The following is a 56,897-nucleotide window of genomic DNA, read 5'->3' as shown; positions in this document are numbered from 1 at the left end:
TGAGCAGCAGGAACAGGCATATCAGAACGGGCATTTTCTTCATCGCATTCTCCACGGGTTCCGGAGCTTTCGGCCGGTAGCGGCAATGACTGCCATGCCGGGCATCGGTGTTACCGGTCGATAATTTTCCATTCAACACTATATGCAAAAATTGGAATGTATATCAACGTCAATATGGTGCCGATGATCAGCCCGCCGATGGCGACATCGGCCAGCGGCGAGAGACGCTCTAAACCGACCTGAATGACGCGACCCGTCTTGTTTCGTCGATTTCAAGGAATTCACCCTAATAACTTTTCGATCTCGGCCGGGCTCGGCACCTTGCCGGACAACACCAGTACGCCGTCGACTGCAAGTCCCGGTGACGACATGAGACCAAATTTCATGATGTCGTTGATGTCGGTGACCTTCTCCATCTCGTAGTCGAGGCCAAGCTTGTCGGCCGCCTGCCTGGTGTTCGCCGCCAGTTTCCGGCACCTGGCACAACCGGTTCCGAGGATCTGGATTTTTTTCATCTTCGTTGCTCCTTTTTTCAGGCTTGAGGCCACCAAGGCACCAAGTTCACCAAGAAAGGCAAAAAAATAAGGTTTTCTTCGTGTCCTTGGTGTCTTGGTGGCAATCATGTTTTTTAAAATAACGCCCCGTAAATCAGTCCGCTGAGGGTCGCCATCACCATCACCAGCGCGACGAAGACAATGGTCTTTTTCGTTCCCATCACGCTACGGATCACCAGCATGTTCGGCAGCGAGAGGGCGGGGCCGGCGAGCAGCAGCGCCAGCGCCGGGCCCTTGCCCATGCCGGCACCCATCAGCCCCTGCAGGATCGGCACTTCGGTGAGGGTGGCGAAGTACATGAAGGCGCCGAACACCGAGGCAAAGAGGTTGGCAAAGACCGAGTTGCCGCCGACCAGCGAGGCGACCCAGGTCGACGGGATCAGGCCCTCGTGCCCCGGGCGACCGAGCAGCACCCCGGCGATCAGCACGCCGATCAGCAGCAGCGGCAGGATCTTCTTGGTGAAATCCCAGCTTTCCTCGAACCACTGGCCCATTTCGCCGTCCCGGGTGGCTTTCAGGTTGCTCAGCACCGACAGGCCGATGACGCCGAAGGTGAAGGCGAGGGCAGGATGCTGCGGCTGAAGGATCGCCATCAGCGCTGCCGGCAGGCCGGCGATGAGGATGCGGGTGAAGCCGAGCTTGAACCAGGTCGCCAGCATGACGGCCAGGGCAACGGAGAAGCCGCTGGTGATCCACCACTTGGCGGCGTAGATGGCATGCCAGAGGCCGGTTGGATCATTCGTTTTCCCCCAGTTGGCGAAGACCAGGATGCCGACCATGCTGGCGAAATAGAGGCTGGTCTGCCACAGCGGCCGACTCCCGTCCTCTTCACCTATCATCGGCGCCGCGGCGGCTTTTTCCGCCTCTTCGTGGCGGAAGAAGAAGTGCATGGCGAGGCCGATGACCACGGCAAAGAGGATTGCCCCGACGGCGCGGGCGATGCCCATCTCCGGACCGAGAATGCGGGCGGTGAGGATGATGGCGAGGATGTTGATCGCCGGTCCCGAGTAGAGGAAGGCGCAGGCCGGTCCCAGCCCCGCACCCATCCGGTAGATGCCGGCGAACAGCGGCAGGATGGTGCAGGAACAGACCGCGAGGATGGTCCCCGAGACCGCGGCGACGCCGTAGGCCAGCATCTTGTTCGCCTTCGGGCCGAGGTATTTCATCACCGCCTGCCGGCTGACGAACACCGCCACCGCCCCGGCGATGAAGAAGGCCGGCACCAGGCAGAGCAGCACATGTTCGCGGGCATACCACTTCACCAGGTGCAGCGACTCCATGATCGCCCCCTGCACCCGCGGCGCCTCCACCGGCAGGAAGAAGCAGCCGGCAAAGACGACGATGATCCAGGCGAGCGGTTTCCATTCGCTTTTCCAGTCCATAAGCAGCTTCCTTATTGGTCAAATTGCCAAATACTTGCGTAAAGCCTAATCTGCCGCCAAGGCGCCAGGAGAATCAAAATCGGCCAAGGGCGAAGGGCTAAAGGCTAAGGGTCCTGACGCTTTTCCCCTTGACCTTTGGCCCTTCGCCTTTAGCCGCCGTTGATAAGCGTCCTTGGTGTCTTGGTGGCCGCTTTAGCCTTTTCCTCCGCACACTGCCGAACTGCACCTTGCCTGCTCGCTCAGTACCGCCTCGATGCAGTCGAAGAAACCGGTTACGCAGGGGACCCGCAGGCGGTAGAAGACCTGGTTGCCACGCTTGTCGTCGGTGACGATGCCGGCGTTCTTCAATACACTCAGGTGTTTTGACACGGTTGACATGTCGGCGCCGACCAGTTGCTGCAGGTCGCAGACGCAGCGCTCTCCGGCTTCCAGCTCTTCGACCATCAGCAGCCGGGAGGGGTGGGCCAGGGCCTTGAGGACCCGGGCGCGGGCTTCGAGTTGTTGGCGGCGTTGCGTGTTCATATTTGGCAAAATAGCCAAATAGATTGTTGTTGTCAAATTTTTTTTGCCGGTGGATTTGGGTTGAAAGTCGCGCCTTGCCTGGAATCCCGATATGCTGTATATGCACTCCGGCAGACCGGCCCGTTCGGCCGGGAGGAGATAGATGGAGGAGCAGCATGACAGATCGGCAACAGCTTTCCGGATATATTGAACAGCTCAGTTATATCCTCGGCAAGATTCGCCATTACCGCAAGCAGAACCAGTATGTTTACCCGCGGCCGTTTGCAAGCTGGAACAAGGGCTACAACCGGCTGGTCGAGGATCTGCAGGCGGCGCAGGTTCTTTCAGCGCCGCCGTTCAAGTTGACCGATGCGGATTTTTCTCCGAGCGGCAAGTCTATTCGTCCGGAGACGGTCGATAAACTGGTTCGGACCATCCGGCAGCAGATCGTGCATCTCGAAGAGAAGCTCGAAGAACTGACCCGGAAGGCTGTCGAGAAAGCTGCCGGGCCGCATCCTCTGGAACGGTTTTTTTCGCGCGACCGGGAGGGCCGTCCCATTGAGCCGCCGGCCGAAGACGACCTGGCCCTGGTCGTCGTTCCCGCCGGGACGGCCGGGGAGCAGCTTTTCCGCCGGGGCATTCAACCGGCGCTGGAGGCACGGGGATTCCGCTGTTTCAGGGCCGAAGGATTCCTGGCGGACAGCAATGGCTTTGCCGAACTCTGCCGGCGGCTCCATGCCTGCCGGCTGGTGATCCTCGACCTCGCCGGTTGTTCTCCCGAGGTTATGCTGGCTCTGGGGCTGGCCTGCGGGTGCGGCAAGCCGCTTATTCAGCTGCAGCAGCCGGGAGAGGCTTCCGCCGTCGTGCCGGTCGGCAGTGCTCTGCTGCCCTATGATGACGCGGCGACAGTCGCCGAGGAGCTTGAAGCCATGCTGACGAAGGTTTTACCTGAATCAGTGAGTTCCTTGTCAGCGGATAGCACAAGTCATTGATCTGCCAGAGCTTCCCAAAAATCACCAGCGAACCTATGGGTGCGCTTCAGATTTTTGGAAACCTCTTTCAGACCCAGCACTTGTACTCTCCATCCAACAGAAACTCACTGATTCAGGTTTTGGCAACGGCTGACGCCGGGACGCAAAAGGAGACGAGATGATGAGCAGAAAAGCCGCCAAGTTCTGTCGCGAGTCGCGGACCATCAGGACCTCGCTGGTCCTGCCGCCGGACACCAACAACTACGGCACCATGTTCGGCGGCCGGGTGATGTTCCATATCGACGACATCGCCGCCATTGCCGCCACCCGCCACGCCCGCACCTCGGTGGTGACCGCCTCCACCGACTCGGTCGATTTTCTTCATCCGATCCGCAACGGCCAGACCGTCTGTCTCGAAGCCTTCGCCACCTGGGCCCACCGCACCTCGGTGGAGGTGTTCGTCAAGGTGGTCGCCGAGGATATGCTGAGCGGTGAACGCACTGTCTGCGCCACATCCTTCCTGACCTTCGTGGCCCTCGACGTCAACGGCGAAAAGCAGATGGTTCCGGAGGTGATTCCGGAAACCGAACTGGAGAAGTTCCTCTTCGCCGGGGCCCCGGCGCGGGCCCGTGAACGCCTGGCGAAACGCGAACAGTCGAAATCGCTGGCGGAGCGGTTCGGCGCAGACAGCATGTGGCACCTGAATCCCTGAGGCCTGTGGTATCGCGGGAAGGCGGGGCGGTCCTTTTCTTTTCCGCCCCGTTCAGCGCCCGCAGCAGATCCCCAGCGCCTCGGCGGTGGCGACCAGCTGCCCGTCCGGGTCGACCAGTCGCAGGTTGTCGATCGCGTCGGCGACCGGCACCGAGACGATCTCCTGCCCCTTGAGCGACACCATGCGGCCGAACTCGCCGCGACGGATCAGTTCCACCGCCTCGACCCCGAAGCGTGAGCCGAGGATGCGGTCGGTGTGGGACGGGGTGCCGCCGCGCTGCACGTGTCCCAGCACCACGGTGCGGGTTTCGATCCCCAGTCCCTCTTCGATCTGCTGCGCCACCACCTGTCCGACCCCGCCGAGCCGTTCGGCGCGGCCATCGGTTTCGGCCGCCACGGCGACGGTGCGGCTGCCTTCCTTCGGCAGAGCCCCTTCGGCGACCACCACCACCGAAAAATTACGGCCCAGTTTTTTGCGTCCCTCCAGCTTGTTGAAGACGGCGTCGAGGTCGTAGGGGATTTCCGGCAGCAGGATGACATCGGCCGACCCGGCAATGCCCGACTCCAGCGCGATCCAGCCGGCGTAGCGCCCCATCACCTCGACCACCATCGCCCGGCGGTGGCTTTCGGCGGTGGTGTGCAGGCGGTCGAGGGCCTCGGTGACGATGCCGACCGCGGTGTGATAGCCGAAGGTCGAATCGGTGGCGGCGACGTCACAGTCGATGGTCTTGGGGACAAAGACGCAGGGGATGCCGAGATCCATCAGTTGGCGGCCGATGCCGAGGGTGCCGTCACCACCGACCATGATCAGCGCCTCGGCCCCGGTTGCGCGAAAATTGTCCAGGACCCGGGCCGAGAGATCGTGGACCACCCGGGTCCCGTTCTCCTCGACCTCGTAGCGGAACGGGTTGCCCTTGTTGGTGGTGCCGATGATGGTGCCGCCGCGCGACAGGATGCCCTTGACCTGGTCGAGCCCGAGAGGGATCGGTTCCCAGCCGTGGACCAGGCCGTCGAGGCCGTCACGGATGCCGATCACCTCCCAACCGTAGCGGAAGATGGCGGAACGTACCACCCCGCGGATCACCGCGTTCAGTCCCGGGCAGTCGCCGCCGCCGGTGGAAATCGCAATTTTCATGGTTCATGCCTCCAAGCGAGATGATTGTGCAGACAGTGTAGCATGCAGGATCTTTTCGGCCAGAGAGGGGACAAGGTTAAGGTTGGATGTGCCGGAAGGCGGGGACGTCTCAATCTTCCCATCGTTCCGGAAAGTCGAAGGAAAGCTGGCAATGATGTTTGATCGCCAGCAGATACAGGTTGTTCCCTTGTCGGGCGTAGAGGATGAGATAGTCGCCGCGGATCAACTCCCGTACGCCGGCGTTGTCGTCGAGGTGCTGTTGCAGGGTTGCGACCAGGGTTGCGGCCTCGTGGGAGGATGTGCGGCGTTGCAGGAAGTCTTTGCCGAGTTCGGGAAAAACCTCCAGCCGGGGGATGATATCGGTAAACAGATCGTCCAGCAGGGCTTCGAAGGCCCGGGCAGAGTCGGCCTCGGCCAAAAAGGTCTCGATCTCATCCAGGTTGCGACGGAAATTGCGGGTGACCTGGATAGGTCTGCGGCTCATTTTGAGCGGCCGTATCGGGCTTTCAGTTCTGCCACCGAACAGAGGTTGCCCGCTTCGACATCGTCCCAACCGCGACCGGCCTCTTCGAGCAGTGTCAGGTGGATGTTTTCCCGTTCGAGGCGGTGGTAATAGTCGAGGCGGCGGGCATCGATCAGGGCGACATAGGCTTTGCCATTGCGGGTGATGATCTTTTCCCGGCCCTGGCAGGCCTCTTCGGCCAGTTCGGTCAGGCGGGCGCGGGTTTCCTTGAGGGGGACAATGTCCCTGCTGGTGATCGGCATGGCATGCTCCTGTTCGCAGGTTTAACGTATAGATTAAACCATGGAGGGCACTTGCGGCAAGTCAGGTGTCGGTTTTATCGTCGGTTTGCAGTCAGCTTCAACGCTTCAGTCTGCCGCCCCTCTGCTCCGGCTCTTCCACAGCGCTTCCCCCGAATAGACCCCCAGTCCGGCCCAGATGAAGAGAAAGCTGGCCAGTTCGGCCAGGTTGAAGGGCTCCCGGTAGAGGCCGACGGCCAGCAGGAAATGCAGGCTGGGAGTGATGTACTGCAGAAAACCGATGGTGGCCAGGCGCAGCCGGCGGGCGGCGCCGATGAAGCAGAGCAGGGGGATGGCGGTCACCACCCCGGAGAGGGGCAGCAGCAGGTCGAGCCGCAGCGAGCCGCCCAGGAACCCGGCCTGGTGCCGGCCCAGCAGGTAGAGTATGAAGCCCAGGGCGAAGGGCGCCAGCAGCAGGGTCTCGACCGTCAGGCCGATCAATGCGTCAACCTCGGCGATCTTGCGCAGCAGCCCGTAAAGCCCGAAGGACGCTGCCAGCACCAGGGCGATCCAGGGCAGCCGGCCGTACTGGACGGTCAGGGAGATGACCCCCACCAGGGCGAGCAGCACGCTCAGCTGCTGCCAGCGGCTGAGCCGTTCGCCGAGAAAGAGGAAACCGAGCAGCACGCTCAGCAGCGGGGTGATGAAATAGCCCAGGCTCGACTGCAGTACCTCGCCGACCTGCACCGCGTAGATGAAGACCAGCCAGTTGCAGGCGATCAGCAGCGTCGAGCCGCACAGCGTCAGCAGCAGTGTCCGGTCGGCGAAGGTCCGGCGGATGGCGCCGAGTCGGCCGCGGAGGAGAACCAGCAGGCTGAGGAAAACTGCCGACCAGAAGATCCGGTGACAGACGATTTCCAGCGGCGCGGCGCCGGTCAGGGCTTTGAAGAAGATCGGGAAGGAGCCCCAGATGGTGTAGGCGGCGAGACCGAGGAGGACGCCCTGCCGGGAGCGGTTCTCAGCTGCTGTGGTTGCGGAAGAAGTCATCCGCAGAATGTGCGCTGTTTTGAGGTGAAAATCAAGTTTTCAACGGCGGCTGTTGATGTCGAGGCTATTCTGGTAATCTCCCGGCTCGTTGGGGGTGATGATCAGGTTGTCGGCTTGTTTCAATCCGCGCCCCCGTGAGGGGGCGACCAAGGGTTTCCGCTTATTAGGATCGTTTACGGTTCATCCCCGCGGGTGCGGGGAACAGTCCCTGACGGCCAGGTTCTGTCTTTCCATGGCCGGTTCATCCCCGCGGGTGCGGGGAACAGCGTCAAAAAGAAAGGGGGCAAGAAATGAGCCTCGGTTCATCCCCACGGGTGCGGGGAACAGGAGTCAGACAACCTCGACGAGTGCCTGCAGATCGGTTCATCCCCGCGGGTGCGGGGAACAGGATGCCGCACCGTCGGCGGCATCGAACGCCATCGGTTCATCCCCGCGGGTGCGGGGAACAGATGCCCGCTGTTTTGACCGTCACGCTCGGCAGCGGTTCATCCCCGCGGGTGCGGGGAACAGATTACCTGGAGGGCGACGGCGTTGATGATCTGCGGTTCATCCCCGCGGGTGCGGGGAACAGGAGTCACGGACAGGTCATAAACGGTAACGTCCTGGTTCATCCCCGCGGGTGCGGGGAACAGCCGAACCAGAACGCGAGACGTTCGCGCCAGGTCGGTTCATCCCCGCGGGTGCGGGGAACAGGAGACCAGAGAGCGCGATGACGGCAGCATCCTGGGTTCATCCCCGCGGGTGCGGGGAACAGGCCTGGAACTGCCGCCCGATGCAGACCCGCGCCGGTTCATCCCCGCGGGTGCGGGGAACAGGGTCAGACAAATCAACAACGATTGACATCAAACGGTTCATCCCCGCGGGTGCGGGGAACAGTGGGCATCAACGCCCGGTGAACAATGAGCGGACGGTTCATCCCCGCGGGTGCGGGGAACAGACGATAGCTTTTAGCGAGAGCTTCGCCTCGGACGGTTCATCCCCGCGGGTGCGGGGAACAGACCAGCACCATGCGGATCAGCCGCTCCTTGATCGGTTCATCCCCGCGGGTGCGGGGAACAGTGCTCGCGCTGGACGGTGAGGCGGTGGGATGGCGGTTCATCCCCGCGGGTGCGGGGAACAGTATCGTACCCCCGATTTTCAAGAGTTCCAGATCGGTTCATCCCCGCGGGTGCGGGGAACAGTCACCAATGGCGGCCAGGTAAAGGCAGGAATCCGGTTCATCCCCGCGGGTGCGGGGAACAGAGGTCCGCCTCGGGGTAGGTGAATTTCTTCAGCGGTTCATCCCCGCGGGTGCGGGGAACAGAAACCAAACTGATCACGGAGAGATTGCAGAACCGGTTCATCCCCGCGGGTGCGGGGAACAGCGCCGCATGTGCGACAACAGCCCGGCCCGCGTCGGTTCATCCCCGCGGGTGCGGGGAACAGATGATGATCCGTTTTTTCAAGACCTCATGTCGCGGTTCATCCCCGCGGGTGCGGGGAACAGGCATCCTCCTGTTGTTTTGTTGTTGCCTGTATCGGTTCATCCCCGCGGGTGCGGGGAACAGAGCGCGGCAATAGCAGCAATCATGAAGACCTCCGGTTCATCCCCGCGGGTGCGGGGAACAGTGTGACGCCGCCATTGGTGGGGCAAATATTTCCGGTTCATCCCCGCGGGTGCGGGGAACAGATCGTTGCCCATGCTGCCATGCAAATAACAGCCGGTTCATCCCCGCGGGTGCGGGGAACAGTAAAACGTGCTCACTGCAGCGGCGACCCCAGTGGGTTCATCCCCGCGGGTGCGGGGAACAGTTGTCTGCAGACAGCCTTCGGGAGTTGATCATCGGTTCATCCCCGCGGGTGCGGGGAACAGTTCTTCTTCCAGGGTGGTGAGCTGTTCGGCCTCGGTTCATCCCCGCGGGTGCGGGGAACAGGATATGGTGAGCCAGCGAGTTGATGCTGCCGTCGGTTCATCCCCGCGGGTGCGGGGAACAGTATTCAGCCGCCGACGAAACCTCCGAAAACGCCGGTTCATCCCCGCGGGTGCGGGGAACAGGTGTGGGGGAGAGGGGGAAGTTATGATGCCTCCGGTTCATCCCCGCGGGTGCGGGGAACAGTGCTAGCTGCCTCTCGGTCATTTGAAAGGATCCGGTTCATCCCCGCGGGTGCGGGGAACAGTGTTGCGGTTTTCCAACATACGATCAAGTTCCCGGTTCATCCCCGCGGGTGCGGGGAACAGAAGGATAAAGGTAAATGTTTATTTTCATGTCGCGGTTCATCCCCGCGGGTGCGGGGAACAGTGCACTGGCAACTCTCCCAGCGCGTCGAACAGCGGTTCATCCCCGCGGGTGCGGGGAACAGCTCCCCGGTCGCGCTCCTGGCCGGCGTGTCGGCGGTTCATCCCCGCGGGTGCGGGGAACAGCCGATATATTCCCCGGGGCCGTGGATGGTGAACGGTTCATCCCCGCGGGTGCGGGGAACAGTGGCGTAATGGGGGCATGATGCGAAAATCAACCGGTTCATCCCCGCGGGTGCGGGGAACAGTTTCACGTGAGCGCCGTTTGAATCGGTGTGCTCGGTTCATCCCCGCGGGTGCGGGGAACAGATCTCTGATGAGCGCCTACTCTTTTATCAGGCCGGTTCATCCCCGCGGGTGCGGGGAACAGCCGGGAACGGTGGTACGCGTCCAGACTCCCACCGGTTCATCCCCGCGGGTGCGGGGAACAGCAACGGACCAGAGCCAGGAGGTATCTGACATGCGGTTCATCCCCGCGGGTGCGGGGAACAGCTAAACAAGATAATGGCCGCTGTTGGTGCTCACGGTTCATCCCCGCGGGTGCGGGGAACAGGCCTACACCACGTTCAAAGACCTCTACGCCGTCGGTTCATCCCCGCGGGTGCGGGGAACAGCACAATGGCGCGAGGGTGTGACGAGGTGCTGGCGGTTCATCCCCGCGGGTGCGGGGAACAGGGGTGCCGCATCGTCCATCCAGGTCACCGACGAGGTTCATCCCCGCGGGTGCGGGGAACAGATCTCTGATGAGCGCCTACTCTTTTATCAGGCCGGTTCATCCCCGCGGGTGCGGGGAACAGCCGGGAACGGTGGTACGCGTCCAGACTCCCACCGGTTCATCCCCGCGGGTGCGGGGAACAGCAACGGACCAGAGCCAGGAGGTATCTGACATGCGGTTCATCCCCGCGGGTGCGGGGAACAGCACTGCTCCTCGCCTCATGCGCCCCTCCGGTGCGGTTCATCCCCGCGGGTGCGGGGAACAGTCCAGATGAAGAACACACCGTCAATTATATTAAGGTTCATCCCCGCGGGTGCGGGGAACAGACGGTCACCACCAGGTCTGTGTCTGCCAACACCGGTTCATCCCCGCGGGTGCGGGGAACAGACCGTGCAGACCCCCGAGGTGGCCCAGAAGGACGGTTCATCCCCGCGGGTGCGGGGAACAGTTTCTATTGTTATTTCTGCTGTCTGTTTGCATCGGTTCATCCCCGCGGGTGCGGGGAACAGCCGTCATAGACGCCGTCCTGAGACGGCAGAGGCGGTTCATCCCCGCGGGTGCGGGGAACAGAACAGCGTTGGAGCCGATAGCGCCCGAGACCTCGGTTCATCCCCGCGGGTGCGGGGAACAGATATCCGGCCGGGAGCGGGCCGGGAGCGTCCCAGGTTCATCCCCGCGGGTGCGGGGAACAGTGATTTTTGAGACGTTGGTGGTGTTGGTCGAGCGGTTCATCCCCGCGGGTGCGGGGAACAGAATGAGACTAAAGGGGGGTATTACTAGCCCCCCGGTTCATCCCCGCGGGTGCGGGGAACAGACGTGAATGCCCAGGACACCGAGCGATATCAGCGGTTCATCCCCGCGGGTGCGGGGAACAGACAAAAGAAGCGACTGAGGAGCAGCATGTCAGCGGTTCATCCCCGCGGGTGCGGGGAACAGAGCCACGCACGAAGAGGTCACGCATGGCCGATCGGTTCATCCCCGCGGGTGCGGGGAACAGTTTAAAATCCCGGTTCCCCGATCTCTAGCTAATGGTTCATCCCCGCGGGTGCGGGGAACAGTTCATCGGCGGGTCCAGTTCCAACGCCAGCGCCGGTTCATCCCCGCGGGTGCGGGGAACAGTTTGCAAGCGCAGCGAAGGAAGGATCTGTCGCCGGTTCATCCCCGCGGGTGCGGGGAACAGATAGAGCGGCTGCGTGCCGACAAGGGTCCGGACGGTTCATCCCCGCGGGTGCGGGGAACAGAAGTGGGGTGGTGACTGGGACAGGGATACCCACGGTTCATCCCCGCGGGTGCGGGGAACAGCAACCGCAGTCGGTCAAAAATTTACAGATTGCCGGTTCATCCCCGCGGGTGCGGGGAACAGGTCGTCCGGCATCGGCGGTTCGTTGCGCGGAGCGGTTCATCCCCGCGGGTGCGGGGAACAGAGCTAGGAGATTGTCATCAAGCAGATTGTGACCGGTTCATCCCCGCGGGTGCGGGGAACAGACGCGTTGCCTTCACCGTTGTTATCATCCCACCGGTTCATCCCCGCGGGTGCGGGGAACAGAGCCGTTCGTACCTGGCCATCCCGCTGCTGACCGGTTCATCCCCGCGGGTGCGGGGAACAGCAGGCTATAAAATGGTCTGTTGTGACTGCGGCCGGTTCATCCCCGCGGGTGCGGGGAACAGGATACCGCAAGATGACGTACTCAAAACCGCAGCGGTTCATCCCCGCGGGTGCGGGGAACAGCATAGCATCGGGGCCATCGCCAATGATTGTTACGGTTCATCCCCGCGGGTGCGGGGAACAGTCCTGCCCTGTGACGGCCGGCTCGACTGACGGCGGTTCATCCCCGCGGGTGCGGGGAACAGCGTTCCGTCGACGTTGGAACCGGATTGATTACCGGTTCATCCCCGCGGGTGCGGGGAACAGGGCAGCCGGCGACGACTTCTGGGTTTATCACTCGGTTCATCCCCGCGGGTGCGGGGAACAGCGCGTGATCGCCGAGACAGGGCACTCAAAAAACGGTTCATCCCCGCGGGTGCGGGGAACAGCTGTAGAGCTGCAACCTGAGGTCGTCCATCGCCGGTTCATCCCCGCGGGTGCGGGGAACAGCTGCGGGCCGACTCAAATAGCGCCTCGTTATCCGGTTCATCCCCGCGGGTGCGGGGAACAGAGCGACCCGATCCTGACCTCACCCCACAGTTCCGGTTCATCCCCGCGGGTGCGGGGAACAGTCATCCGTGAGGACTGATGAGTAGATGCCGTGCGGTTCATCCCCGCGGGTGCGGGGAACAGCCGACCTCGGAGCAGAACATCGAGATCCCGACCGGTTCATCCCCGCGGGTGCGGGGAACAGGGCCGGAACAGGTCAAGCAAGGGGACGACAGACGGTTCATCCCCGCGGGTGCGGGGAACAGCCGACAAAAACGACTGAGGAGCGGCATGTCAGCGGTTCATCCCCGCGGGTGCGGGGAACAGCGTCCGCAACAGCAATCAAACATATCAAACTCCGGTTCATCCCCGCGGGTGCGGGGAACAGGCAACGCAGGGCCGACACCGGGGGCATCAGTGCGGTTCATCCCCGCGGGTGCGGGGAACAGACGATCAGCCGCCGCCTGAAACAACATCCGATCGGTTCATCCCCGCGGGTGCGGGGAACAGATCAGGTGCTCTACCTAATTGAGCTAATCCGGCGGTTCATCCCCGCGGGTGCGGGGAACAGCTTTAAAACAAATATTCCGCCACCGCTTCCGCCGGTTCATCCCCGCGGGTGCGGGGAACAGTTGAAAAATATCGTCCATTAAAAATAGATGACCGGTTCATCCCCGCGGGTGCGGGGAACAGACTTCTTCTATCTTTATGAAAATATTCACTTTTCAAAGACCAGATAATTCTACCGGAAATTATGATTAAAAATTGGGCACATTTTCTTGGTCCAATTTGCCTCCTTCAGGAAGAAAAGAGACAAGCTTGAGACCTTCCATCTCTTTAGGGGTGCGGCGGTTTACACCCAAGGTTGAAAAGTCAAATCCTGACTCGGTATTCGATGACCAGGCCATGACTGCATTCCCTTCGTCAATACCTTTTTCTACATTATCCCAGATCATTTCTTGAACCCGTTTTGAGACCTTTCCGACGTACACCCCAGCTCGAACTTCAAGAAGCCATAGAGCCAATCGTCCACGAAGACGAGGCGGTACATTTTCAACTACGATGACCAACATCACCTATCCCTTCCTTGTTGGGGATTGCAATTTCAACAGCTTCTTCGTGTGGTTTGGGCGGTTCAATCTCGCCGGCACTTAAGACTTCCTCAATGACGGGAATGATTCGTTTTAATAATTTGGTTTGGCGGAAGGCATCGCGACAGGCAATTCGCACCTGTCGTTCGGGATCATAAGGTTTTTTTGCCGCAATTCTGAATGCGACTGGGACAACCGTGTCAAATTTAAAGATGTCAGCTATGTCGTAGACAAACGACTGGGGTTTTCCGGTATGAATGAATCCGACAGCCGGGGCATAGCCTGCGGCAAGGATTGCGGCCTCGGTGATTCCGTATAGACAAGCCGTTGCGGAAGACAGGCAACGATTGGGAATGTCTCCACTTTCCCACCGTGTGTGGTCATAGTTTCGACGTTTCCACGGTACGCCATACTGTCGGGCAAGCAACTCGTACATTTTTCGTACCCGAACGCCCTCAATTCCGCGCAATTGGTCGACGCTGCGCTTTGCCGGCGGCTCCTCTTTAAACCGAACAGCATACATTTTTCTCACCACTTTCAGACGGGCGCTGTCATCAAGGGCAAGCTTGGCCTGATAGAGAAGGCGGTCAGCGCGTGCGCCACCGGGTTGCCCGGCGGAATATAGCCTGACACCAGCTTCGCCGACCCATACCAGCAGACAGCCGACCCGTGAAGCGAGGGTCGCGGCGGCATGAGAGACTCGAGTTCCCGGTTCCAGCATCAGGCAAGCAACCCCGCCGATGGGGATGTGGGTGCGCACGCCGGTTTTATCGACCAATACGAAGGCGCCGTCGAGAACGTCGAGGTGGCCCTTTTCAACGAACATGACCGAAACGCGGTCTTTGATCGGAACCGGTTTCAGTGGTGGCAGAATCGGTGTGGACACAATCCCCTCCTGGATTTACTTTTTTCGCTCAAGTCGTTTTTGCCTTTCCGGCGCATCCAGATAGTTTTCATCCGTCACCACCTTGCGCCCCGATTCCTGCTCAAGTTTCTTCCGGGCATCACCGGCGATTTTTCCACCCTTGCCGGCAGCGGAGCGGTTTTCCGTGAATCCCTGTGCATCCCGGGTGCGGGCGATTTCGGTGGTGGCGGCCTCTCCGAGCATGGAGAAGATCAGTTCCAGGTCGGTCATGTGATCGCGCAGGTTCTCCCGGTCGAGCTGTTTTAAGTCCTTGTATTCGGAAGGTGTCATGCCGAAAGTGGCCTTTGAAATCTCTGCCGTAAGGATAGCGTACTCACGGCTGCCGCCGACATCGCGGTTCTTCCATTCTTCGGTCAGTTCGGCACGGACGGCGATGCCGCGCATCCGCTTTTCGATCCAGGCTTCGGAGTAACCCTTTGCCCGGTAGAGCTCGCGGGTGCGGGCGGTGCCGAGTTCGGGATCTTCGATCTCCTGAACTCGCTCGTAGCCGACCCTGGCCAGCCAGCGTTTGAAGGGTTCTGCCTTGGGGGAGGGGATCGACTGGATGATGCGAAAGATGCCTTCGGTGTTGGCGCAGTTCACGCGTTGTTTGCCACCCTGGGTGTCAACCGAAAGGGGGGTGACAATTTGTCCCCACCCTTTGGCCAACTCCTTATCGCGACTGCGCATTTTTTTTATGTAGTCAGCCGGGTTGACCGAATCGGTCAAGACCGAGACAACATCTGCAATCACGAACCACCATTCATTATTATGGATTGTGCGGCGAATCCCCTTGCCTTTAAAAACGGCCAGTTTTTCGGTCATTGCACCCTCCCCATTAAGCTAGTGTCGGTCAACAAAGCAGTTCGTCTCCATCACGCAGGGGCGATTGACAGCAGGCCGCAACCGAAGGCTTTAGCCGGGCCGATGCCGGTAGAGATTGCCTGCATCATAGCTTCCGGGCTAGATACCCGTAAAATCCCCTGAAAACTGACCGGCTGAATTTTCCCGACACGTTTTTCCTTGGGCTTGCGGAAATTTATCGGCAGACGATTTTCAGCGACCAGCGTCTCCAGCTCCGCACAACCAATCAGCTTGTGCTCCAACCAGCTCCGCCATTCCTCCTCGCGAATCAGCGGAACCCGGCATTTTTTCACCTGGCCTTTGGCATTCAGGCGGCCGCGTTCATCGTTGATGGTCTTGACCGGGTTGGCCAGCAACGCAAAACGCAGCCGTTGCCCCTGCTGCAGCCTCGGTTGATACCCTCGCGTCGCCAGCAGTCGGACCTTACGCAACTCTGAATCGCTCGGTTTTCGCTGCGACTGTAACAAGATTTCAGCCTGCTGCCGCCCGGCGCGCTCTACGCGAAACAAGTAGTCTCGCCTGGCGTCGGGATCTTCTGGAAACAGTTGCCAGAGGCTGCGGTGGATTTCATAGGGATTGCGACAGGCGGCCCCAGTCACCATAACCTTACTCAGATACATGATCCCCTCCGTGGATGTAGACGGTGCGGGAAGCGAACTGGCGTGGTTGACCCGCCATCGGCAGGTCACGCAGGCGCATGCTGCGATCTGATGGCTGTTCGCTGTAAATCACACCGCCGCTCGGTTCAACAGCCTGCAAGGCCTGGTTCGGACTTTCCGCGGTAAGCCTTTTGCCAAACAGCGGTTGCGCCAACGGACAGCTCCGTCGCCCAAGATAAGGGGTGAATACCGGTTTGCGCACGGCCGTTTCCAATTCATCCAGTGACACGGCTGCATCCTCGTTTTCCCAGATAGCAACGCTGTATTCCGCATCAAGCAGATATTCCCGCCAGGTCTGAATGGTTTCGTGGCTTTTGAGGCCAATGTAACTCTGCCGTGCGTCCTTGACGGTGTGGTAATCAGTCATCTTGACCATCGGCAGCTTTTTCGGCTCCCCCCACTCGGTTTGCGTCTGGCGAGCATCTTTACGCACGGCAAATTGAACGCTGTCCGCCAATTGCTGCAAACGTTCGTATTCATTCCGGCGAATGCCGAGACAGGCACCAAGAAGTCCGAGCAGGGCACTACGGGTCGGGAAGTTGCCCGAAGGGCGCGTCCCTTCAAAGCTGTGCTCCCCCCAGGCCTGCATCGGCCCCTGCAGTTTCAGAATCAGGTAGTCGCCCATGGCTCACCCCTCTCCGTTGTTGCGCACCCAACTTTTGAGGTCCTCAAGGCTCTCTTTCGCAGCGATCCCGGCAGGCGTTTCCACTTTGTTCAAAACAAACTGCCCGCAGCGTTCTTCCAGCCCGTAGCCGATATGCACCTTCTGCCAATAGTCGTGCAGCGCAGCAATCGAAGGTTCACGGAATCCACTGCCGTTTTTCTGCTGCACCGGTTTTTCGAAGGCATTGGCCAGCGATACCGGGATATCGGCGAAGGAAACCAACGCCAAGTCAGCAAGGTTGTGCGCGGCAAAACTCTGCTGCTTAGCAGACGGAACTACCGTCGCCAACATCTGCAATACGTGCGTGGCAATCTCCAGCGCCTGTTCGCGTGGTGCGCCACCGAGGTTTTCCTGCAACTGGCCGATGTTCAGACTGGCGTAGCGATAGAACACCCCACTAGAGAATTCCTGGGTGTCGAGGTGCCCAGATCCCAGTTCCTGCAGATCATCCACAGCGGTGAACCAGTCGATATCGGCATCAACCGTGTGGGTGGTCAAGGCATGCGCCACGGCCAGCGCACCATCGACCTTGCCAAGTTCACTGAGCAACCCCGAGGTGGCCATCCGCCCGGATAATGCGATATCAAGCCCGCCAACCAGCGTCTGTCGCATCGCGGCGATAGATTCTTTCAACTGCTTGGTCAGAGCCTTGTCTTCCAGCCCTTCCGCCTGCGCATTCATAACCCGCTCGCAGAACCAGGCAAACTCTTCCACCGCCCAAGGGGCCACGGCATCGCCTTCGACGATTCCATCGACGGAAACGTCCTTGTCGATGAGCAGCTTGATAGTTTTATCGATAACTTCGGGAGAAAAACGCCCCGCCAGCCTTTCGTGCAACCGATCCCGCAGTCCACTCAAATGCTTTGTGCGGATACTCGCTTCACCAAGGTGCTGAGCATAATAGTCGCTTTTACGCATCGCCCGTTTCAGACTCTGGCTTGAAATCCGTACTCGGCGCACACCACCGAAGATGGCTGACTTCTGCATATTCATGTCGTCGCGGTTGAGGCAAGACGGACTGTGCGAAATGAGAACGTGATAGTTGATGAAATTCTGCACGGTTTAACCCTCCTTTGATGTGTCGGTGTGATTGAGAAAGAAATCTTCGAGCAAACTCCGTTTACTGCGTTCGTTGAGATCCCAGTACCAAAGCTGTTTTGCCATCAGCGGCCAGTTGACTGTCGGTTCGGCGTGCTTGAGAATCCGCCGCAACTGAACCATGTCGTTCGGCGCTTCGCTGCGCACAACTTGAATCATACGGCTTTCTGAAACCGCCGACCGGCTCCCCTTGCGACTTCTCGCCAGCGCAGCGCCCAGAGGGATTTTCTGTTCCGTGTGGTTGATGCAGGGGAGGCAGAAGATCATGCGCTGATAAGCTTTCTTCTGCCATTCCGCTTCACCCCGCCCGGCGAGCAGACGATAAAACGCCGAGGTTTCAAGCAGATCACCCAAGTCGCCGCATCGCTTAAGCTCGGCTTTTGGCCCGTTCGGCAATCGCTGCCAGGCCTGATACAGATCCATAAAATCAGTTTCTTTTGCCATCGACTCCTCCCTCCTGTTGAGGTTTCAGTACGTTGAGATTTTTGTATAAAGTCCGGCGGGAAACCGCCATGGTATGAATCAGGTTGGGGTCGTTCAGATAGGGACGGACCGCTTCCTCAAACAGTCCCCTGACCTCTGTATCCAGTTTTTTCTGAAGCGCGAGTAGAACCGGACGTGGATTACTGAAATCGAGACGAGCCAAGCTGTCGAGGATGGCTTCTTCCGTTCGGCGGTAGAATTGGGCCTTGCCGAATTCATGGATCGGCAGCCCGGCGCCCTTGCTCCCTCCTCCCTTGAAAAAGGAATACAGTGACTTGTTCAGCGCATCGCGATAGCCGATGGCAGTATCCACAACATCCTGAACAATCTGGGGTTTCGAATTCCACCCCTCGCCAAGGGGTAGCAACTCATGCCGTCGCTCCAGAATCGAGGCTTGGTTGTTGCGATATCCACCGATGCAGAGAGTCAACCGCACACCAAGTTTTTGCGCCTGACGGATCACCGCCGCCGGTTCCTGACCGGGAGTTTTGGCGTCAACAAAGGCACGGCGTGCCACGAAACGACCCAACTGAGTCCAGGAGGGAGCTTCGGTGGTGAAAGAAACGAACTTCTCTTCCTGTTCCCCCTTTTTCACAGTAGAGGTTCTCGCCCCATGAGGATGCGGCCAAATGCCGGTCACGGTGTAATTGAATTTCGCCTTATTGAATCCGCGATACACTTCCGTGTCCCCCTGACCGCAGCAACTGCAATCTCCGACCGACTCAGCGGGCAGCAACTCAATGTGCGCCGGCTGCCAGAACAGACCCCGCAGAAACCCGATACTTCGGGATGAAAAGGTTTCGGATTTGATTGGAGCTATCCAGGTCGGTTTCTGGTCTTCCGTTTGCCGATGCCAGGGAAGCAGAGCTTCGACCGACTCCGTGCTCAGCACATTCAACCAGATGGTTTGCCGCAGGTGTTCGCCTTGTACCAGTGTGGTGACCGGAGCACTGCCGCGCAAACTGGCTTTGAATCCCCCACCGAATCCAGGGACATTCATCGCCTGGTTAAACAAAGCGATAGCAGCGCAAGCCGGGCAAAGCCCCTCGCCCAATCCCGATTGGTTGACGAAACAGCTGTTGGTCGCCCCCGTCAACCCGGCCAGCAGTTTATCCATCGGCGTCGGCTCCTTCGCCTTCACTCCCCGCACCTGCATGAACGGATACTGCGGATGATCGAGCCGGAACCAGTCCGCGAAAGGAGTGTAGGCGGCATTGAACTCCTGCTGTCCCAAAGGCTTCATAATTCGTCGTTTCAGCTCCGGCAAATCTGCCGGCGTTGCCAACGCCTGGGTCAGGCAGATCAGCAATTGCAGTGTTGCCATCTCCATGTCATCACGTGGCAGACGCAACTCCCAGCGTTCGTCTTCACACAGCAGCTGTCGCAAGGTCAACTTCTGCGCTGTCGCCCTGCCTTGGGGCCGTGCCGGTATCCACGGATCGGTCAATAGATTCATTTTTTCACCCTCCTCAGTCCGGTATCGCGTCGATACCTGAAAATGACTTTCTCTCCTTCAGCAATAAATCCGCCGCCATCCGGCTGCATCTCCAGCCAGTAGCGGCCTTCGGTATATTCGGCCATTTTTTCCAGATAGCCTTTCCAGCCAGCCGGAACCCCGACACTGTTGAGCATCAGGATTTCCTGTAATCGGTACTCGTCCAGAGAATCGAGAAGATCCCCGTCGATTGTTTGCCGCCCCCCGCCGGAAGCCAGATACGGAATAACCGTCAGGCTCATCTCACCATCGCGGGTCACAGCCGTTATCTGTTCGTCTGAATCGTTGAAGGGGTTCATTTCGAACGCCCTGTGAATCATCTGTCTGGCGTTGTAGTGTTTGCTCCATTTCTCCTCTTCGAATTTGGCAAATCCACTTTCAACCCATTCCGGCTCGTTCCCCCAGCCTTCTTCCCGATAGACCTCGTCGATCCATTTGCGATAGGCATCGGGAAACGAAACGACTTCCGCATCCCGCAGCAGCTGCTCCGTCCGCCAGAGAACGCGGGTGTTGGCATAGACGACTCCGGTTCCCCCATAATCCTCGCCGGTTGGCAACAAAACAGTGCAGCAACGCTTGTTAAATTCAATCGGTCGGGTCGCATCGTTTTCAGCATGCCGGTGCAGCCGCCCCATGCGCTGAAACAGCAGATCGACCGGACACAGCTGGCTCACCAGCCAATCGAAATCGACATCGAGCGACTGCTCCACCACCTGCGTAGCAACCAGAATCCGCCCCTTGCTACGGTCACCCCCAAAACCGAAATTGCCAATGACACCCGCTTCCTTCCCCTGTCGATCCAGAAAACGGAATCGGGCATGAAACAGGTCGACCTCTATCGGCAGTCCCTTCGCCCCCTTCATGAGTCGTTCGTAGAGAGATTGTGCGACATCGACCAGATTGCAGATTACCGCCACCTGGGCGCCTTTCCCCGCTGCGACAATTAGACGCGATATCAGGTCGGCGTCCGGGGTCATGTCTGCAACTCGCAGGCTCTCCAGTTGGACGGTAACCTTTTCCTGCGGTGTTTCTTCAGGCAATAAGCAAGGTTCAACCTTCTTCCCAGCGGCCGAACTGATGAGGGGATAAGGGGCAGATTCATCAGCCTTCAATTCAGCGTCCCACGCAGCAAACAGCTTTTCTTTCTGCCCTGCGGGGAGAGTCGCGGAAAGCAAAATCGCCGAACCGCCTGACGCTTTCTGCTGTCGTAACACCTCTTCGAGCAGGCCATACATGTAAGCGTCGTAGGCATGCACCTCATCGACAATCAATACGCTACGCCCCACCCCAAACCCGCGCACAAATCGGTGCCGTACTGGCAGCACGGAAATCAACACTTGGTCGATGGTACAGACGCCGATCTGGCCGAGAAAAACCCGCTTGCGGCTCTCGGCCAGCCACTCGCTGCATTTGACCCATCCATCCTGCTCTTCGCCAGCTTCGGGTTGGCTTCGCTTTTTCAGTGCGGCAAACTGCTCGTTCTGACTGGCATGGCCATGTGCCAGCAACAGATTGGGAGAATCGTCAAAAAGCACCTTTGCCGCTCTCTCCAAACGAGTAAACATGGCATTTGCCGTTGCCTGGGTTGGCAAAGCGAAAATAATCGAATCAGCTAACCCCGCCTCAATCTGCCGCCAGGCATGCGCCAATGCGGTCTCGGTTTTCCCGGTTCCGGTCGGTGCCTCAACAATTGTCAGAGCCGGTTCCAGTGGCAGGGATTCGATCAGTGCCTGTAATGGGCGGGGAACCTCTCCTGCTGGCAGCAGCGCCCCAACACCGGAAAAGGCTTTCGCATGACCGACAATCCCGGCCAACTGTAGAACCCGCTGGGCGTCGACAGAGACTTTCTCTTCAAAATACGTTTGGAGATTTTTTCGCGTTGCCAATAAAGAAAAGTTGACTTTGTCGCAACGCGACCCGAGCCAATCGGCGATGGAACAAAAACCGGCCAGCAAGGGAGAGGGCTCAGGTGGGCAGCTCGTCAATGTGAGCCCGGCAGGTTTTAGGAACAGCTCTTCGAGAGCTTGCAGCCAACAGATACGGGCGACATGATCGTTTTGAGGGTAGCGCTGGTCGACCAGACTGCTGAAGTTCGCGTTCTGGACATACTCAGCATTTTTCAAATGCCCGTGGTGCCCGGTGACCGCCTCAATCCATTTTTTCCAGAAAGGCCAGTGTTCGGGCTCTTCTTCATTGCAAAACAAACCACAGCCCGAATCGGGAGTTCCGTACAGAGCAATAAGATCTTTATGGAACCAGTAGAGGCCAGCTTCACCGTGCCAGTAATCTTTGACTTCCCTTCCCGAAGGCAGTGTGCCACCAGACAAGGGGTAAAGCGACGTGAAAGATGGCAGGTCTTTCTGTTGAAAACGAAGATCGAATTTTCCGTAATCATGCAATGCGCAGAAGAAAAGGACCCACGCCCTTATTTCTTTCTCATTGGAATCTTGGCAAAAACTGCGACGAATAGTAGGGCTTAGTTCCCACCAAGCTGCGGCAACGGCTGAGATATCTAGACAATGGTAAGGGAGCAAATGGCAACTGCCATCTTCACCAGTTTTTCCCCAGTAGTGGAAATACCCCTCCGACCCCATCTTACCTACCTCCTCAACACGACAAGCATGAGCAACACAACCAGAATTCCAAATATAGATAAGCGTATTTTTTCTATAACATTCAAATGTTCCCAATTCTTTTGGGATGAACCGGTTCAAAATTTCCTTTACGAACCGAAGATCTTCCGTTCCCCGCACCCGCGGGGATATCGTCGGGCAACCTCCGCTGCCCGATCTTTTTTGTCTGGTCCCACTATCGCCCAGAGACATTCACCGCTAATTCCTCCCGATCTCAGTATATCCGGTCCTATTCTAATGACCCTTGCGACAGCACGCGTCGCATTGAAAATCCCGTCGCCGATGTTGTCACCGCCGTTGCAGGGGCGACCGGCCGGTCGCCCCTACGGTGCCCTATTATATTCAATGTTGTGACAGAATAATTCACAATCTCTCGCACTATTCCCAATCTAATCTATTGTAACGGTCCAATCTCAAAAAAATCTCACGAAATTATTGCCGTTGGTTTCGGACGGTAAGGGGAGGGCGGCAAACTGAACGGGCGGTGATGCCGGTATGCGGGTTGTGCGGGGGGAGGGTTCCGGTTTTCGGGGAAAAGGATCGGGGAGGTGTTCTGTTGCGGCCGGCTCACCCCGCCGACTTGCTCAGCAGCCGGATGCCCTGCTCCAGTCCTTCGAGGGTGAGGGGGAACATCCGCTTGTCCATGATCTGCCGGACCATGCCGATCGACTGGGTGAAGTGCCACCAGCCCTGCGGGGTGGGGTTGAGCCAGATGGCGTCGGGGTAGGCGTCGAGCAGGCGCTGGCACCAGACATAGCCGGCTTCGTCGTTGTAATGCTCGACGCTGCCGCCGACCATGGAAATTTCGTAGGGGCTCATCGCCGCGTCGCCGACGAAGATCAGCTTGTAGTCGGAGCCGTAGGTGTTGATCAGGTCGTGCAGGTCGATCCGCTCGGCGCGGTAGCGCTGGTTGTCGCGCCAGACGCTTTCGTAGATGAAGTTGTGGAAGTAGAAGTATTCGAGGTTCTTGAACTCGCTGCGGGCGGCGGAGAAGAGTTCTTCGCAGACCCGGATGTGTTCGTCCATCGAGCCGCCGACATCGAAGAACAGCAGCACCTTGACCTTGTTGTGGCGTTCCGGGACCAGCTGCAGGTCGAGACAGCCGGCGTTGTCGGCGGTGGCGCGGATGGTGGCCGGCAGGTCGAGGACCTCCGGCGCCCCGTCGCGGGTGAAATGTCGCAGCCGCCGCAGGGCGAGCTTGATGTTGCGGGTGCCGAGTTCGACCGAGTCGTCGAGGTTTTTGAATTCCCGTCGGTCCCAGACCTTGACCGCCCGCCGGTGGCGGGACTCATGCTGACCGATGCGGACACCCTCCGGATTGTATCCGTAGGCGCCGAAGGGAGAGCGACCGGCGGTGCCGATCCAGCGGTTGCCGCCCTGGTGGCGCTCCTGCTGCTCGGCCAGGCGTTTTTTCAGGGTCTCCATCAGCTTTTCGAAGCCGCCGAGGGCTTCGATCTGCGCTTTTTCCTCCTCGGAGAGCACCAGCTCACTCAGCCTGCGCAGCCACTCCTCGGGGATTTCAGCCTCCAGTTCCTCGCCGAGGTTCTCGATCCCGTCGAAATATTGGGCGAAAACCCGGTCGAACTTGTCGAAGTGGGTCTCATCCTTGACCAGGCAGAGGCGCGCCAGGTAGTAGAAATCCTCGACGCTGCCCCAGATCACCTGCTTGTCGAGGGCTTCGAGCAACCCCAGGTATTCGCGGATGGTGACCGGGACTTTAGCCTGTTTCAGTTGCAGAAAAAAATCGACCAGCATGGGTAGAATCTTTCAAAGGCAAAAACATTTAACGCAGAGGTGGAGAGGGGCAGAGACGGAGAGAAATCCTTGAAATCAAAGATGAGGCATTTGTTTCTCTCTGCGCCTCTCCTTCTCCGTGCCTCTCCGTTAAAAAACGTTTCGCGCCTTTCTTGTTAACTTCTCAAACAGTCCCAGATCCTGCTCATTCTTCAGCAGCGCGCCGTGCAGCGGCGGGATCGCCTTGCCGGGCTGTTTGCTGTGCAGGGCCTCGGGGGGAATATCCTCGGCCACCAGCAGTTTGAGCCAGTCGAGCAGCTCGGAGGTGGAGGGTTTCTTCTTCAGGCCGGGCACCTCACGGATGCCGAAGAAGGTTTCCAGGGCGGCCTGCAGCAGGTTCTTCTTGATGCCCGGGTAGTGAACCTCGACGATCTGCGCCATGGTGTCGGCTTCGGGGAAGCGGATGTAGTGGAAGAAGCAGCGGCGCAGAAAGGCGTCCGGCAGCTCTTTCTCGTTGTTGCTGGTGATGATGATCACCGGCCGATGCTTCGCCCGGATCAGCTGCCGGGTCTCGTAGACGTAGAACTCCATCCGGTCGAGTTCCTGCAGCAGGTCGTTGGGAAACTCGATATCGGCCTTGTCGACCTCGTCGATCAGCAGCACCGCCCGCTGTTCCGATTCGAAGGCTTCCCAGAGCTTGCCCTTGACGATGTAGTTGCTGATGTCGTGGACCCGCTCGTCGCCGAGCTGCGAGTCGCGCAGCCGGGAGACGGCATCGTATTCGTAGAGCCCCTGGTGGGCCTTGGTGGTTGACTTGATGTGCCATTGAAAGAGCGGCATGCCGAGGGCGCGGGCGACCTCTTCGGCGAGCATGGTCTTGCCGGTGCCCGGCTCGCCCTTGATCAGCAGCGGGCGGCCGAGGGTGATGGCGGCGTTGACCGCCAGGTTAAGATCATCGGTGGCGACGTAGGAATCGGTTCCGGTAAATTTCATGATGTTCCTGTGGGTTGTTTAACCTGAATCAGTGGGTTCCTGTTGGATTGAGAGTGCAAGTGCTTGGTCTGAATGAGATTTTCAAAAATCTGAAGCGCACCCACAGGTTCGCTGGTGATTTTTGGGAAGCTCAGGCAGATCAATGATTTGTGCTGTCCGCCAACAAGGGGCTCACTGATTCAGGGTTTAAGTCATGGGATCGGCCAGAGGTCCGCCTGCTGCAGGACCGCGCGCAGCACCTTGAGCCCCTGGTTCATGGCCGGGACGCCGGCATAGACCGCGGTCTGGAAGATCGCTTCGGCCAGTTCCCGCGGTTTGCAGCCGACGTTGAGCGCCGCCTTGAGGTGCAGTTCCAGCTCTTCACTCTTTTCCAGCGCCGTCAGGGTGGCGATCGCCACCAGCTGCCGGGTCGGGTGCGGAAGCACCTCGCGAGCGTACATCTGCCCGGTGATAAACAGCGAAAGGTCGCGGGCCAGGCCGCGATCAAAGGATTTCCATAATTCGTAAGGTTTTTCACCCTCCACGCCGTTGAAGTAAAGGGCGGCTGTGGCGGCGGTTTTTTTAGCGATCTCTTCGGACATGGATGACTCCTCAGGGTCGTTTGACGATGGCTTCGATCAGGGCGATGCGCCCCTCTTCGAGGTTGCGCACCTGGTTGCGGGCCATCTGCTGAAAATCGTCGCCCAGCAGCAGGTGGATGCCGAGGGGCGGCAGGCCGTTCTTTCTGATCCGTTCTCCCTGGCGTCGGAACCAGTCGCGGCCCTGTGCGGTGGTATCCCGCCAATCGAGGATCTGAAAGCCGGCGGTTTCGAGGTGCGTCCGCAGCTGTCCGGCGGTTGCCAGGTGGCTGATGGACGCCTCGCGCGCCCAGGGGACCGGGAAGTGCACCGGCCCGCCCTCGCCGCTGAGGATATCATAGATGGCCAGTTTTCCGCCCGGTTTCAGAACCCGCCACATTTCGGCGTAGAGTCCGGCCTTGTCGGCGATGTTCATCGCCGCGTGCTGGGTCCAGAGCAGGTCGAAGCTGCCGTCGGCAAAGGGCAGATCAAGGGCGTTCCCCTGCCGGTAGCAGACGCGTTCATCCAGCCCGAGATGACGGGCAAAGGTTGCGGCGAGGCGGCAGTAGTCCGCACTCAGATCGATGCCGGTGACCCGGCAGCCGAATTCAAGGGCCAGGCAGCGGGAAGGGCCGCCGAGCCCGCAACCGACATCCAGTACCCGGGTCTCTGCTTCGAGGTCCAGTCGCCGGGCCAGTTCGAGGGTCGCCCTGCGGCCGCCGACATGAAACTCGTCCAGCGGGGCCAGGTCCTGCGGGGAGAGGTGCCGCAGGTCGACGCCGGCGTGTTCGATGGCGGCCATGATTGTCGCTTCGAGATCCTGGCGGGCGTAATGGGCGGCGATACGGTTGGCGGTCATACGACTCCTTTCGGGGCCGGGCCGGATCAACGGGAGTTAAATCCCCCCTTTCCCCGGGAGAGGAGGTCCGGGAAAAGGGGGGACGTCGTGCCGGCGTTTGCCGCGGCTCCAGCCGTCAGCAGGGCTCAGCCCCTGATGATGCGGGGCAGCAGCATCTGGTGGATCGGGGTGATCGATTTCGGGTTCTGGTAGTTGGCCCCGGTGAAGGCCTGGATGTAGCGGCGCAGTTCCGGCAGCGAGACGATCTCGTCGACGAAACCGCTGATGGCGCAGTAGGCCGGTCGTGACTTCTCCTGGTAGTCCTGGATCATCCGGTTCATCTTCTCCAGGGTCGGGGCCAGGTCGTTGCCGGCATCCTCTTCCTTGACCAGGCGCCGGGCGTAGGAGGCCGCGGCGGCGGTTTCGCCGTGCATGACGTAGATCTCGGTCAGTGGTGTGCCGAGGGTGAAGGCGTTGTTGTTGTTGGCCTGGGGACCGCACATGATGTAGTGCGCCGCGGCGGTGCCCTTGCGCAGCACCACGCACATCATCGACAGGTCGGTCTGTTCGATGGAATAGACCAGCGACTGCCCCAGCGCGAGCAGTTCGGCCTCTTCGGCCAGGTCGCCGACGTCGATGCCGGTGGTGTCCTGCAGCCAGATGATCGGCAGATTGTCGCGACCGCAAAGAGTGACGAACTCGCCCTGCTTGATCAGTCCCTCCCGATAGTGCTTGCCGCCGACGCCGGGATAGGCGCCCTCGGCGTAGTCGGGATAGCCGGGGAAGATCCCCTGGCGGTTGCCGATGAAGGCAACCGGGAAACCGTCGATCTTGGCGATGCCGGTGAAGACCTCGCGGCCGTAATCGGGACGATATTCCATGAACTCGCTGTTGTCGGTGAGCCGCGCCAGGATCTGGATCGCGTCATAGGGCCGCTTCTGGTTGGCCGGCAGGATCAGGTTGAGATCCTCGACCGGCAGCTTCGGCGCGGCCGGTTCCGCCACCCGGAATACGGTCGGATCGTAGGCGGGCATCTTGCGCATGTAGTCCTTGATGCCGTCGAGGACGCCCTGCTCGGTATCGTGGACTTCGCGGAAGTAGGCGGTCTGGTCGAAGTGGGTTTCCACCCGCCCCGGCACCTTGCCCTTGAAGTTGCGGGTGCCTTCGATCAGCGCCCGGGCGGCCTCTTCGTCGATATAGCCCTTGGGGTTCATGCCGCCGACGATGCCGGCGCCGCCGACGGCGATATTCGCCCCGTCGTGGGCCAGCAGGATGGTCGGGCTGATACCCTGGTAACCGCCGCCGGCCGGGTTGGTGCCGTAGATGCCGTTGAGAATCGGGATGCCGAGGTGGTTGAGGTCGGCGTGACGGTAGAAGGGCGCGCCGCTGGAACGGCGGCCGGCGTAGACCGTCTCCTGCTCCATCAGCTTGACGCCGCTGCAGTTGGTCAGCCAGACCAGCGGCACGTTGAGTCGCTTGGCCATGTCGGTGACCATCAGGATGTTCTCGGACTGCCCGGCGATCCAGGCGCCGGCCATGACCTTGTTGTCGAAGCCGATGATCACCGCCCATTTGCCTTCAATCTTGCCGATGCCGTTGACGACCCCGGTACAGCCCTCTTCATTGTTTGCCGGGTTGTAGAGGCTGTGCAGGGGGCACCAGGTGCCCTCGTCGACCAGGTAATCGAGGCGGTCGTAGATGGTCATCCCGCCGCGGCTGTGAACCTTCTCGGCGGGGATGCCGGCGTTTTTCACCCGTTCAAGTTCCCGGGCGATGATCTCTTCCTGCTCGCGGATCAGTTCAACGTTGGCCTGGGAGCGGCGTACCTCTCCTTCCCTGAGAGGTTTGCCGATCTCGGGCATTTTCTCAAAGTACGGGCGCAATGGCGTCTGTTTGCGTGACATGATGAATCCCTTTCGTGGCAGGGGCGCTGCTTGCCGCGCCCACGGCCGAGATCAGATGATGATCAAAAAAGACGATTCCGGGAAGGGCGCAGCAAGCGGCGCCCCGGCAGCCAGGGTCAGTCAATTACGACCAGCACATCCCCTTCGTTGACCGCGTCCCCTTCCTTGACCTTGATGGCGGTGACGGTACCGCCTTCGTCGCAGTAGATAGGAGTTTCCATCTTCAGGGCTTCGAGGATGATCAGCTCGTCGTCCAGTTCCACTTTGTCGCCTTCGGCCACGAGGATTTTCCAGACGTTTCCGGCGATGGGAGCAATCAGTTCAGCCATGGTTTTTCTCCTTTTTCACGTTGGTTGCAGGTTTCTTCCGCTAACCGGGATCAGCCGAGATTCTTCAGTAAAATGGCCGCGGCCACCACCGTGCCGATGACGCCGGCCACGTTCGGCCCCATGGCGTACATCAGCAGGTAGTTGCGCCGGTTGGCCTCGGAGCCGACCTTGTGGACGCAGCGGGCCGCCATCGGTACCGCCGAGACCCCGGCCGCGCCGATCAGCGGGTTGATCTTGTCCTTGAGGAACAGGTTCATCAGCTTGGCCATCAGCAGCCCGGCCGCGGTGCTGACTACAAAAGCGAACAGCCCGAGGAAAAAGATGAACAGCACCTTGGGGTTGAGGAAGGTCGAAGCGGTCATGGTGGCGCCGATCGACAGTCCGAGGAAGATGGTGACGATGTTCATCAACTCGTTGGCGGAGGCATTGGTCAGCCGTTCGACGACGCCCGATTCCTTGAACAGGTTGCCGAGCATCAGCATCGAGATCAGCGGGGCGGCCGGCGGCACCACCAGCATGATGGTCATGGCGGTGACGATCGGAAAGCAGACCTTCTGCAGGCGGCTCACCGGCCGCAGCTTGGTCATGACGATCTTGCGTTCCTTTTCGGTGGTCAGCAGCTTCATCATCGGCGGCTGGATGATCGGCACCAGCGCCATGTAGGCGTAGGCCGAGACCGCCGTGGCACCGAGCAGATGGGGTGCGAGCTTGGAGGTCAGGTAGATGGTGGTCGGGCCGTCGGCCCCGCCGATGATGGCGATGGAACCGGCCTCCTGCAGGTCAAAGCCGAACAGGATCGCGGCGAAGAAGGTGACGTAGAGGCCGGCCTGGGCCCCGGCGCCCAGCAGCAGGGTCTTGGGGTTGGCGATCAGCGGGCCGAAATCGATCATCGCCCCGAGCCCGAGGAAGATCAGCGGCGGAATGATGTCGAACTGGATTCCGTAATGATAGAAGAACCAGATCAGGCCGTGTTCGGGTTGCATCAGAAAGGTCAGCGGCAGGTTGACGACCAGGATGCCGAAGGCGATCGGCAGCAGCAGCAGCGGCTCGTACTGTTTCTTGATGGCCAGGTAGAACAGGACAAAGGCCACCAGCCACATGACGATGTTGCCGCCGGTCAGGCTGACCGCGCCGCTGGAAAAAATAAGGTCCTTGAGGATATCCAGCATGGCTTATTCTCCCGCGTCTTCGTTCTTGTTCCAGCTTTCGATCAGGTCGATGATCCTGGTGTTGAGCTGGGTCAGGATCTGCAGCAGCACCATCACCAGGAAGACGCCGACGATACCGCTGGTGAAAACTTCCACAACCTTGGACCAGTTGGTTTCCATGGTTGACTCCTTTGTTGACTCGTCGCCTGTCAGCGATTGGGGACATCACCCATGGCGATGCCGGCGATGATGGTTTTCTGGATGTTGCTGGTTCCTTCGACCACCCGCAGCGACTGGGCGTCGCGCAGGAATCGCTCGGCCGGGTACTCGGTCGAGAAGCCGTAGCTGCCGAAGATTTTCATCGTCGCGCTGGCGGCGTGGACCGCGGCCTCGGAGGCGAAGAGCTTGGCGATGGAGGTCTGCTGCTGGTTGGGCAGCCCCTGGTCCTTGAGCCAGGCGGCCCGGTAGACCAGCATCTTGGCGGCGTCATGCTCGGCGACCATGTCGGCGATCTGGGCCTGGATCATCTGGTAGGCGCCGATCTTCTTGCCGAACTGGGTGCGCTCGTTGGCGTATTCGATGGCGGCGTCGATGGCGCCGCCGGCAATCCCCAGGGCCCCGGCGGCGCAGCTGATGCGGGTGTTGTTGAGCTGCCACATGCAGATCTGGAAGCCCTGGCCGACCTCGCCGAGGACCGAATCCTTGGGGATTTTCGCCTTGGTGAAGGCGATTTCGCCGGTCGGGGCGCAATGCAGGCCGAGTTTGGTGTCGATCGGAGCGGTGACGATCCCCTCGTTGTCCTTGAGGTTGACGATGAAGCAGGTCATGCCCTTGTATTTCTTCTCGCGGTCGGTGAAGGCGTAAACCAGGCCCCAGTCGCCGACGTGGGCGTTGGAAATCCACATCTTCTGGCCGTTGAGTTCCCAGTGGTCACCGCAGTCGGTGGCCGTGGTTCGCATGCTGGCAACGTCGGAGCCGGAGTTGGGCTCGGTGATGGCGAAGAAACCGCAGGCGTCGGCATTGACCCAGTTGGGGATGAAGCGTTCCTTCTGCTCTTTGGTGCCGAACTTGTTGACCGTCACCGCCGGGCCGATGTTCTGCATGTTGAAGGGCAGGCGCCAGGAACCGCTGACCTTGGCGATCTGCTCGGCCAGCAGGACCGATTCCAGGAAGCCGAAGCCGTTGCCGCCGTACTCTTCCGGCAGGGCGCAGCCGAAGAAGCCGAGTTCGGCCATCTGCTTGACCCGCTCGGGGCGGTAGCGGTGATTCGCCTCATCTTCCTTGAGGGTGGGCTGGATCTCCTTGAGGGCGAAATCCCGGGCCATCTCCTGCATCATCTTCTGTTCGTCGGTGAGTCCAAACTGCATAGTTGCCTCCTATAGGTCTGCCAGTCGTCGTGAGATTTCGATCAGTCGCGGGCCGATTTCGTGTTCGAGTTTTTCGGCGCTGAGCTGCCAGGACGGTCCCCCGCAGTTGATCGCCTGGACCGTGCCGTCGGCGTGGATCAGCGGCACGGCGATGGAGTTGACGTTTTCCCGCCAGTCGCCGAGGGAAAAGCAGAAGCCCTTTTCCCGGTAGTCGACCGCACCCTGCTCGATGCCTGCCTTGATCGCCGGCCACTCCTCCTGGGTGGTGGCCTGGCGGATTTCGGCGATGAGTTCGTTGCGTTCCTGCTCCGGCAGGCCGCACAGCAGGGCCCGGCCCATGGCGGTGTTGGCTATGCGGGTACGCGCCCCGACATCGATGCGCAGGGTGATCATGTTGGCGTAGGCGACGCAGTTTTCCAGGTAGACCATGTGCAGGCCGTCGCGGGCCGCCAGCGAGACCGAGGCTTCGGCATGGTCGGCCAGTTCCTGCATCAGTGGTCGGGCCGCCTTGAGGATGTCGGAGTTGCCGAGCAGGGAATAACCCAGTGACAGGACGGCGACGCCGAGGCTGTACTGGTTGAAGCGCTTGGAATGGTTCAGGTAGCCGAGGGCCGTCAGGGTCTGGGTCAGGCGCGAGACGGTCGCCTTCGGCAGGCCGGTCCGCGCGGCGATTTCCTGGTTACCGAGGAAGCGGTCCCCCTTGCCGAAACAGCGCAGGACGCTCAGCCCGCGCGCCAGGGCGGTGATGATCTGGGGAGATTTTTCGGTGCCGGTTGTGTCGCTCATGGTCCATTTTCCTTCGCCGGAACGGGCTGCGGGCGGAGGTCCTTAAAACAATGTTCGTATCCTGCCATGAGCCGGGAGGAGATGTCAACTATTTTGGAATTGGATTCCGCAGAGTGGAATTAGACGCCCGCGAGGGTTGTTACATGCTGGAAGATTAGGGTTGTTTTAGATAGGATGTGCGCAGGGGCGACCGGCCGGTCGCCCGTACAATGGCGCCGGATGTGCGTAGGGGCGACCGGCTGGTCGCCCCTACAAAGGAGGGGGCATGAATTACAATCCTGATATCCATCACCGTCGTTCGATTCGATTGCGCGGCTACGATTATTCACGGCCAGGGGCCTATTTCGTGACCATCTGCGCGCAAAATCGGGAATGTCTGTTCGGGGACGTTGTGGACGGGGTGATGGTGTTGAATGATTTCGGCCGGGTGGTGAAAGACTGCTGGCATGGTTTGCCGACTCATTATTGTCATGTGGCATTGGATGAATCGGTGATCATGCCCAACCATTTTCACGGGATTATCATATTGATGCCCATCGATCCCATACCCGTAGGGGCGGGTTTGAAACCCGCCCGTACAGAATCCGCCCGTACAGATATTAAACGACATGGGTTATCGGAAATTGTCCGTGGGTTTAAAACATTTTCGGCGCGTTATATCAACGAAATCCGCAACGCCCCCGGGGTGAAATTATGGCAACGCAATTATTGGGAACGTGTTGTACGCGATGAAGACGAATTGAACCGGATTCGCGAATACATCCGCACCAATCCCGTTCGATGGGAGATGGACCAATTGTATCCGGGACAACCGTAGGGGCGACCGGCCGGTCGCCCTTACATGGTGCCGGATGTGCGTAGGGGCGGGTTTGAACCCCGCCCGTACGAACCCCGCCCGTACGAACCCCGCCCGTACGAACCCCGCCCGTACGAACCCCGCCCCTACGGAACCCGCCCGTACGAACCCCGCCCGTACGAACCCCGCCCCTACGGAACCCGCCCGTACGGAACCCGCCCGTACGTCAGGCCGGAATCCGTGCCTCGCAGGGGATGCCGACCTGGCACAGACCGCAGGGGGTGGCCTCGGTGCCGAAGGTCTGCTGGGCGTAGGGGGCGGTCACCTGCTGGATGTAGGCGAAACATTTGTCCTTGTCGTGTCCGGCGTCGCTGATGGCGTCTGCCGGGCAGCGGCGGACGCATTCCCGGCAGATTCCCCGGGTGTGCCACAGGCACCAGGCCTGGTGATGGTCGTAGGGGAGCGGGGTACCGGGCAGGTCGATGCGGGCGACCACCGAACCGATGCGTATCGCCTTGCCGCGCCGCGTGATCAGCCCGTCGCTGAGGCCGAAGGTGCCGAGCCCGGCGGCGTGGGCGGTGTGCCGTTCGGACCAGTTCGAGGCCAGCCCGAAACGCTCGGAGCGCCGGAATCCGAAATCGGGGAGACGTTCCGGGGCGGCGGCCGGATAGCCCGCCGCGGTCAGCACGGCAGCCAGGTGCAGGCGCAGGGCGCAGTTGAAGCGTTCGCCGAAATCCCGTGACCGGGCCCAGCGCTCAGCGGGAACCTTGTCGACCTGGGCCTGATCGGTCCGGGTGGCGGCCGTTTGCGGCAGCACCCAGCTGATGACACTCAGCTCCTCCGCGGTTGCCGGAGCCTCCGGGAAGGCCAGTTGAAAGGCCTGCTCCGGAGTCCAGTAGAAGGGAGCGAAATCTGCGGCATACTGCCGGAAGAGGGGGTGGTCGGCACGTGCGAAGCCGATCAGCGGCTTGTCCCAGGCCTTCTCGCCGGTGCCGTTTGCGAGGGTGTTCTGCGGGCTGGTCGCCCAGAATTCGTGAATCAGGTTTTCCACCCAGCGGGCCGAACCGAGTTCTTCCGTCGTCTTCTTTTTTCTGGACATAAGACCTCTCTTCCATGCTGCCGGAGTCCGACAGATTATTACCTGAATCAGTGAGCTTGTCACCGGCGAATAGCGCAAGTCATTGACCTGTCTGCGCTTCCCAAAAATCACCGGCGAACCTATGGGTGCGCCTCAGATTTTTGAAAAGCACATCCAGGCCAAGCACTTACACTCTTCATCCGGCACAAACCCATTGATTCAGGTATTAGACTCCCAGGTACCGGGTATGGATTTCGGGCTTCGCGGCTAAATCTGCCGAGTCACCTTCGTAAACAATCCGGCCTTTGCTGAGAATGATGTTCCGGTCGGCCAATTTCAGCAGCGCCTTGATGTCCTTGTCGACGATGACGACGGCGATGCCGCTCTGCCTGATGGTTCGGACCACCGACCAGATTTCCTTGCGGATCAGCGGGGCCAGACCTTCGGTGGCCTCATCCAGGAGCAGCAGATCCGGATTGGTCATCAGCGCCCGGCCGACGGTGAGCATCTGCTGTTCCCCCCCGGAGAGATGGTTGCCCATATTGCTCATGCGTTCCGCCAGGCGGGGGAAGGTGTCGAGTATCCGGGTCAGATCCCAGTCCCTGCGGCCGGTGGGACCGGGGCGGGCCGCCATGATCAGGTTTTCCCTGACCGTCAGGTTGGGGAAGATGCCGCGGTCTTCGGGAACAAAGGCGATGCCCTGCCGGACGATCTGCTGCGGCGGGGCGCCGGTCATGTCGCGGCCATGGATCTTCACCGTTCCCCGGCGCGGCGGGGTCAGGCCCAGCAGCGAGCGCAGCAGGGTGGTCTTGCCCATGCCGTTGCGGCCCATCAGGGACAGGGTTTCTCCCGCCCTGATGCTGAGGCTGATGCCGTGCAGGATATGGCTGGCGCCGTAATAGGTGTGCAGCTCTTCGGCTTCAAGGATCGGCACCTCCGCGGGTCGCATCATCCGTCGGCCTCCTCTTCGCCGAGATAGACATCCTGCACTGCCCGGCTGTTGCGGATCTGTTCAACGGTTCCCGTTTCCAGAACCCGGCCGTTCACCATCACGGTCAGTTTTTCGGCAATCGCGAAGACGGCATCCATGTCGTGTTCGATCAGGATCAGGGTATGTTTCGCGGCCAGACGCCGCAGCAGCTCGATCACCCGGCGTGATTCTTCACGGCCCATCCCCGCCAGCGGCTCGTCGAGCAGCAGCAGTTCCGGTTCGGTGGCCAGCATCATGCCGATTTCGAGCTGGCGCTGCTCACCGTAGCTCATCGCTGCCGCCCGGGTATCACGGCGGTGGCTGAGGCCGCAGAGTTCCAGCGCCTTCTCGGCCCGTTCCCGTACCGCTTGCAGGCGGTTTGCCGGTCTGAAAAAACGCATCGACGATTTCAGGCGCGACTGGGCGGCGACCCAGCAGTTTTCATAGCAGCTGAACTCATTGAATATATTGGTTTTCTGATAGCTTCGGCCGATTCCGAGCTGTGAAATCCGGTCGGGCGGCAGACGGGTTATGTTTTTGCCGTTGAACAGGATGGAGCCGTCATCGGGCTGCAGATCTCCCGAGAGCAGGTTGATCAGGGTGGTTTTCCCCGCTCCGTTCGGGCCGATGACGGCGTGGACCTGGCCCCGTTCAAAATCGAGGGAGACGTTGCTGGCCGCGACCAGGCCGCCGAAGCTCTTGCTCAGATGATCGGTGCGCAGAATCGTATCAGCCATCGGCAGGCTCCCGCGGGCCGTCTTCCGGAGGCGGAGAGTCGGGCCGTGTTGTCTGTCGCCGGGAAAGGATTCGCGGCAGCAGGCTGGTCGCCCCCCGGGGCAGGAACAGGGCCACCGAGATGACGATGCCGCCGAACAGCAGTTGCCAGTGTTCGGTCAGCGAGGGCAGAAAATCCTGCAGCAGCACGACAATAAAGGCGCCGACGATCGGGCCGTAGAGGGTTCCCATGCCGCCGAGGACGACGATGGCGATGGCAATTCCGGACGCGTGCCAGCTCATGTAGGAGGGGTTGACGTAGCCGCTGTGGGCCCCTTCGAGGAATCCCGCCAGTCCGGCCAGGGTTCCGGCGAGTACGAAGCTCACCAGCTTGTAGCGGTTGATGGAGTAGCCGAGAGCCCGGACCCGGTGTTCGTTGGCCTTGATGGCGGTGATGACCTTGCCGAAGGGAGCCCGCAGGATCATCGCCAGCAGCAGATAGCCGGTCACCAGACAGCCCAGCGCGAAATAGTAGAAAGTGGTCTCGTTTTCCAGGTTGAGAATGTTCTCCGAGCCGATCATCAGCACCGGTTTGAAGAACAGGAAGATGCCGTCATCGCCGCCGTAGCGGGGTGACTCGAAGAAGTAGTAGAAAAACATCTGGCCGAAGGCCAGGGTGATCATGATGAAGTAGATGCCGCTGGTGCGGATGCTGATCCAGCCGACCACCAGGGCGGCCAGTGCCGCCGCCGCCAGCGAGAGAGGCAGGGCCTGCCAGAGATGGATTGTCACGGCATCCTGAAAGGCGATGGCCAGGGCGTAGCCGCCGATGCCGAAAAAAGCGGCGTGGCCGAAACTGACCAGGCCGGTGTAGCCGATCAGCAGGTCCAGGCTCATGGCAAAAATGGCCAGGATGAGAATCCTGGTCAACAGCCCGACATAGAAACTTGAGCCGAATAGCGGAAACAGGGTCAGGACCAGCAGCGCCGCCAACAGCAGAGACCGGGCTTTCGCGGACATCTCAGTGAGCCCTCCCGAACAGGCCCTGCGGCCGCCACAGCAGAATCAATGCCATCAGCGCGTAGGCCATGACACTGGCCATCTCGGGCAGCAGCACCTTGCCGAAGGTGCTCACCAGACCGATCAGCATGGCGCCGATGAAGGCTCCCTTGATCGAGCCGGTGCCGCCGATCACCACCACGACGAAGGAGATGATCAGCACATTCTCTCCCATTCCCGGGTAGACCGAATCGACCGGTGCCGCCAGCATCCCGGCGAACGCCGCCAGCGCCACACCGAGGCTGAAGACTAGGGCGAACAGCCGGTTGACATCGATACCGAGGGACTGGACCATCTCGCGGTTGCTCGCCCCGGCGCGGATCATCATTCCCAGGCGGGTTTTCTGAATCACCCAGGACATGCCGCCGGCGATGACGATGCAGACGGCCGAGATAAACAGGCGGTAGATCGGGTAGCTCTGGTTCTCGGTCAGCGGGATCGATCCGGCCAGAAGGGCTGGAATCGCCACGCTGTGAACATCGGTGCCCCAGAGGATCTGCTGCAGTTCATTGAAAATAAGGATCAGGGCGAAGGTCAGCAGCACCTGGTAGAGGTGGTCACGCTTGTAGAGAAAGGAGATGGCGAACCGCTCCACCAGGTAGCCCACCAGCAGTGCAATCGGCAACCCGAGCAGGATGCCGAGCCAGAGGTTGCCGGTGGCCCCGGCCAGCCAGTAGGCCAGGTAGGCGCCGATCATGTAGAAGGAGCCGTGGGCCAGGTTGATGATTCCCATGATGCCGAACAGCAGGGTCAGGCCGCTGGCGACCAGGAACAGCAGGAATCCGTACTGGATGGCGTTGAGGAGCTGGACCAGGTAAAAAGAGAGTTCCATTGTCAGCCTGTCCTGGAGCTGCACCCTTCACCCGGCTCAGCAAGCCGTGCCGGGTGAAGGGTGCAGCTTTACGCGTTGGAACACCCGGTGGCGGGATCGTCCTGGTCCCTGGCGGCGACCCGGACAACACGGTTTTCGCCGTTGACAACTTCGCGCAGGTAGATGTCGTGAATCGGGTTGTGCGATTGGGAAAAGCGCAACCTGCCGCGCGGGCTGTCGATTTCGGCACTTTCCATCGCCCGGATCATCTCGGCGCGGGCCCCGGTATCGCCTTTGACCGCGTTCATCCCCCGCAGGATCAACTCGCCGGCGTCGTAGCCCTGCACCGCGTAGACATCGGCGCGGGCTCCGGTGGCATCCCTGAAGGCCTTTCTGAAGCGGTGATTGGCCGGATTGTCCAGGGTGTCGGCATAGTGCAGGATGGTGCGCACCCCTTCGGCGGCGTCGCCCTGTGCCGCGCCCAGGCCTTCGGTCAGGAAGCCGGCGCCATAGAGCTTGATCGATTTTTTCAGTCCCGCGGCGGCAAAGTCCTTGACGAACTTGACCGCGCCGCCGCCGGCGTAAAAGGTGTAGACCGCGTCCGGTTTCAACGCCGCCAGTTCAGTCAGGTAGGCCTGGAAATCGACCTTCGGGAAGGGGGTGGGGATCTCCTTGACAATGGTGCCCCCGGCGGGCAGGAAGGACTTCTTGAAGGCCGCGGCGACCTGCTTGCCGAAACCGTAATTCCAGTACATCAGCACCACCCGCTTGTGGCCGTCCTCCAGGACTGCCGGTCCCCCGGGGAAGCCCATCTGGTAACTGGAGAAGGAGGTGCGGAAGACATTGGGAGCACAGAGAACCCCGGTCAACTGGTCGGCGCCGGCGTTGGGGATGACGGTAATCGGGCCCTTGCCCCGTGCCATCTTGACCATCGCCATGCCGACCACCGAATGAACCGGGCCGACCAGGAAATCAACATTTTCCTTCCGGATCAGCTTGTCGGTCAACTGCTGGGCCTTGGCCGGCTTGGCCTCGCTGTCGATGTCGACAAATTCAATCTCCCGTCCGCCGAGCTTGTTGCCCGCTTCGGCAAAGCGCAGCTTCATGGCATCGCGGATGTTGGTGCCCAGCTTGGCATAGGTGCCGGTGTAGGGCAGCAGGATGCCGACCTTGACCCTGGCCTGGCCGCCGATGGCAAAGCTTGCCGGGCCCAGCACGGAGGCCGCGGCCAGTCCGGCGGTCGCGACCGACCCCTTGATGACAAAATCACGTCTGGAGATTCCCGTCTCGTTCTTTTCGCTCATCTTGTGTCCTCCGCAGATCGTCAATCCGGAGTCACAGCCGAGCCGGCTGCCCGGCTGTGACTCCGGTCACTGGTGATGCTCAGGAACGCAGCTTGAAGCGCTGAATCTTGCCGGTGGCGGTTTTCGGTAGTTCGGCGACAAACCGGAACCAGCGCGGGTACTTGTAGGGTGCCAGACCGGATTTGCAATGGGCCAGCAGCTCGGTCTCCAGGTCCTCGCCCGCGTCGTCGGGATTGTGCAGGACGATGTGGGCTTCAGGTTTGACCAGCCCGGCATCGTCCGCCCTGCCGACCACCGCGACTTCGAGAACCCGGGGATGTTCGATCAGCTTGGCCTCGATCTCGAACGGCGAGCACCAGATGCCGCCGACCTTCAGCATGTCGTCGTTGCGGCCGCAATAGTGGTAGTAGCCCTGGCGGTCGAGGATGTAGGTGTCGCCGGTGTCGAGCCAGCCGTCGACCATGGTCTGCGCGGTTTTTTCCGGGTTGTTCCAGTAGCAGCGGGCCGTGGAGTCGCCCCTGATCCAGAGACGGCCGCTTTCCCCCTGCGGCACCGGGTTGTCGTTCTCATCAAGGATCCGGGCCTCATATCCGGGGACCAGCCGGCCGCTGGAGCCGGGATTGATGTCATCTTCCCGATTCGAGATAAAAATGTGCAGCAGTTCGGTCGAGCCGATGCCGTCGAGGATGACCAGCCCGGTTTTCTGCTGCCAGCGCTTGAAGAGATCGGACGGCAGGGCTTCGCCGGCGGAGACGCAGAGCCTGACCGAGGACAGGTCGCTGGATCCGGTTTCGAGGGCCTGCAGCTGGGCGGCATAGAGGGTCGGGACCCCGAAATAGAGGCTGGGTTTGAACTGCTCGATGGTTTCAAAAACGGTTTGCGGCGTGGGGCGGGCGTCGTAAAGGACGGTGCCGGCACCGACCCATAATGGAAAGGTCATGCCGTTGCCGAGGCCGTAGGCAAAAAAGAGCTTGGCGGCGGAGAAACAGACATCATTTTCCCTGATGCCGAGGACCCGGACACCGTAAAACTCACTGGTGACCACCATGTCCCGATGACGATGCACGGCGCCTTTGGGGTTGCCGGTCGATCCCGAAGAGTAGAGCCAGAAACAGTCATCCTCCGCCGTAGCCGGTGCCGGCTGCAGCTCGGCGGACGCGGATGCGATCAGGGTCTGCAGGCTGCCGCCTGTCCCCTCGACCCGCAGGCAATGGGAAGGGCGGGATTCGAGCTGATCCAGGGCCGTTTCGACTTCCGCCGCGAATTCCGGGGAATAGACGACCGCGCTGCAGCCGGAGTCGGCGATGATGTAGGCGTAGTCCTTTGCCCGCAACAGGGTGTTGACCGGCACCGGGATCAGCCCCGCCTTGATCGCTCCCCAGAAGCAGTAGAAAAACTCGGCGCAGTCCTTGACGATCATGATCACCCGCTCGCCCCGGGCGATCCCCAGGTCAAGCAGGGCGTTGCCGCAGCGGTTGACGTTTTCGGCCAGCGCGGCATAGCTGACCTCGACGCCCCGGTTGGTGCGGATCACGACCTTGTCGGCACGGCCTTCCTCCAGGTGGCGGTCAATAAAGGGAACCGCGACATTGAAGACCGGGGCGAACTTCAACACTTCTCCGTCAGGTGATGAGACCACTTCAACGGTATGGTTCTTCATTTTAACCTTCTCCTTGTTCGGCCGGGAAGGGTCGAAAATGAACTCCCGGCTCTGCGGTCAGGGCAGGGGGGTGAACAATTGCAGTTTTAATTGTTTGGCGGGGTGCTGATTCAGGTGCTAACTAATATCTATAGGAAAGAGGGACGATGTCAAATAAATAAAACAATGTTACGTAAAACTAAGTTTCGCATTGCAAAATCCGACTGGATGGGGATCGGAGAATTTGCATCAGTTGATTTGGCAATTTAGTGCGATAGTCGGGAAGACAAGGAGGGTTGTTGATTGTCGGGGGAGAGCAAATTGTTATTTTTAAAGAAGATATTCGCATCAAGAAGAGATCGGTAAAAAAACAGCGTTCTGTTAAGCGTGAGTGTGGGGCGGCAGGGGGTTCCGCCAGGCGGAACATTCGGGTCGGCGCGTCGTGCTGTGGGCAGTGTGCCGGTCACCGACTCGGGACGTCCGGCTGTGACGGATTTGCTGCTGCAGAAAGAAAATGCTGCTGCAGGAACTCGCTGACCAGCTGCAGGGTCTCGGTCGGCTTGTCACGAAAGGGTGAATGGCCGCATGCCGGCAGCATGACCGTTTTCGTCTGTTGTGGCAGCTGCGCGACGATTTTTTCCAGCTGTCGGATCGTCCCGTAATCATCCTGTTCGCCCTGGATCAGCAGGACCGGGATATTGATTGCCGGCAGATAGTTTTCCAGGTTCCAGTCGGCAAAATCGGGATCCAGCCAGGCCCGGTTCCAGCCGAGGAAGGCGCAGTCAACATTGTCACCGTGGTAGCGGTGCAGTTTGTCGCGCAGGTCAGTTGTCTGCCAGGCGGCCCGCGCGGCGCGGATGCCGGCCAGGGTGAGATCTTCGACAAACACGTGCGGGGCCATCAGGATCAGTCCCCGCAGGCGCGGGTCGGCACAGCCGCCGGCGTGGATCAGGGCAATCGAGGCGCCGTCGCTGTGCCCCACCAGGACGGCCCTTTCGATTTCAGCGGCCGTCAGGACTTTCGGCAGCACGCGCAACCCTTCGTCGTGCATGAAGGACAGCGGCCGCGGCAGGGGGCAGGAGTCCGATCGGCCGTAGCCCGCCCGGCTGTAAACCAGAACCCGGCACCCGGTCAGCCGCGCGACCTGGAGAGGAAAATCTTTCCACATGGCGACGCACCCGAGACCCTCGTGGAGGAAAACCAGGGTCGGGTCGGTCGCCTGCCGGGGCTGGAACAGCCGGTATTCCAGCGAAACGCCGTCAATGTTGAAAAACCCCTGTAATTGTTGCAATGGACCTGTCTCTCCTTCAGGAAAGGATAATCACCGCCGCCCCGGGCGGGTCGGCGTAGAGCTGCTCGACCAGCGCCTGACGCCGCTGCAGGGCGGCGCGCTGGTTGATGTAGCCCTTGTCGGTGATTTCTCCGGCGTCGCTGTCGGGCGGTTCGCTCATCAGCATGACGCGGCCGATGCGGGTTGCCGAACCCTGCTGCGCGGCGTTGAAGCGGGTCAGGGCCCGACGCAGGTGCCCGGTGATTTCCGGTCGGCGGATCAGTTCCGCGGCCGGAATCTCCTCGGCGATGCCGTCGCACAATTTTTTGCACGCTGCCAGGTTCGGCCAGCCGAGGATGCCGACCTCCTCCCGGTCGTGACCGGTGACCAGGGCGAACTGCAGCACCGGTGCGGCCGCCTCCAGCACCGCCACCCGCAGCAGGCCGGCCCGCACCCAGGTGCCGCTCATCAGCTTGAAGTCTTCGGCCACCCGCCCGGCGAAGGAGATGCCTCTGGCTGGCTCATCCGGATCGACGAAACGACCGGCGTCGCCGATCAGGTAATAGCCTTCCTCGTCGAAGGCGGCCGCGGTCAGGTCCGGTCGGCGGAAATAGCCCGGGGTCACGTTCGGCCCCTTGACGCGCAGCTCGAAACTGTCGCCGTTGGGGACCATCTTCAGCGCCACGCCGGGGCAGGGGATGCCGATCACCCCGGCCTTCTCCAGCGGGAAGTGAGCGGCGGTGGCCAGCGGCGAAGTTTCGGTCGAGCCCCAGGAGGAGGTCATCATCACCTTCCTGCCGGTCGCCTGGACGGCCACTTTCTCCAGCCGCTCCCAGAGATCCTGCGGCAGGGCCGCGCCGGCGTAGAAGATCAGCTGCAGGTCCTTGAAAAAACAGTTGCGCAGTTTTTCATCCTGCTCGAGGAACGGCAGCAGCATGGCGTAGCCGACCGGGACGTTGAAATAGATGGTCGGCGAGATTGCGGCGAGATTGCGGACCGTCTTCTCTACCAGCCCCGGTGCTGGCTTGCCGTCGTCGATGTAGAGGCTGCCGCCCTGGTTGAGCACCAGGTTGAAGTTGTGGTTGCCGCCGAAGGTGTGGTTCCAGGGCAGCCAGTCGACCAGCACCGGCGGGGTCCGATCGGTGAAGGGCCAGATCTGCGCCAGCATCTGCTGGTTGGCGCAGAGCATGCCGTGGGTGTTGATCACCCCCTTGGGCTGCCCGGTCGAGCCCGAAGTGTAGAGAATCTTGGCGACCGTTTTGCCGCCGACCTGGGCCAGCGCCTTGTCGACCTCGGCGCTGACCGGGGTTGCCAGCAGGTCGGCGAAGGGGGTGGTCGCCTGTTCCGGCAGGGACCCCCGGCTGGCGACAATCTCGATTCCGTCCAGGTTGAGAGCGGCCAGCGGTGCCGCGAACTGTTCGGCGTCGGCGACGTAGATCATCCCCGGACAGATTTCTTCGCAGATGAAGCGCAGCTTGAGATGATCTCTGCTCAGCAGGGAGTAGGGGACCGAGACCGGCACCACCGGCACCCCGGCGATGAAGCAGCCAAGCATCAGCAGGGCGTGGTCAACGGCGTTGCCGGAGAGAATCATCACCGGTCGGTAGGGGCCCAGTTTCCGGTCGAGCAGGGCCTGGGCGATGGCATCCGCCTGCTGGTTGACCTCGGCGTAGGTCAGCCGCCGCCAGCCGCCGTCGGCAGCGCGCTCGGCGAGGAAGAGCCGATCCGGAGTCTGCTCGGCCCAGTGGCGCAGCATCTGGCCGAGGTTTTCCCGGTAAGGCTGCAGCGGGAGCGCGGAGGAGAAGATGAACCCGGTCTCCGGGGATCCTTCGAGAGCGACATGCGGCGGGGCAAAATCGACGGCGGCGAATTCGGCGGAACTCATGGCGGACCTCCTGCGGGGTAAAAATATAAAAGACGCCAAAAGGGTCAAAAACGATTTAACGCTGAGGCGGAGAGGGGCAGAGACAGAGAGAAAATCTTTTTGGGGTTAAACCTTGATTCAGGTTAAAGATTTGACTCCGCGTTCTCTCCTCCTCAGCGTCTCTCCGTTAAAAAGGTTTTCACGGTATCTTGGAATCATACTTTTTCAACTCAGAACAGATAGCCCCCCGCTTCGCCGGTTGCCGCGGCGAGGCTCCGTTTGGCGGCCAGCAGGCCCGTACCCGGGCAGCGGCAGAGCCGTTCGATCTGTCCCGGCAACATTTCCGGGTCGTCGCTGCCGTAGGCGTTGAGGCGCAGGGCGCTCTGGCGGAGGCGGCCGGCAATTTCGAAGTGGTTGATGACGGCGGCCGCTTCCAGCAGTGAGCGCTTTTGCGCGCTGGCGCCCGCGCCGGCCCGGCGAACCCGGAGTAGGGAACTTTCAAGGGCGAAAATGTCGATGGCCATGTCTCCCAGCGCCAGCAGGATCTCCTGTTCCCCGCGCCGCTCTCGAACCGATGCGAGCAACAGCAGGTAGAGCGTCCTGACGTTCGTGAGGAGTTCCTGTCCGGTTTCCTCCCGTTTGTCGGAATCCCATGCGTCCTTGACGGCCTGCGCCCGCGGCCAGAGGTCCAGCCTTCCCTCGTCCGCCCGCCGCAGCAGCAGGGTCGGAATCAGCATCCGGTTGATTTCGTTGGTGCCTTCAAAAATCCGGTTGATGCGCTGATCCCGGTAGAAACGCTCCACCGGGTAGTCGCGGATATAGCCGTAGCCGCCGTGAATCTGCAGCGCCTCATCGGCGACCTGGGCCAGGGTCTCGCTGCAGAAGACCTTGGCGATGGCGCATTCCCCGGCGTATTCCTCGATCGCCTGCTGGTAGCGCTGGTAATAGTCGTCACCGCCGCGGTCGAGGGCCGCGATGCGCGCATCGAGCAGGCCGGCGACCCGGTAGAGGACCGATTCGGCGGCAAACAGGGCGGCGCTCATGTCGGCCAGTTTCTCGCCGATGGCGCCGAATTCGATCAGCCGCCGGCCGAACTGCTTGCGCTCCCCGGCGTAGCCGGCGGCCTCGGCCAGGGCGCCCTTGGCGGCGCCGACCACGGTGGCGGCCAGTTTCAGGCGGCCGATGTTGAGCACGTTGAAGGCGATCTTGTGCCCCTTGCCGGCCTCGCCGAGCAGGTTGCCGACCGGAACCCGGACATTCTCCAGGATGACCTGGGCGGTCGAGGTTCCTTTCAGCCCCATCTTCTGTTCTTCCCTGCCGATGGAGAGCCCGGCCGTCTGTCGTTCCACCAGGAAGGCCGAAAACTGTCGGCCGTCGATCTTGGCGAAGACGGTGAACAGGTTGGCGAAGGCGGCGTTGGTGATGAACTGCTTGACGCCGTTGAGGATGTAGCAGGAGCCGTCTTCGGAGAGGACGGCGGTGGCGCGGGCGCTCAAGGGGTCGCTGCCGCAGTCGGGCTCGGTCAGGCAGTAGGCGCCGATCCATGCGCCGCTGGTCAGCTTCTCCAGGTATTTCTGTTTCTGCTCCGCGGTGCCGTAATAGACCAGGGGGAGCGAGCCGATGCCGGTCTGGCCGCTGGAGGTGATGGCGAAGGAGCCGCTCGGACCGATGGTTTCCGCCACCAGCATGCTGGTCGCTTTGTCGAGTTCCAGTCCGCCGTACTCTTCCGGGATGTCGACCAGGAACAGGCCGAGTTCGGCGCAGCGGCACAGCTTCTCGCGCAACAGCTCGAAGTCCTGCTGTTCCAGCCGGTCGAGGTCGGGGAGGATCTCGTTGTTGATGAAGGCTTCGGTGGTGGCGGCGATCTGCCGTTGTTCCGAGGTGAAATCCTCCGGAACGAAGGGGGCGATAGCGGGCGGGCGGAGCAGGAACTCGCCTCCGGCGGGGAGTGCTGACATCAGGGTCCTCCCTTCGGGATGGACAAGAAGGCGCCGAAAGAATCTGCTGGATTCCGCGACGCACCCATTGCAGGATACCGGTCGCACCGGGTCTGTTCACCCGTGTCAGGTGGGAACGGATGCCAGGGGGCTGCCCGGGGCAGCCCCTCCGTTGACCGGTTGCCGGTTCAAAGAACCAGTACCGGACACTTTACCTTATGAATAACACTGTTTGCAACCTGGCCGAACAGCAGGTCCCGCAATTCGCTCACCGGGTTGCGGCCGATGGCGAGCAGTTCATAGTCGCCGCTGTCGGCGAGCTTGCAGATGGTTTCCAGCACTTCCCCTTCCTTGAGCAGGGTTTCAACGGCGAGCCCGGCCTTTATAAAACGCTGTTCCTGCTTGGCAATGAACTGTTCGGCTTCCCGGTGGACGCGGGCGGCGAATTCCGCGTAGCTTTTTTCCGGAAAGCCCCTGACCGCCAGCCGCTCCAGGTCGAGGACGTGCAGCAGGACCAGCGGCGGGGTGAGGTGTTGCCTGAGGGCGATCAGCCCTTCAACCGTGCGGGCCGAAATGGAGGATTGATCCAGCGGAACCAGTATCTTCTGAGTGAGCATGAGTTTCTCCCTGTTGGAATAACCTGAATCAGTGAGCTTCTCGTCGGCGGATAGCACAAGTCATTGACCTGCCTGAGGTTCCCAAAAATCACCGACGAACCTATGGGTGCGCTTTAGATTTTTGGAAATCTCATTCAGACCAAGCACTTGCACTCTCCATCCAACAGAAACCCACTGATTCAGGAATAACAGATCAGCGGCGAGCTGATTCAAGTGATCGTTTTGCCCAGCAGCAGGCGCTGGGACGGGTTGAACCCGCAACGCTGCAGGAACCGCCGCAGCTCGTACTCCTCCCAGGCGACCTGGGTTCGCAGCGCCTCGACCTGCAGGGTGGCAAGGTTGTTCAGCAGCTGGGAGAGCAGCGCCCGGCCGATGCCGCTGCCCTTCTCCGCCGGATGTACGCCGATGGTGTCGAGGGTCGCCGTCTGGCTGGCGCGGCCGAATTCACCATAATCGACCCGGGCCATGACGAACCCGGTGATGATCCCGTCGCGCTCGGCGACCAGGGAGACCCGGATTCCCGATTCTACCAGCATTTCACGAAATTTGGTTTGATAATAGTCGCCGCGGTCACGGCCGGTCAGCTTGCGGTCGATGCGCACCACGTCATTAAGGTCGGCCTCCTGCAGTGAGCGGGTCAGCACCCGGTCGCGGCTGAGGGTGTCGTAGTCGTTGCCTCCGGGGCCGCTGTGGACCCGCCACTGGCCGTCCATCCGGACGCTGGTCATCTCGGCGACCGGTTCGGCCAGCGGCGAGGTGTCGCGTTCCAGGATCCGGCCCGCCGCCAGGCTGAACCCGGAGGTGGAGAAGAAGCGGGTCATGCCGTGATCGTTCCAGTCGACTTCGGTGCGCAGCTGTTTCACCTGCTGTTTCCGCATCCGCTGTTCGATCGCGGTCAGCACCGCGCTGCCGATGCCCTTCCCCTGGGACTCCGGGTCAACACCAATGACATCGAGGATAGCCAGCCTGCCGGCCTGCCCGTATTCCCCTTCCTGCAGCCGGACGAAGGCGAAACCGCACAGCCGGTCGTTCCGCAACGCCGCACTGGTGATGAAAGTCTCCGGTGACGCCGTGGCGACGGTCAGGCGCTTTTCGTAAAAACCGCGCCGGGAGCGGCCGACGATGCGGCTGTCGATGTCGCAGACAGCGTCCAGGTCATCAGGATGGAGTGATCGAAATGTCAGCTGACTCATCTGTCGTTCCTCCGGTTTTTCAGGCCAGGGTTGGTCGCCAGGGCGCCAGGAACGCCAAGAAAACCTTTTTTAACGGAGAGCCGCAGAGGGGGAGAGAACGCAGAGAAAACCAAAAGCAGTTTTTGGTTTTGAACCCATAAGATTCTCTCTCTGGCTCTGCTCCTCCCCGCCTCTCCGTTAAATCGGTTTTGAATCTTTTGGTGCTCCTGGCGTTTTGGCGGCGGGAGATTTTCATAAATAGTATCGCGGCTCAGGATGCCTTCGGCAGTTGCCCCTTTTCCTTCAGCTTGCGGTAGCGGAAGGCACCCCAGATTGCCGCGCCGATGGCGCCGGCATAGAGCGAATCGGGGTGGGTGGCGATGCGGGTGGCCATCTTCTGCTCGTCCATGCCGTCCTGCATCGCCTTGACCAGCCCGGAGTCGAGGCCCAGGCCGCCGGTCATCATCACCACCCCCTGGACCACGCCGATCGCCTTGAGCAGCTTGATCAGCCGCCCGGCCATCGATTCGTGGATGCCGCGCAGGATGTCGCTCGGCGGAATCGAGCGGGAGACCATGTTGATGACATCGGTTTCGGCCAGCACCGCGCAGATGCCGCTGACCTTTTCCGGGTTGGTCGACTGCTGCGACAGCTCGCCGATTTCATCCTGCGAGATTCCCAGGTAGCGGGAGATGTTTTCCAGGAACTGCCCGGAGCCGGAGGCGCACTGGCTGGTCATCCGGTAGTTGAGCACCTTGCCCTGGGCGTCGATGCGGATCGCCCGGCCGTTGAGGGCGCCGATATCGAGCACCGCCCGGGCCTCGGGGTTGAGGTAGATGGCGCCCCGGGCGTGGGTGGTCATGGAGTAGAAGTGCCCGGTCGCGTCCCTGACGTTCTCTCCCTCGCCGGTGGTGGCGATGTAGTCGACGGCTTCACGGTCCAGGCCGGTTTCGGCGAGCACCGCCGCCACCGATTCGGCGATCAGCTCGAAGCGGTCGTTCTGGCGGATGCGCAGGTCGCGTCGGGCGAGCCAGCGGTGGTCGTCGCCTTCCGTCTGGAATAGAACGGTCTTGATGACGCCGGAGCCGACGTCGATGCCGATGGTGGTGGTCATGCCGGTTCTCCTTGAAACGGTGTTGCCACCGTCAGGTTTTTCAACGCAGAGACGGAGAGGGGCGGAGACGGAGAGAAAAGTCGTTGCCGGTTTTCAGGTTGAACCGTTTTTGCTTGTCTCAGCGATCTCTGCAACTCTGCGCCTCTCCGTTAAAGTTTTCAGTTCACCGCCCGGTGGGCGAAGCTCGCTCCGCCGAGGGCGCCGGTGTAGATTGACGCGGCGCTGATGTTGATGGTGACGTCGCCGTAGTTCTCCTGCACCAGTTTGCGCAGTTCCCGCACCGCGGCCTGGTTCTTGGCCACGCCGCCGGTGAAGGTGAACTGGTCGTGCACTCCGCCGGCGCGGGAGAGGATCGACATGGCGCGGAGGATGATCGAGCGGTGCAGGCCGGCAAGGATCTCGGCGCGGTCCTCGCCGAGGGACAGGCGGTCGCGCAGTTCGGCGCCGGCGAAGACGGTGCAGGTGGAGTTGATCCGCAGAGCCCGGGTCGCCTTCATGGCTATTGGGCCGAGTTCGTGCAGGCCGATGTTCATCTCGTCGGCGATGTAGCCGAGATAGCGGCCACAGCCGGCCGCGCAGCGGTCGTTCATCTGGAAGTTGGTGACAATGCCGTTCTCGTCCACCTGGATGCCCTTGGTGTCCTGGCCGCCGATGTCGAGTACCGTGCGGGTCTCCGGGAACATCATGTGGGCGCCGAGGCCGTGACAGAGGATTTCGGAGCGGATATGCTCCTTGGGGAAGGGCAGGCGGATGCGGCCGTAACCGGTGCCGACCACGTAGGTCTCCTCCAGCTCGATGGCCAGTACTTTCTCCAGGGCTGTCCGGGCCTCGGTTTCGCTGATCGTCACGTCGCTCGCGTCCTGCAGCGCCCGCGCCAGCCCTTTGAGCATCTGCCGGCCGACCTCCTCGTCGGCGGGGACCAGGCTTTCGACATCGATGATCGACTTGTCGTAGATATTGAGCAGGGTTTCGAAGCTGATGCCGGACTCCTTGGCCACCTTGCCGGCGATGTTCATGAAACGCGCCCCGGCCAGGTCGCGGAAGAAGTCCGACTTGCGTTCGGCGCCGCGGGCGTAGATTTGCGGGGCTTCCGCCTCGATGGCGCGGAAGATCGGTGCCAGGGCTTCACGCAGGGCGGCTTTGTTCTCCTGGAAACGCGGCTGGTCGAGGTAGCCGTCGCAGGTTTCTTCGAGCTGTTTCAACTCGTCGAGGAACTGCTCCAGGCGGAAATTCCGCTCCAGGTCTTCGAGCAGCGCTTCCACCCCGCCGGCCGTGCCGAGCTGCTGTTTGAAGAGGGTGAAGCGGGCGGCGATCTTCGCCTCCTGCTTGGTGACCGCGGCGGCGACATCGTAGTTGGAGCGGGAGTTGGTGATGCCGCGGCCGAGGATCTCGCGGTTCTCGTCCATCAGCACCGCCTTGGTGGTGGTCGAACCCAAATCAATTCCGATAAATGTCCGCATAAGCTGTCCTTTATTGATGCCCCTTGGTCAATGCCGGTTCCGTATCCCCGACAAAAACTGCTTGCCGCCAAGTCGCCCAAAAGAATCCTTTTAACGCAGAGGCGCAGAGAGGGAGAGCGCGCAGAGAGACGCAGGGGCTTTTCAGGGGCAAACGAGAACCAAAGATCTTTTGGGTTGCTCTCCATCTCTGCATTCTCTGCGCCTCTCCGTTGAAATGTGTTTTGATTCTCTTGGTGCCTGACGCTTCAGGTTTCGGGCCTGTTCTTCAGGATCTTTTATTCATGGTTGCCGGCGTCGCAGGTCCGGAGCCGCCGGCCCGGCGTTTCTGGTCGATCATCTGGAAATAGCTCTCCAGGCGGTTCTTGACGTTGGCCGCGGAGAAGTAGCGCGGGTCGACCAGGTCGGTTTCGATGAAGGCGGCCGGCTTGCCGGTCAGCTTCTCGACCTCGCGCATCATCACCAGCTGCCCGGCGGAGAAGCTGTTGCAGCTCTTGATCGAGTTGATCAGCAGGCCGTCGGCCTCGTACTCGATGACGTTGCGGGCCAGCATGTCCACCCGGGTCGGCAGGTTGCGGTTGGTGTAGACCCCCAGGCAGTAGTCGGCCAGGGACTCGAGGGGATGTTCCGGGTCGTGGCGGAAGCCGTCGTAGTCATAGACCCCGCCGACCTTGGTGTAGGAGCTGGCCACCACCACCGCGCCCTCCTCGTAGAACATCTTCCAGAAGTCCCGGAAGGAGGTCCAGTTGGGCGGGCCCTCGACCACCAGCCGGTACTTCTCCTCCGGCATGTCCCCTTCCGGGGTCATGGCGCCCAGACCCTGTTCGATCCGCTGCTCGATCTCGGCACGCAGCAGCCGGTAGTACTCGATGGCGTCGTCGGTGCCGCGGAAGGCGGTGAAGATCGGGCCCATGTAGTAGACCCCGCCGAAGTAGCAGTCGATGGGGGAGGGCTTGCGCTTGGCCTGCTCCAGCATCCACACCAGGTCGTCCTCGGCCCGGGCCGACTTGCGCAGGTACTCGCGCAGCCGGTCGATATCGAACTTGATTCCGGAGACCTGTTCCAGAGTCGGGATGACCTCTTCTTTGAGCTGCTTGACGATATAGTCGCGCATGTTTCGGGTCGGTCGGCCGTCGGCGGCGTAGGGGACATGCAGCATCACCGTCGGGCACCGGTACTCCTCGCGCAGCAGCTCGAACCACTTCATGAAGGTGAAGCAGCCGGTGTAGGAGAGCAGCAGCAGGTCGGGATTCGGCATCGGCTTGCCGTTGGGGGCGATGTTGCCCTTGGCCATCATGCCGATGTCGGCCTTGACGTAGGTGCAGACGTCCTCGGAATGGCCGCTGCGCTCGGCTTCGACGATCATCTCGCCCGACTTCTTGCGCATGCCGTTCTGGATGGCGTTGATCTCCGGCAGGTTGTTGGCGATATCGAAACACATCAGCAGTTCGTTGAGATTGCCCGGCACGAAGGTCGAGGAGACCTTGACCTCGCCGCTGGTGATCTTGTCGTAGTTGCGGCGGATCATCTCTTTCTGCTTGAGCTGCGAGGGGGATTTGACGACGTCCTGGCTCATGAGGCGCTCCATAACTTGATCGAGTCGGCAAAGGTGCCGGCCTGTTCGCGGATCGGCTGCATCTGCCCCGAATTCTCGGCGTACTGCAGGGTGATGTAGGGGATGTTGCGCTCCGCCACCCGTCTGACGATCATCGGCTGGTCGAGCAGGGCCGGGTCGCAGAAGCTCGGTGCGGCGAAGATCACGCCCTCGGCGTTGCGCTTCTCGATCAGGCCGAGCAGGTAGCTGCCCTTCTTCTCCATGTCGGCCTCGTACTTGGCGGCGGTTTCGGCGCTGTGGTGCAGAAACGCCCGGCAGAGGTTGGCGAGCGGGTCGCCGTCGGTCGGCACCTCCTGCAGCAGCCAGCGGTTGACCAGCATGAAATCGTCGTCGACGATGTAGCAGCCGGCCAGCTCGATCGACTTGATCAGGTTCAGCGGCGGCTGTTCGCAGAAGGAGCCGGTCATCACCACCCGGCAGTTGTCGCGCAGCGGCCGGTCTTCAAGCTCGGCCGCCGCCAGGTAGTCGCGCAGCAGTGTGCTGTGTTCTTCCGGCGGCAGCACCATCCCGGCCCGCATCAGCAGGTAGACCTCAAAAGCCGGGGCCTTCCACGGGGTCGCGGCCCGGTAGTCGTAGACCCGGTTCACCCATTCGCGGTTTTCGTTGTAGATCGCGATCGAGCGGTTCAGCTGCTCGTCGCTGATCTTCCGCCCGCCCAGCTCTTCCAGGTCGGCGCGCAGCTCGCCCAGCTCGTGGGCGTAGAATGTGCCGCCGATCTCGTCGCGGAAATTCTGCGGGGTGTCGAAGTAGCGGACGTACTTCTCCTTGAACATCAGCTGCCAGATGCCGGTCAGGTTGCGGATCACGTCGCAGATCGAGGGGAACAGCATGCCGTCGACGAAGTCGAGCTTGCCGGTGATCGCCAGGTCGATGGTCGAACGGGGAATGCGGCAGATGTAGCTCTGGTAGTAGGCGTCGCCGTGGATCACTTCCATGTCGGCGCCGCCGCCGAGGATGCCGAGCGGCAGCATGCCGGCGGCGTGAATGATCTCGCGCGGTACGTAGACCGGCATGTAGCCGATCACCTTGCGCCCCGGCTCGGCGTCCTTCCACTGCCGCGCCCGGGTAAACTCCAGGTCGGTGAAAAGCTCGTGGCAGAAATCGATGATCTGCTTGACGGACTTGGTGGCCATACAGGTTCTCCTGACGGATTCAGGTGGGTTTCTACGGTTCGGGACGGCTCGTGACCGTTCGCTGCCGCAGGTTCAAGCATAGCAGGCGAGGCGGGTTTCGCAGCCTTCCCGGAGTGTTTCCGCAAAGCATTATGGTATTATGGTGCTTCAATACCAATTTAATGTCAACGAAAAAATCTACGGGGTGATTGCGGGGGCAGGGGCGACCGGCCGGTCGCCCCTACAGCAGGCGGTTCTGCAAAAGGGTCTGCATATCCCGACGGCCGTCGGTTATCAGCATGACGTAGATGTCCTCGCCGGTGATTCGGTAGATAATGCGATAGGGTTTGTAAAAGACCTCGCGAAATTCCCGGATTCCGAGCTCCTGCAATTCCCGGGGATAAGCACCGCGCTGGGGCATCTCGGCCAGGCTGGAAAAAACCGATTCTATCCGGCGGAGCAGGTCCTCGGCTTTTTCCGGTATGTCGTGTCGGACAACGTAGGCGTAGAGCTCTTCAAGGTCGTGTGTGGCATCGTCGGTCAAATAAACCTTGCCGGCCATTACCTCTCAAGCCCCTTGGATCTCAGTCGGGCGATAACATCTTCAGCCGCCTGGACCCGGCCCTCTTCGACCTGGCGATTGCCGAGGGCCAGGATTTTCAGCAGGGCCAGCCTCTCCTGGTCTTGTTCGTAGCTGTGAATATCCTGCACCACGGCTTTCGCTTCACCATTCTGGGTGATGATCAACGGACTCCCCTGTTTTTCCAGGTTGCGAAAAATCTCCGCGGTATGTGACTTGAGATAACTGATCGGTTTGATCTGGTCGGATAGTTTCATCGGTTCGCTCCCTTCGCTGATAGAACTGAATATAGTCCTTATATGGTCATGTGTCAACGGGGCAGGGGCGACCGGCCGGTCGCCCCTACGGATGTGCGGGGTGGTCGTTTACGGTCAGCTGCTGCGGATGACTGAAGATTTCCATCCGGTCGCCGCGCAGGTAGCCGATCAGGGTGATGCCGGCCTGTTCGCAGAGGTCGATCGCCTTGTCGGTCGGTGAGGTTCGCGAGGCCAGCAGGCCGACGCCGAGGCGGGCTGCCTTGGCGACCATCTCGGTGGAGATCCGTCCCGAGGTCACCAGCAGCTTGTTCTGCAGGTCGAGGTTGCGGAACAGGGCTTCGCCGGCCAGTCGGTCGAGGGTGTTGTGGCGGCCGATATCTTCGGCGTAGAGCCGCAGGCCGTCGGCATCGCCGATGGCAGCCGAATGGATGCCGCCGTGGTTGCGGTAGTGCTCGGCGCGGTCGTTCAGCTCCCGCATGACGTGGAAGACATCCGCGGCGCGGTAGCTGCGGCAAAGGGCGGCGGAAGAACGGAGGATGCTTTGCGGCAGGTTGAAGGTGATGCCGGTGCCGCAGCCGGAGGTCAGGATCGGCCGCAGCTGCCCGGGGACTTCACTTTTGAGCCGCAGTTCGGCCTGGGCATCCGCCTGGCAGACGCCCATGATGATGATATCGTCGAGACTGTCGATGAAGCCCTGCAGCCGCAGGAAGCCGGCGACCAGGTAGTTGAGCTGGTGGGGGGAACAGACCAGGGTCGCCAGGTCACGGTCGTTGACCCGCAGCCGCAGGGGGAATTCCTCCACCACCCGGCGTGCCGCTTCTTCCCTCCGGCCCTGGATGATGCGGACTATGTTTCGGTTGGAGGGTTGTTCCATCAGTCACCCGTTGCGGTGCGCGTCCCCCGGTTATCCGCAGCTCGAGCAGCCTCCGCAACTGCTCGGTTCTTCCGGCGGGGTCAGCAGCGATTCGGTCAGCACGTAGGCGGCCTGCAGCGCCGAGGTCGGGCAGAGGGGGAAGCATTCCTTGCAGTCCCAGCATTCCTTGACGGCGATCTCCGGGATGAAGTTGATCTCCCGCTTCGCCCCCCGGTCGAAAAAGCTGACCGCGTGCTTCTGCTTGACCTCGGCGCAGTATCGCACACAAAGCCCGCAGAGGATACAGAAGGATGGCTCCTTTTCGAAGCGGTGGGGGTCGGCGCCGTACTCCCCGGCCAGTTCCAGCAGGTCCTCCGAGTCGGGAGCGTGGGACAGCATCTGCTCCAGTAGCACCTTGCGCATCCGGTTCACCTGCTCGGTCCGGGTCCTGACCACCAGGCCCTTCTCCGCCGGGTAGAGGCAGGCGGCGACGAAACTGGTTCGGCCGCCGGCATCGGCCTCCACGGTGCAGATCCGGCAGGCGCCGTAGGGTTCCAGCTTTTCGTGGTGGCAGAGGGTGGGGATGGCGATCCCGGCGCTCTGGGCCGCCTCGAGAACGGTCATGCCGGGCTTGGCGGCAACCTCTTTGCCGTCGATCTGTAGAATAATATCACTCATGGTCGGTCATCCTATGGCTCGCTGTTCTTCGGGTACAGGCGCGGGGACGGGTTCGCCGGACAGCTTGCCGACCGCGCCGAAGGCCGCGGGACAGGCATCAAGGCAGGAGCCGCATCGGGTGCATTTGTCCTGATCGATGACGTGAATGCGCTTCTTGCCGCCGTCGATGGCCTCGGCGGGGCATTTCCTCAGGCAGGCCCCGCAGGCCCGGCACTTCTCCGGATCGATATGGAAGGCGATCAGCTGCTTGCAGGAGAGCGACGGGCAGCGCTGGTCATGGATGTGGGCCTCGTACTCGTCGCGGAAATGCTTCAGGGTGCTGAGGACCGGGTTGGGGGCGGTTTTGCCGAGGGCGCAGAGCGAGGCTCCGCGGGTGGTCTCGGCCAGGTCCTGCAGCCGCTCGATGTCACCCTCTTTGCCCTGGCCGTTGGTGATCCTGGCGAGAATCTTCAGCATCTGGCGGATGCCCTCGCGGCAGGGGGTGCACTTGCCGCAGGATTCATCGCTGAGAAAGCCGAGGAAGTAGCGGGCGAGATCGACCAGGCAGGTGTCTTCGTCCATGACGATCATGCCGCCGGAGCCCATCATGGCGCCGGCCCGGGTCAGTTCGTCGAAGTCGACCTGGGTGTCCAGCAGATCGGCCGGGAGGCAGCCGCCCGAGGGGCCGCCGGTCTGTACCGCCTTGAACGCCTTGTCGCCGGGGATGCCGCCGCCGATCTTGAAGATGATGTCGCGCAGGGTGGCGCCCATCGGTACTTCCACCAGCCCGGTGTTGTTGACCTTGCCGACCAGCGAGAAGATCTTGGTGCCCTTGCTGCCCTCGGTGCCGATGGCGTTGAAGAATTCGGCGCCGCGGTTGATGATTAGGGGGATGTTGGACCAGGTTTCGACATTGTTGATATTGGTCGGCTTGTTCCACAGGCCCTTGATCGCCGGGAAGGGAGGGCGGGCGTTCGGTTCGCCCGGCATGCCTTCGAGGGACTTGAGCAGCGAGGTCTCTTCGCCGCAGATGAAGGCGCCGGCGCCGCGATGGACCTTGACGGTGAAATCGAAACCGGAACCGAGGATGTCCCGGCCGAGCAGGCCGTGTTCTTCCGCCCTGGCGATGGCGACTTCGAGGTTTTCCACCGCCAGCGGGTATTCCTGGCGGATATAGACATAGCCCTCACTGGCGCCGATGGCGTAGGCGCCGATCATCAAGCCTTCGAGGACGGCGTAGGGATTGCCCTCCATCAGCGAGCGGTCCATGTAGGCGCCCGGGTCGCCCTCGTCACAGTTGACGATCACGTATTTCTGCTCGCCCGGCGCGTTGCGGGCGAAATCCCACTTGACGCCGGAAGGGAAACCGGCGCCGCCGCGGCCGCGCAGTCCGGCTTCCTTCACTTCGCCGACCACCTGTTCCGGGGTCATCTCGAAGAGCGCCTTGACCAGCGCCTGGTAGCCGCCGGCGGCGAGGTAATCCTCCAGGCTCTGGGGATCGATTTCCAGGTTCAGGCCGAGGATCAGGCGCTGCTGGTTCTTGTAGAAGGGGATCTCGTTTTCCAGAGTCGCCTTCTCGCCGGTGTTCGGGTCGACGTAGAGCAGTCGGTCGATCACCTTCTTGTTGACGATGGTTTCGGTGATGATTTCGGCGACATCCTCCGGCTTGACCTTGAGATAGCAGATCCCTTCCGGGTAGATGACGGCGACCGGCCCCTGTTCGCAGAAGCCGTGACAACCGGTGCGCCGGAAACGAACCTTGTCGGTCAACCCCTGTTTTTCCAGTTCCTGTTCGACCGCCGCGGCCACCGGACCGCAGCCGGTGGCATGGCAGGCACTGCCGGAACAGAGGGTGAAGCAGGGCTGGTCGGCATCCCTTTGCGCGAGAATCTGCTGGCGGAATTCCTCCAGCTCGGCAGCTGATTTCATCCTTGGCATAGTCTTTCCTCACTCACCGCTGCAGGTGCATTGCTTCAGCACTTCAGCGGTTTCGGCGGTTTCCACGTTGCCGTGATATTCACCATCGACCACCATCACCGGGCCCAGGGCGCAACAGCCGAGGCAGTTGACGGTTTCGACGCTGAAATTCAGTTCGGGGTCGGTTTCGCCGGGACCGACTCCGGTCACTTCCTTGACCGTGTCGAGCACCCGCTCGGCGCCACGCACGTGACAGGCGGTGCCCATGCAGACGTGAACCTCGTGGCGGCCCTTGGGCACCAAGCTGAAGGTCTTGTAGAAGGTGGTGATGTGCCGGATGCGGCTCATCGGCACCTTGAGCCGCTCACTGACCCGAGTCAGTGCCTCTTTG

General features: G+C 61.1%; 52 protein-coding genes and 1 CRISPR repeat array (2 of these 53 cut by a window edge). Of the genes, 3 read left to right on the top strand and 49 right to left on the bottom strand.

All coding sequences use genetic code 11. The annotated features are described in order from the left end of the window. From B5V00_RS10545 to B5V00_RS10530, 4 genes are all read right to left on the bottom strand, one after another. Positions 1-43 carry the beginning of a Tll0287-like domain-containing protein gene (locus tag B5V00_RS10545; protein WP_085010752.1) on the bottom strand. 527 nt of this gene lie to the left of the window's left edge, so only the first 43 of its 570 coding nucleotides appear in the window; the start codon lies at positions 41-43; its stop codon lies beyond the left edge, outside the window. Between the two features lie 238 nt (positions 44-281). After that, complete coding sequence (locus B5V00_RS10540) at positions 282-515, bottom strand: thioredoxin family protein (protein WP_085010751.1); 234 nt, start codon at positions 513-515, stop codon at positions 282-284. 113 nt (positions 516-628) lie between these two features. Further along, the gene (locus B5V00_RS10535; protein WP_085010750.1) at positions 629-1,936 is read right to left on the bottom strand and encodes a permease; all 1,308 of its coding nucleotides are present in this window, start codon (positions 1,934-1,936) and stop codon (positions 629-631) included. A gap of 192 nt (positions 1,937-2,128) precedes the next feature. After that, positions 2,129-2,458, bottom strand: a complete 330-nt coding sequence (locus tag B5V00_RS10530) for an ArsR/SmtB family transcription factor (RefSeq protein ID WP_085010749.1) — start codon at positions 2,456-2,458, stop codon at positions 2,129-2,131. Between the two features lie 155 nt (positions 2,459-2,613). Here B5V00_RS10530 and B5V00_RS10525 point away from each other — a divergent pair, with 155 nt between their 5' ends. Together B5V00_RS10525 and B5V00_RS10520 are read left to right on the top strand one after the other, a co-directional pair. Beyond that, the gene (locus B5V00_RS10525; RefSeq protein ID WP_085010748.1) at positions 2,614-3,429 is read left to right on the top strand and encodes a hypothetical protein; all 816 of its coding nucleotides are present in this window, start codon (positions 2,614-2,616) and stop codon (positions 3,427-3,429) included. A gap of 160 nt (positions 3,430-3,589) precedes the next feature. Next, on the top strand, positions 3,590-4,120 hold the full coding sequence (locus tag B5V00_RS10520) for an acyl-CoA thioesterase (protein WP_085010747.1): 531 nt from the start codon (positions 3,590-3,592) through the stop codon (positions 4,118-4,120). A gap of 51 nt (positions 4,121-4,171) precedes the next feature. On the opposite strand, the gene B5V00_RS10515 is transcribed toward B5V00_RS10520, so the two are convergent. From B5V00_RS10515 to B5V00_RS10410, 23 genes are all read right to left on the bottom strand, one after another. Next, on the bottom strand, positions 4,172-5,254 hold the full coding sequence (locus tag B5V00_RS10515) for a 6-phosphofructokinase (protein ID WP_085010746.1): 1,083 nt from the start codon (positions 5,252-5,254) through the stop codon (positions 4,172-4,174). 109 nt (positions 5,255-5,363) lie between these two features. Beyond that, positions 5,364-5,738 carry a type II toxin-antitoxin system RelE/ParE family toxin gene (locus tag B5V00_RS10510; protein ID WP_085010745.1) on the bottom strand — a complete coding sequence of 125 codons (375 nt, stop codon included), beginning with the start codon at positions 5,736-5,738 and terminating at the stop codon, positions 5,364-5,366. Continuing rightward, positions 5,735-6,019 carry a type II toxin-antitoxin system Phd/YefM family antitoxin gene (locus B5V00_RS10505; protein ID WP_085010744.1) on the bottom strand — a complete coding sequence of 95 codons (285 nt, stop codon included), beginning with the start codon at positions 6,017-6,019 and terminating at the stop codon, positions 5,735-5,737. The genes B5V00_RS10510 and B5V00_RS10505 overlap by 4 nt, the downstream gene beginning before the upstream one ends. A 105-nt stretch (positions 6,020-6,124) precedes the next feature. After that, complete coding sequence (rarD, locus tag B5V00_RS10500) at positions 6,125-7,042, bottom strand: EamA family transporter RarD (protein WP_085010743.1); 918 nt, start codon at positions 7,040-7,042, stop codon at positions 6,125-6,127. Positions 7,043-7,218: 176 nt separating this feature from the next. Then, a CRISPR array of direct repeats spans positions 7,219-12,859; the repeat unit is 29 nt; unit sequence CGGTTCATCCCCGCGGGTGCGGGGAACAG. A 65-nt stretch (positions 12,860-12,924) separates the two neighbouring features. After that, the gene (cas2e, locus tag B5V00_RS10495) at positions 12,925-13,239 is read right to left on the bottom strand and encodes a type I-E CRISPR-associated endoribonuclease Cas2e (RefSeq protein ID WP_085010742.1); all 315 of its coding nucleotides are present in this window, start codon (positions 13,237-13,239) and stop codon (positions 12,925-12,927) included. Continuing rightward, complete coding sequence (gene cas1e / locus B5V00_RS10490) at positions 13,220-14,143, bottom strand: type I-E CRISPR-associated endonuclease Cas1e (RefSeq protein ID WP_139800738.1); 924 nt, start codon at positions 14,141-14,143, stop codon at positions 13,220-13,222. Before cas1e ends, cas2e begins: the two co-directional genes overlap by 20 nt. A gap of 15 nt (positions 14,144-14,158) precedes the next feature. Further along, positions 14,159-14,986 carry a BRO-N domain-containing protein gene (locus B5V00_RS10485; protein ID WP_085010741.1) on the bottom strand — a complete coding sequence of 276 codons (828 nt, stop codon included), beginning with the start codon at positions 14,984-14,986 and terminating at the stop codon, positions 14,159-14,161. Between the two features lie 50 nt (positions 14,987-15,036). Next, positions 15,037-15,645: a type I-E CRISPR-associated protein Cas6/Cse3/CasE gene (cas6e, locus tag B5V00_RS10480; RefSeq protein WP_085010740.1), complete on the bottom strand. Its 609-nt coding sequence runs from the start codon at positions 15,643-15,645 to the stop codon at positions 15,037-15,039. Further along, positions 15,632-16,309, bottom strand: a complete 678-nt coding sequence (gene cas5e / locus B5V00_RS10475) for a type I-E CRISPR-associated protein Cas5/CasD (RefSeq protein WP_085010739.1) — start codon at positions 16,307-16,309, stop codon at positions 15,632-15,634. The genes cas6e and cas5e overlap by 14 nt, the downstream gene beginning before the upstream one ends. A gap of 3 nt (positions 16,310-16,312) precedes the next feature. Continuing rightward, positions 16,313-17,407, bottom strand: coding sequence for a type I-E CRISPR-associated protein Cas7/Cse4/CasC (gene cas7e, locus B5V00_RS10470; protein WP_085010738.1), 1,095 nt, complete (start codon positions 17,405-17,407; stop codon positions 16,313-16,315). A 3-nt stretch (positions 17,408-17,410) separates the two neighbouring features. Further along, positions 17,411-17,890, bottom strand: coding sequence for a type I-E CRISPR-associated protein Cse2/CasB (casB, locus tag B5V00_RS10465; RefSeq protein WP_085010737.1), 480 nt, complete (start codon positions 17,888-17,890; stop codon positions 17,411-17,413). Further along, a complete protein-coding gene (casA, locus tag B5V00_RS10460) occupies positions 17,874-19,385 on the bottom strand; it encodes a type I-E CRISPR-associated protein Cse1/CasA (RefSeq protein ID WP_085010736.1) in 1,512 nt (503 codons plus the stop codon). The genes casB and casA overlap by 17 nt, the downstream gene beginning before the upstream one ends. Next, entirely contained in the window at positions 19,382-22,138 is a 2,757-nt protein-coding gene (cas3, locus tag B5V00_RS10455) for a CRISPR-associated helicase/endonuclease Cas3 (protein ID WP_245803947.1), read from the bottom strand. Before cas3 ends, casA begins: the two co-directional genes overlap by 4 nt. Before the next feature lie 486 nt (positions 22,139-22,624). Further along, positions 22,625-23,812, bottom strand: coding sequence for a vWA domain-containing protein (locus tag B5V00_RS10450; protein ID WP_085010734.1), 1,188 nt, complete (start codon positions 23,810-23,812; stop codon positions 22,625-22,627). A 129-nt stretch (positions 23,813-23,941) separates the two neighbouring features. Continuing rightward, positions 23,942-24,784, bottom strand: a complete 843-nt coding sequence (locus B5V00_RS10445; protein ID WP_085010733.1) for an AAA family ATPase — start codon at positions 24,782-24,784, stop codon at positions 23,942-23,944. A 191-nt stretch (positions 24,785-24,975) separates the two neighbouring features. Continuing rightward, positions 24,976-25,365 (bottom strand): carboxymuconolactone decarboxylase family protein, encoded by a 390-nt coding sequence (locus B5V00_RS10440; RefSeq protein WP_085010732.1) that lies wholly within the window; start codon positions 25,363-25,365, stop codon positions 24,976-24,978. Between the two features lie 10 nt (positions 25,366-25,375). Then, entirely contained in the window at positions 25,376-26,200 is an 825-nt protein-coding gene (locus tag B5V00_RS10435; protein WP_085010731.1) for a class I SAM-dependent methyltransferase, read from the bottom strand. 125 nt (positions 26,201-26,325) lie between these two features. Continuing rightward, positions 26,326-28,083, bottom strand: a complete 1,758-nt coding sequence (locus B5V00_RS10430; protein ID WP_085010730.1) for an acyl-CoA carboxylase subunit beta — start codon at positions 28,081-28,083, stop codon at positions 26,326-26,328. 116 nt (positions 28,084-28,199) lie between these two features. Further along, positions 28,200-28,412 carry an acetyl-CoA carboxylase biotin carboxyl carrier protein subunit gene (locus B5V00_RS10425; protein ID WP_085010729.1) on the bottom strand — a complete coding sequence of 71 codons (213 nt, stop codon included), beginning with the start codon at positions 28,410-28,412 and terminating at the stop codon, positions 28,200-28,202. Between the two features lie 50 nt (positions 28,413-28,462). Further along, the gene (locus B5V00_RS10420; RefSeq protein ID WP_172399709.1) at positions 28,463-29,581 is read right to left on the bottom strand and encodes a sodium ion-translocating decarboxylase subunit beta; all 1,119 of its coding nucleotides are present in this window, start codon (positions 29,579-29,581) and stop codon (positions 28,463-28,465) included. Positions 29,582-29,584: 3 nt separating this feature from the next. Then, positions 29,585-29,740, bottom strand: a complete 156-nt coding sequence (locus tag B5V00_RS17195; protein WP_172399708.1) for a hypothetical protein — start codon at positions 29,738-29,740, stop codon at positions 29,585-29,587. A gap of 29 nt (positions 29,741-29,769) precedes the next feature. Continuing rightward, on the bottom strand, positions 29,770-30,927 hold the full coding sequence (locus tag B5V00_RS10415) for an acyl-CoA dehydrogenase family protein (RefSeq protein ID WP_085010728.1): 1,158 nt from the start codon (positions 30,925-30,927) through the stop codon (positions 29,770-29,772). 9 nt (positions 30,928-30,936) lie between these two features. After that, positions 30,937-31,713: an IclR family transcriptional regulator gene (locus tag B5V00_RS10410; RefSeq protein WP_085010727.1), complete on the bottom strand. Its 777-nt coding sequence runs from the start codon at positions 31,711-31,713 to the stop codon at positions 30,937-30,939. A gap of 265 nt (positions 31,714-31,978) precedes the next feature. Here B5V00_RS10410 and B5V00_RS10405 point away from each other — a divergent pair, with 265 nt between their 5' ends. After that, positions 31,979-32,530 (top strand): transposase, encoded by a 552-nt coding sequence (locus B5V00_RS10405; RefSeq protein ID WP_085010726.1) that lies wholly within the window; start codon positions 31,979-31,981, stop codon positions 32,528-32,530. Between the two features lie 205 nt (positions 32,531-32,735). Here the strand turns inward: B5V00_RS10405 and B5V00_RS10400 are convergent, their stop codons facing one another. The 22 genes from B5V00_RS10400 to B5V00_RS10295 form a co-directional block, all read right to left on the bottom strand. Beyond that, a complete protein-coding gene (locus tag B5V00_RS10400) occupies positions 32,736-33,608 on the bottom strand; it encodes a 4Fe-4S ferredoxin (RefSeq protein ID WP_085010725.1) in 873 nt (290 codons plus the stop codon). A gap of 205 nt (positions 33,609-33,813) precedes the next feature. Then, positions 33,814-34,539, bottom strand: a complete 726-nt coding sequence (locus B5V00_RS10395; protein WP_085010724.1) for an ABC transporter ATP-binding protein — start codon at positions 34,537-34,539, stop codon at positions 33,814-33,816. Continuing rightward, on the bottom strand, positions 34,536-35,294 hold the full coding sequence (locus B5V00_RS10390; RefSeq protein ID WP_139800737.1) for an ABC transporter ATP-binding protein: 759 nt from the start codon (positions 35,292-35,294) through the stop codon (positions 34,536-34,538). The genes B5V00_RS10395 and B5V00_RS10390 overlap by 4 nt, the downstream gene beginning before the upstream one ends. Then, positions 35,287-36,291 carry a branched-chain amino acid ABC transporter permease gene (locus B5V00_RS10385; RefSeq protein ID WP_085010722.1) on the bottom strand — a complete coding sequence of 335 codons (1,005 nt, stop codon included), beginning with the start codon at positions 36,289-36,291 and terminating at the stop codon, positions 35,287-35,289. The genes B5V00_RS10390 and B5V00_RS10385 overlap by 8 nt, the downstream gene beginning before the upstream one ends. 1 nt (position 36,292) lies before the next feature. Next, a complete protein-coding gene (locus B5V00_RS10380; protein ID WP_085010721.1) occupies positions 36,293-37,162 on the bottom strand; it encodes a branched-chain amino acid ABC transporter permease in 870 nt (289 codons plus the stop codon). A 68-nt stretch (positions 37,163-37,230) separates the two neighbouring features. After that, positions 37,231-38,445, bottom strand: a complete 1,215-nt coding sequence (locus tag B5V00_RS10375) for an ABC transporter substrate-binding protein (protein ID WP_085010720.1) — start codon at positions 38,443-38,445, stop codon at positions 37,231-37,233. A 79-nt stretch (positions 38,446-38,524) separates the two neighbouring features. After that, positions 38,525-40,105, bottom strand: a complete 1,581-nt coding sequence (locus B5V00_RS10370; RefSeq protein WP_085010719.1) for a benzoate-CoA ligase family protein — start codon at positions 40,103-40,105, stop codon at positions 38,525-38,527. Positions 40,106-40,547: 442 nt separating this feature from the next. Beyond that, a complete protein-coding gene (locus tag B5V00_RS10365; RefSeq protein ID WP_085010718.1) occupies positions 40,548-41,375 on the bottom strand; it encodes an alpha/beta fold hydrolase in 828 nt (275 codons plus the stop codon). A gap of 16 nt (positions 41,376-41,391) precedes the next feature. Beyond that, positions 41,392-43,239 (bottom strand): feruloyl-CoA synthase, encoded by a 1,848-nt coding sequence (locus tag B5V00_RS10360; protein WP_085010717.1) that lies wholly within the window; start codon positions 43,237-43,239, stop codon positions 41,392-41,394. A gap of 209 nt (positions 43,240-43,448) precedes the next feature. Then, on the bottom strand, positions 43,449-45,176 hold the full coding sequence (locus B5V00_RS10355; protein WP_139800736.1) for an acyl-CoA dehydrogenase family protein: 1,728 nt from the start codon (positions 45,174-45,176) through the stop codon (positions 43,449-43,451). 167 nt (positions 45,177-45,343) lie between these two features. Further along, positions 45,344-45,772: a universal stress protein gene (locus B5V00_RS10350; protein ID WP_085010716.1), complete on the bottom strand. Its 429-nt coding sequence runs from the start codon at positions 45,770-45,772 to the stop codon at positions 45,344-45,346. A gap of 209 nt (positions 45,773-45,981) precedes the next feature. Then, a complete protein-coding gene (locus tag B5V00_RS10345) occupies positions 45,982-46,965 on the bottom strand; it encodes a GNAT family N-acetyltransferase (RefSeq protein ID WP_085010715.1) in 984 nt (327 codons plus the stop codon). 250 nt (positions 46,966-47,215) lie between these two features. After that, positions 47,216-48,058 (bottom strand): benzoyl-CoA reductase subunit D, encoded by an 843-nt coding sequence (bcrD, locus tag B5V00_RS10340; RefSeq protein WP_085010714.1) that lies wholly within the window; start codon positions 48,056-48,058, stop codon positions 47,216-47,218. 158 nt (positions 48,059-48,216) lie between these two features. After that, positions 48,217-49,518, bottom strand: a complete 1,302-nt coding sequence (gene bcrA, locus B5V00_RS10335) for a benzoyl-CoA reductase subunit A (RefSeq protein WP_085010713.1) — start codon at positions 49,516-49,518, stop codon at positions 48,217-48,219. Positions 49,519-49,783: 265 nt separating this feature from the next. Then, positions 49,784-51,091, bottom strand: coding sequence for a benzoyl-CoA reductase subunit B (gene bcrB / locus B5V00_RS10330; protein ID WP_139800735.1), 1,308 nt, complete (start codon positions 51,089-51,091; stop codon positions 49,784-49,786). Continuing rightward, entirely contained in the window at positions 51,088-52,263 is a 1,176-nt protein-coding gene (gene bcrC, locus B5V00_RS10325; RefSeq protein WP_085010711.1) for a benzoyl-CoA reductase subunit C, read from the bottom strand. Before bcrC ends, bcrB begins: the two co-directional genes overlap by 4 nt. Positions 52,264-52,483: 220 nt before the next feature. Further along, positions 52,484-52,804: a type II toxin-antitoxin system RelE/ParE family toxin gene (locus B5V00_RS10320; RefSeq protein WP_085010710.1), complete on the bottom strand. Its 321-nt coding sequence runs from the start codon at positions 52,802-52,804 to the stop codon at positions 52,484-52,486. Then, entirely contained in the window at positions 52,804-53,079 is a 276-nt protein-coding gene (locus tag B5V00_RS10315; protein ID WP_085010709.1) for a type II toxin-antitoxin system Phd/YefM family antitoxin, read from the bottom strand. Before B5V00_RS10315 ends, B5V00_RS10320 begins: the two co-directional genes overlap by 1 nt. A gap of 85 nt (positions 53,080-53,164) precedes the next feature. Further along, positions 53,165-53,953 carry a formate dehydrogenase accessory sulfurtransferase FdhD gene (fdhD, locus tag B5V00_RS10310; protein ID WP_085010708.1) on the bottom strand — a complete coding sequence of 263 codons (789 nt, stop codon included), beginning with the start codon at positions 53,951-53,953 and terminating at the stop codon, positions 53,165-53,167. A 30-nt stretch (positions 53,954-53,983) separates the two neighbouring features. After that, positions 53,984-54,610 (bottom strand): 2Fe-2S iron-sulfur cluster-binding protein, encoded by a 627-nt coding sequence (locus B5V00_RS10305; protein ID WP_085010707.1) that lies wholly within the window; start codon positions 54,608-54,610, stop codon positions 53,984-53,986. A gap of 6 nt (positions 54,611-54,616) precedes the next feature. Continuing rightward, the gene (gene nuoF, locus B5V00_RS10300; RefSeq protein ID WP_085010706.1) at positions 54,617-56,527 is read right to left on the bottom strand and encodes an NADH-quinone oxidoreductase subunit NuoF; all 1,911 of its coding nucleotides are present in this window, start codon (positions 56,525-56,527) and stop codon (positions 54,617-54,619) included. A gap of 9 nt (positions 56,528-56,536) precedes the next feature. Next, positions 56,537-56,897, bottom strand: the 3' portion of a protein-coding gene (locus B5V00_RS10295) for a complex I 24 kDa subunit family protein (RefSeq protein ID WP_085010705.1). It continues 104 nt past the right edge of the window; 361 of the gene's 465 nt are visible here — the last part of the coding sequence; its start codon lies beyond the right edge, outside the window — the gene reads right to left on this strand; it ends in the stop codon at positions 56,537-56,539.

This window comes from Geothermobacter hydrogeniphilus, assembly GCF_002093115.1.
Lineage (GTDB): Bacteria > Desulfobacterota > Desulfuromonadia > Desulfuromonadales > Geothermobacteraceae > Geothermobacter_A > Geothermobacter_A hydrogeniphilus.
Note: the sequence above shows the minus strand (reverse complement) of the source record. Positions and strands in the feature narration are given on the sequence as shown.

Bases quoted from the DNA above. Each gene is read 5' to 3' on its own strand.
- B5V00_RS10370 (WP_085010719.1), bottom strand. From the start codon at position 40,105: ATGAAGAACCATACCGTTGAAGTGGTCTCATCACCTGACGGAGAAGTG.
- casB (WP_085010737.1), bottom strand. From the start codon at position 17,890: ATGGCAAAAGAAACTGATTTTATGGATCTGTATCAGGCCTGGCAGCGA.
- B5V00_RS10305 (WP_085010707.1), bottom strand. From the start codon at position 54,610: ATGAGTGATATTATTCTACAGATCGACGGCAAAGAGGTTGCCGCCAAG.
- B5V00_RS10485 (WP_085010741.1), bottom strand. From the start codon at position 14,986: ATGACCGAAAAACTGGCCGTTTTTAAAGGCAAGGGGATTCGCCGCACA.
- B5V00_RS10385 (WP_085010722.1), bottom strand. From the start codon at position 36,291: ATGTCCGCGAAAGCCCGGTCTCTGCTGTTGGCGGCGCTGCTGGTCCTG.
- B5V00_RS10420 (WP_172399709.1), bottom strand. From the start codon at position 29,581: ATGCTGGATATCCTCAAGGACCTTATTTTTTCCAGCGGCGCGGTCAGC.
- fdhD (WP_085010708.1), bottom strand. From the start codon at position 53,953: ATGGAACAACCCTCCAACCGAAACATAGTCCGCATCATCCAGGGCCGG.
- B5V00_RS10440 (WP_085010732.1), bottom strand. From the start codon at position 25,365: ATGTCCGAAGAGATCGCTAAAAAAACCGCCGCCACAGCCGCCCTTTAC.
- bcrA (WP_085010713.1), bottom strand. From the start codon at position 49,518: ATGCGGACATTTATCGGAATTGATTTGGGTTCGACCACCACCAAGGCG.
- B5V00_RS10425 (WP_085010729.1), bottom strand. From the start codon at position 28,412: ATGGCTGAACTGATTGCTCCCATCGCCGGAAACGTCTGGAAAATCCTC.
- cas2e (WP_085010742.1), bottom strand. From the start codon at position 13,239: ATGTTGGTCATCGTAGTTGAAAATGTACCGCCTCGTCTTCGTGGACGA.
- B5V00_RS10540 (WP_085010751.1), bottom strand. From the start codon at position 515: ATGAAAAAAATCCAGATCCTCGGAACCGGTTGTGCCAGGTGCCGGAAA.
- B5V00_RS17195 (WP_172399708.1), bottom strand. From the start codon at position 29,740: ATGGAAACCAACTGGTCCAAGGTTGTGGAAGTTTTCACCAGCGGTATC.
- B5V00_RS10415 (WP_085010728.1), bottom strand. From the start codon at position 30,927: ATGCAGTTTGGACTCACCGACGAACAGAAGATGATGCAGGAGATGGCC.
- B5V00_RS10520 (WP_085010747.1), top strand. From the start codon at position 3,590: ATGAGCAGAAAAGCCGCCAAGTTCTGTCGCGAGTCGCGGACCATCAGG.
- B5V00_RS10530 (WP_085010749.1), bottom strand. From the start codon at position 2,458: ATGAACACGCAACGCCGCCAACAACTCGAAGCCCGCGCCCGGGTCCTC.
- B5V00_RS10390 (WP_139800737.1), bottom strand. From the start codon at position 35,294: ATGGCTGATACGATTCTGCGCACCGATCATCTGAGCAAGAGCTTCGGC.
- cas5e (WP_085010739.1), bottom strand. From the start codon at position 16,309: ATGGGCGACTACCTGATTCTGAAACTGCAGGGGCCGATGCAGGCCTGG.
- B5V00_RS10375 (WP_085010720.1), bottom strand. From the start codon at position 38,445: ATGAGCGAAAAGAACGAGACGGGAATCTCCAGACGTGATTTTGTCATC.
- B5V00_RS10535 (WP_085010750.1), bottom strand. From the start codon at position 1,936: ATGGACTGGAAAAGCGAATGGAAACCGCTCGCCTGGATCATCGTCGTC.
- B5V00_RS10515 (WP_085010746.1), bottom strand. From the start codon at position 5,254: ATGAAAATTGCGATTTCCACCGGCGGCGGCGACTGCCCGGGACTGAAC.
- bcrD (WP_085010714.1), bottom strand. From the start codon at position 48,058: ATGACCACCACCATCGGCATCGACGTCGGCTCCGGCGTCATCAAGACC.
- B5V00_RS10445 (WP_085010733.1), bottom strand. From the start codon at position 24,784: ATGAAATTTACCGGAACCGATTCCTACGTCGCCACCGATGATCTTAAC.
- B5V00_RS10525 (WP_085010748.1), top strand. From the start codon at position 2,614: ATGACAGATCGGCAACAGCTTTCCGGATATATTGAACAGCTCAGTTAT.
- B5V00_RS10360 (WP_085010717.1), bottom strand. From the start codon at position 43,239: ATGAGTTCCGCCGAATTCGCCGCCGTCGATTTTGCCCCGCCGCATGTC.
- B5V00_RS10400 (WP_085010725.1), bottom strand. From the start codon at position 33,608: ATGTCCAGAAAAAAGAAGACGACGGAAGAACTCGGTTCGGCCCGCTGG.
- B5V00_RS10405 (WP_085010726.1), top strand. From the start codon at position 31,979: ATGAATTACAATCCTGATATCCATCACCGTCGTTCGATTCGATTGCGC.
- B5V00_RS10450 (WP_085010734.1), bottom strand. From the start codon at position 23,812: ATGCTGGTCGATTTTTTTCTGCAACTGAAACAGGCTAAAGTCCCGGTC.
- B5V00_RS10350 (WP_085010716.1), bottom strand. From the start codon at position 45,772: ATGCTCACTCAGAAGATACTGGTTCCGCTGGATCAATCCTCCATTTCG.
- B5V00_RS10435 (WP_085010731.1), bottom strand. From the start codon at position 26,200: ATGACCGCCAACCGTATCGCCGCCCATTACGCCCGCCAGGATCTCGAA.
- B5V00_RS10510 (WP_085010745.1), bottom strand. From the start codon at position 5,738: ATGAGCCGCAGACCTATCCAGGTCACCCGCAATTTCCGTCGCAACCTG.
- nuoF (WP_085010706.1), bottom strand. From the start codon at position 56,527: ATGCCAAGGATGAAATCAGCTGCCGAGCTGGAGGAATTCCGCCAGCAG.
- B5V00_RS10505 (WP_085010744.1), bottom strand. From the start codon at position 6,019: ATGCCGATCACCAGCAGGGACATTGTCCCCCTCAAGGAAACCCGCGCC.
- B5V00_RS10380 (WP_085010721.1), bottom strand. From the start codon at position 37,162: ATGGAACTCTCTTTTTACCTGGTCCAGCTCCTCAACGCCATCCAGTAC.
- B5V00_RS10315 (WP_085010709.1), bottom strand. From the start codon at position 53,079: ATGAAACTATCCGACCAGATCAAACCGATCAGTTATCTCAAGTCACAT.
- B5V00_RS10430 (WP_085010730.1), bottom strand. From the start codon at position 28,083: ATGTCACGCAAACAGACGCCATTGCGCCCGTACTTTGAGAAAATGCCC.
- B5V00_RS10320 (WP_085010710.1), bottom strand. From the start codon at position 52,804: ATGGCCGGCAAGGTTTATTTGACCGACGATGCCACACACGACCTTGAA.
- bcrC (WP_085010711.1), bottom strand. From the start codon at position 52,263: ATGGCCACCAAGTCCGTCAAGCAGATCATCGATTTCTGCCACGAGCTT.
- bcrB (WP_139800735.1), bottom strand. From the start codon at position 51,091: ATGAGCCAGGACGTCGTCAAATCCCCCTCGCAGCTCAAGCAGAAAGAG.
- B5V00_RS10395 (WP_085010724.1), bottom strand. From the start codon at position 34,539: ATGATGCGACCCGCGGAGGTGCCGATCCTTGAAGCCGAAGAGCTGCAC.
- B5V00_RS10410 (WP_085010727.1), bottom strand. From the start codon at position 31,713: ATGAGCGACACAACCGGCACCGAAAAATCTCCCCAGATCATCACCGCC.
- cas6e (WP_085010740.1), bottom strand. From the start codon at position 15,645: ATGTATCTGAGTAAGGTTATGGTGACTGGGGCCGCCTGTCGCAATCCC.
- B5V00_RS10355 (WP_139800736.1), bottom strand. From the start codon at position 45,176: ATGTCAGCACTCCCCGCCGGAGGCGAGTTCCTGCTCCGCCCGCCCGCT.
- casA (WP_085010736.1), bottom strand. From the start codon at position 19,385: ATGAATCTATTGACCGATCCGTGGATACCGGCACGGCCCCAAGGCAGG.
- B5V00_RS10345 (WP_085010715.1), bottom strand. From the start codon at position 46,965: ATGAGTCAGCTGACATTTCGATCACTCCATCCTGATGACCTGGACGCT.
- rarD (WP_085010743.1), bottom strand. From the start codon at position 7,042: ATGACTTCTTCCGCAACCACAGCAGCTGAGAACCGCTCCCGGCAGGGC.